Annotated in this window: 54 protein-coding genes, 1 pseudogene and 2 riboswitches (2 of these 57 only partly in view); of the genes and pseudogenes, 11 read left to right on the top strand and 44 right to left on the bottom strand. The window is 43.8% G+C overall.

Annotated elements, in window-relative coordinates:
- From QMA13_RS05225 to QMA13_RS05175, 11 genes are all read right to left on the bottom strand, one after another.
- On the bottom strand, positions 1 to 1,193 hold the 5' portion of the coding sequence (locus QMA13_RS05225; protein ID WP_282939972.1) for a sensor histidine kinase. The gene continues 181 nt to the left of window position 1, outside the view; the window shows 1,193 of its 1,374 coding nt (coding positions 1-1,193); the start codon lies at positions 1,191 to 1,193; its stop codon lies beyond the left edge, outside the window.
- The gene (locus QMA13_RS05220) at positions 1,190 to 1,867 is read right to left on the bottom strand and encodes a response regulator transcription factor (RefSeq protein ID WP_282943264.1); all 678 of its coding nucleotides are present in this window, start codon (positions 1,865 to 1,867) and stop codon (positions 1,190 to 1,192) included. Before QMA13_RS05220 ends, QMA13_RS05225 begins: the two co-directional genes overlap by 4 nt.
- Before the next feature lie 285 nt (positions 1,868 to 2,152).
- Positions 2,153 to 2,950 carry an SDR family NAD(P)-dependent oxidoreductase gene (locus QMA13_RS05215; protein WP_282939970.1) on the bottom strand — a complete coding sequence of 266 codons (798 nt, stop codon included), beginning with the start codon at positions 2,948 to 2,950 and terminating at the stop codon, positions 2,153 to 2,155.
- An 87-nt stretch (positions 2,951 to 3,037) separates the two neighbouring features.
- The gene (locus QMA13_RS05210) at positions 3,038 to 3,562 is read right to left on the bottom strand and encodes a nucleoside deaminase (protein ID WP_282939969.1); all 525 of its coding nucleotides are present in this window, start codon (positions 3,560 to 3,562) and stop codon (positions 3,038 to 3,040) included.
- Positions 3,563 to 3,611: 49 nt separating this feature from the next.
- Entirely contained in the window at positions 3,612 to 4,133 is a 522-nt protein-coding gene (locus tag QMA13_RS05205; protein WP_282939968.1) for a phosphotransferase family protein, read from the bottom strand.
- Positions 4,097 to 4,402, bottom strand: a complete 306-nt coding sequence (locus tag QMA13_RS05200; RefSeq protein WP_282939967.1) for a hypothetical protein — start codon at positions 4,400 to 4,402, stop codon at positions 4,097 to 4,099. The genes QMA13_RS05205 and QMA13_RS05200 overlap by 37 nt, the downstream gene beginning before the upstream one ends.
- 244 nt (positions 4,403 to 4,646) lie before the next feature.
- Positions 4,647 to 5,963, bottom strand: a complete 1,317-nt coding sequence (locus tag QMA13_RS05195) for an ABC transporter substrate-binding protein (RefSeq protein WP_282939965.1) — start codon at positions 5,961 to 5,963, stop codon at positions 4,647 to 4,649.
- Between the two features lie 84 nt (positions 5,964 to 6,047).
- Entirely contained in the window at positions 6,048 to 7,091 is a 1,044-nt protein-coding gene (locus QMA13_RS05190; protein ID WP_282939964.1) for a glycoside hydrolase family 26 protein, read from the bottom strand.
- 15 nt (positions 7,092 to 7,106) lie between these two features.
- Complete coding sequence (locus tag QMA13_RS05185) at positions 7,107 to 8,297, bottom strand: enolase C-terminal domain-like protein (RefSeq protein ID WP_282939963.1); 1,191 nt, start codon at positions 8,295 to 8,297, stop codon at positions 7,107 to 7,109.
- A gap of 28 nt (positions 8,298 to 8,325) precedes the next feature.
- On the bottom strand, positions 8,326 to 9,033 hold the full coding sequence (locus QMA13_RS05180) for an RraA family protein (protein ID WP_282939962.1): 708 nt from the start codon (positions 9,031 to 9,033) through the stop codon (positions 8,326 to 8,328).
- A gap of 44 nt (positions 9,034 to 9,077) precedes the next feature.
- Complete coding sequence (locus tag QMA13_RS05175; RefSeq protein ID WP_282939960.1) at positions 9,078 to 9,833, bottom strand: SDR family NAD(P)-dependent oxidoreductase; 756 nt, start codon at positions 9,831 to 9,833, stop codon at positions 9,078 to 9,080.
- A gap of 102 nt (positions 9,834 to 9,935) precedes the next feature.
- Here QMA13_RS05175 and QMA13_RS05170 point away from each other — a divergent pair, with 102 nt between their 5' ends.
- On the top strand, positions 9,936 to 10,718 hold the full coding sequence (locus QMA13_RS05170) for an AraC family transcriptional regulator (RefSeq protein WP_282939958.1): 783 nt from the start codon (positions 9,936 to 9,938) through the stop codon (positions 10,716 to 10,718).
- A gap of 149 nt (positions 10,719 to 10,867) precedes the next feature.
- Here the strand turns inward: QMA13_RS05170 and QMA13_RS05165 are convergent, their stop codons facing one another.
- Both QMA13_RS05165 and QMA13_RS05160 read right to left on the bottom strand, forming a co-directional pair.
- On the bottom strand, positions 10,868 to 11,704 hold the full coding sequence (locus tag QMA13_RS05165) for a discoidin domain-containing protein (protein WP_282939956.1): 837 nt from the start codon (positions 11,702 to 11,704) through the stop codon (positions 10,868 to 10,870).
- The gene (locus QMA13_RS05160; RefSeq protein WP_282939955.1) at positions 11,638 to 13,620 is read right to left on the bottom strand and encodes an endo-1,4-beta-xylanase; all 1,983 of its coding nucleotides are present in this window, start codon (positions 13,618 to 13,620) and stop codon (positions 11,638 to 11,640) included. The genes QMA13_RS05165 and QMA13_RS05160 overlap by 67 nt, the downstream gene beginning before the upstream one ends.
- A gap of 219 nt (positions 13,621 to 13,839) precedes the next feature.
- Here QMA13_RS05160 and QMA13_RS05155 point away from each other — a divergent pair, with 219 nt between their 5' ends.
- Positions 13,840 to 14,262, top strand: coding sequence for a DUF6526 family protein (locus tag QMA13_RS05155; protein WP_282939953.1), 423 nt, complete (start codon positions 13,840 to 13,842; stop codon positions 14,260 to 14,262).
- A gap of 122 nt (positions 14,263 to 14,384) precedes the next feature.
- Here QMA13_RS05155 and cdaS read toward each other — a convergent pair whose 3' ends face one another.
- Complete coding sequence (gene cdaS / locus QMA13_RS05150) at positions 14,385 to 15,029, bottom strand: sporulation-specific diadenylate cyclase CdaS (protein ID WP_282939951.1); 645 nt, start codon at positions 15,027 to 15,029, stop codon at positions 14,385 to 14,387.
- Between the two features lie 261 nt (positions 15,030 to 15,290).
- On the opposite strand from cdaS, the gene QMA13_RS05145 reads away from it, so the two are divergent.
- From QMA13_RS05145 to QMA13_RS05135, 3 genes are all read left to right on the top strand, one after another.
- Complete coding sequence (locus tag QMA13_RS05145; protein ID WP_282939949.1) at positions 15,291 to 16,787, top strand: NAD(P)/FAD-dependent oxidoreductase; 1,497 nt, start codon at positions 15,291 to 15,293, stop codon at positions 16,785 to 16,787.
- A 97-nt stretch (positions 16,788 to 16,884) separates the two neighbouring features.
- Positions 16,885 to 17,481 carry a TetR/AcrR family transcriptional regulator gene (locus tag QMA13_RS05140; RefSeq protein WP_282939947.1) on the top strand — a complete coding sequence of 199 codons (597 nt, stop codon included), beginning with the start codon at positions 16,885 to 16,887 and terminating at the stop codon, positions 17,479 to 17,481.
- A 526-nt stretch (positions 17,482 to 18,007) separates the two neighbouring features.
- Positions 18,008 to 18,838, top strand: coding sequence for a pectate lyase family protein (locus QMA13_RS05135; RefSeq protein ID WP_282939946.1), 831 nt, complete (start codon positions 18,008 to 18,010; stop codon positions 18,836 to 18,838).
- Positions 18,839 to 19,123: 285 nt separating this feature from the next.
- Here the strand turns inward: QMA13_RS05135 and QMA13_RS05130 are convergent, their stop codons facing one another.
- The 13 genes from QMA13_RS05130 to QMA13_RS05070 form a co-directional block, all read right to left on the bottom strand.
- Complete coding sequence (locus tag QMA13_RS05130; RefSeq protein ID WP_282939944.1) at positions 19,124 to 19,510, bottom strand: rhodanese-like domain-containing protein; 387 nt, start codon at positions 19,508 to 19,510, stop codon at positions 19,124 to 19,126.
- A 24-nt stretch (positions 19,511 to 19,534) separates the two neighbouring features.
- Positions 19,535 to 19,801 (bottom strand): metal-sensitive transcriptional regulator, encoded by a 267-nt coding sequence (locus QMA13_RS05125; protein ID WP_028548923.1) that lies wholly within the window; start codon positions 19,799 to 19,801, stop codon positions 19,535 to 19,537.
- Positions 19,802 to 20,032: 231 nt separating this feature from the next.
- The gene (locus QMA13_RS05120; protein ID WP_282939941.1) at positions 20,033 to 20,953 is read right to left on the bottom strand and encodes an AraC family transcriptional regulator; all 921 of its coding nucleotides are present in this window, start codon (positions 20,951 to 20,953) and stop codon (positions 20,033 to 20,035) included.
- 82 nt (positions 20,954 to 21,035) lie between these two features.
- Positions 21,036 to 22,520 (bottom strand): sulfatase family protein, encoded by a 1,485-nt coding sequence (locus QMA13_RS05115; RefSeq protein WP_282939940.1) that lies wholly within the window; start codon positions 22,518 to 22,520, stop codon positions 21,036 to 21,038.
- Between the two features lie 242 nt (positions 22,521 to 22,762).
- Positions 22,763 to 24,034, bottom strand: a complete 1,272-nt coding sequence (locus tag QMA13_RS05110) for an MFS transporter (protein ID WP_282939938.1) — start codon at positions 24,032 to 24,034, stop codon at positions 22,763 to 22,765.
- A 59-nt stretch (positions 24,035 to 24,093) separates the two neighbouring features.
- Complete coding sequence (locus tag QMA13_RS05105) at positions 24,094 to 24,519, bottom strand: MarR family winged helix-turn-helix transcriptional regulator (protein WP_282939936.1); 426 nt, start codon at positions 24,517 to 24,519, stop codon at positions 24,094 to 24,096.
- A 321-nt stretch (positions 24,520 to 24,840) separates the two neighbouring features.
- A complete protein-coding gene (locus tag QMA13_RS05100; RefSeq protein ID WP_282939935.1) occupies positions 24,841 to 25,545 on the bottom strand; it encodes an HAD family hydrolase in 705 nt (234 codons plus the stop codon).
- Between the two features lie 38 nt (positions 25,546 to 25,583).
- Positions 25,584 to 27,308 (bottom strand): methyl-accepting chemotaxis protein, encoded by a 1,725-nt coding sequence (locus QMA13_RS05095; protein WP_282939933.1) that lies wholly within the window; start codon positions 27,306 to 27,308, stop codon positions 25,584 to 25,586.
- Between the two features lie 96 nt (positions 27,309 to 27,404).
- Positions 27,405 to 27,495: riboswitch (cyclic di-GMP riboswitch) on the bottom strand.
- 169 nt (positions 27,496 to 27,664) lie between these two features.
- Positions 27,665 to 28,039 carry a phage holin family protein gene (locus QMA13_RS05090; protein WP_282939932.1) on the bottom strand — a complete coding sequence of 125 codons (375 nt, stop codon included), beginning with the start codon at positions 28,037 to 28,039 and terminating at the stop codon, positions 27,665 to 27,667.
- A gap of 225 nt (positions 28,040 to 28,264) precedes the next feature.
- Positions 28,265 to 28,558, bottom strand: coding sequence for a hypothetical protein (locus QMA13_RS05085; RefSeq protein ID WP_282939930.1), 294 nt, complete (start codon positions 28,556 to 28,558; stop codon positions 28,265 to 28,267).
- Between the two features lie 145 nt (positions 28,559 to 28,703).
- A complete protein-coding gene (locus QMA13_RS05080) occupies positions 28,704 to 28,955 on the bottom strand; it encodes a YolD-like family protein (RefSeq protein WP_282939928.1) in 252 nt (83 codons plus the stop codon).
- A 31-nt stretch (positions 28,956 to 28,986) separates the two neighbouring features.
- Entirely contained in the window at positions 28,987 to 29,178 is a 192-nt protein-coding gene (locus tag QMA13_RS05075; protein WP_282939926.1) for a hypothetical protein, read from the bottom strand.
- 27 nt (positions 29,179 to 29,205) lie between these two features.
- Positions 29,206 to 29,733 carry a hypothetical protein gene (locus QMA13_RS05070; protein WP_282939924.1) on the bottom strand — a complete coding sequence of 176 codons (528 nt, stop codon included), beginning with the start codon at positions 29,731 to 29,733 and terminating at the stop codon, positions 29,206 to 29,208.
- Between the two features lie 189 nt (positions 29,734 to 29,922).
- Here QMA13_RS05070 and QMA13_RS05065 point away from each other — a divergent pair, with 189 nt between their 5' ends.
- The 3 genes from QMA13_RS05065 to QMA13_RS05055 all read left to right on the top strand — a co-directional run bounded on the left by QMA13_RS05065 (position 29,923) and on the right by QMA13_RS05055 (position 32,447).
- Positions 29,923 to 30,288, top strand: coding sequence for a DUF2188 domain-containing protein (locus tag QMA13_RS05065; protein WP_282939923.1), 366 nt, complete (start codon positions 29,923 to 29,925; stop codon positions 30,286 to 30,288).
- A gap of 119 nt (positions 30,289 to 30,407) precedes the next feature.
- Positions 30,408 to 31,142, top strand: a complete 735-nt coding sequence (locus QMA13_RS05060) for a hypothetical protein (RefSeq protein ID WP_282939922.1) — start codon at positions 30,408 to 30,410, stop codon at positions 31,140 to 31,142.
- Positions 31,143 to 31,334: 192 nt separating this feature from the next.
- Complete coding sequence (locus QMA13_RS05055; protein ID WP_282939920.1) at positions 31,335 to 32,447, top strand: FtsW/RodA/SpoVE family cell cycle protein; 1,113 nt, start codon at positions 31,335 to 31,337, stop codon at positions 32,445 to 32,447.
- Between the two features lie 52 nt (positions 32,448 to 32,499).
- Here the strand turns inward: QMA13_RS05055 and mgtA are convergent, their stop codons facing one another.
- The 9 genes and pseudogenes from mgtA to QMA13_RS05010 all read right to left on the bottom strand — a co-directional run bounded on the left by mgtA (position 32,500) and on the right by QMA13_RS05010 (position 47,190).
- Positions 32,500 to 35,139 carry a magnesium-translocating P-type ATPase gene (gene mgtA / locus QMA13_RS05050; RefSeq protein ID WP_282939918.1) on the bottom strand — a complete coding sequence of 880 codons (2,640 nt, stop codon included), beginning with the start codon at positions 35,137 to 35,139 and terminating at the stop codon, positions 32,500 to 32,502.
- Positions 35,140 to 35,488: 349 nt separating this feature from the next.
- Positions 35,489 to 35,663, bottom strand: a riboswitch (M-box (ykoK) riboswitch).
- Positions 35,664 to 35,803: 140 nt separating this feature from the next.
- Entirely contained in the window at positions 35,804 to 36,370 is a 567-nt protein-coding gene (locus QMA13_RS05045; protein ID WP_282939917.1) for an NAD(P)H-dependent oxidoreductase, read from the bottom strand.
- Between the two features lie 105 nt (positions 36,371 to 36,475).
- Entirely contained in the window at positions 36,476 to 36,997 is a 522-nt protein-coding gene (locus QMA13_RS05040) for a TetR/AcrR family transcriptional regulator (protein ID WP_282939914.1), read from the bottom strand.
- A 303-nt stretch (positions 36,998 to 37,300) separates the two neighbouring features.
- Positions 37,301 to 40,699, bottom strand: coding sequence for a P-loop NTPase fold protein (locus QMA13_RS05035; protein WP_282939912.1), 3,399 nt, complete (start codon positions 40,697 to 40,699; stop codon positions 37,301 to 37,303).
- Positions 40,700 to 41,446: 747 nt separating this feature from the next.
- Positions 41,447 to 43,780, bottom strand: a complete 2,334-nt coding sequence (locus QMA13_RS05030) for a tetratricopeptide repeat protein (RefSeq protein WP_282939910.1) — start codon at positions 43,778 to 43,780, stop codon at positions 41,447 to 41,449.
- A gap of 524 nt (positions 43,781 to 44,304) precedes the next feature.
- Positions 44,305 to 45,039, bottom strand: coding sequence for a carboxylesterase family protein (locus QMA13_RS05025; protein ID WP_282939908.1), 735 nt, complete (start codon positions 45,037 to 45,039; stop codon positions 44,305 to 44,307).
- A 51-nt stretch (positions 45,040 to 45,090) separates the two neighbouring features.
- A pseudogene (locus QMA13_RS05020) lies at positions 45,091 to 45,396 on the bottom strand (helix-turn-helix domain-containing protein); the annotation flags it as partial.
- Positions 45,397 to 45,696: 300 nt separating this feature from the next.
- Positions 45,697 to 46,512, bottom strand: coding sequence for a TrmH family RNA methyltransferase (locus QMA13_RS05015; protein ID WP_282939907.1), 816 nt, complete (start codon positions 46,510 to 46,512; stop codon positions 45,697 to 45,699).
- A gap of 9 nt (positions 46,513 to 46,521) precedes the next feature.
- A complete protein-coding gene (locus tag QMA13_RS05010) occupies positions 46,522 to 47,190 on the bottom strand; it encodes a potassium channel family protein (protein WP_282939906.1) in 669 nt (222 codons plus the stop codon).
- 194 nt (positions 47,191 to 47,384) lie between these two features.
- Here QMA13_RS05010 and sspI point away from each other — a divergent pair, with 194 nt between their 5' ends.
- Positions 47,385 to 47,588: a small acid-soluble spore protein SspI gene (sspI, locus tag QMA13_RS05005; protein WP_282939904.1), complete on the top strand. Its 204-nt coding sequence runs from the start codon at positions 47,385 to 47,387 to the stop codon at positions 47,586 to 47,588.
- Positions 47,589 to 47,699: 111 nt separating this feature from the next.
- On the opposite strand, the gene QMA13_RS05000 is transcribed toward sspI, so the two are convergent.
- The 4 genes from QMA13_RS05000 to QMA13_RS04985 form a co-directional block, all read right to left on the bottom strand.
- Positions 47,700 to 48,803: a Gfo/Idh/MocA family protein gene (locus tag QMA13_RS05000; RefSeq protein WP_282939903.1), complete on the bottom strand. Its 1,104-nt coding sequence runs from the start codon at positions 48,801 to 48,803 to the stop codon at positions 47,700 to 47,702.
- Between the two features lie 45 nt (positions 48,804 to 48,848).
- The gene (locus tag QMA13_RS04995; protein WP_282939901.1) at positions 48,849 to 49,568 is read right to left on the bottom strand and encodes a ThuA domain-containing protein; all 720 of its coding nucleotides are present in this window, start codon (positions 49,566 to 49,568) and stop codon (positions 48,849 to 48,851) included.
- 17 nt (positions 49,569 to 49,585) lie between these two features.
- Positions 49,586 to 50,746: a Gfo/Idh/MocA family protein gene (locus tag QMA13_RS04990; RefSeq protein ID WP_282939899.1), complete on the bottom strand. Its 1,161-nt coding sequence runs from the start codon at positions 50,744 to 50,746 to the stop codon at positions 49,586 to 49,588.
- Between the two features lie 115 nt (positions 50,747 to 50,861).
- Complete coding sequence (locus QMA13_RS04985) at positions 50,862 to 51,884, bottom strand: LacI family DNA-binding transcriptional regulator (RefSeq protein ID WP_282943262.1); 1,023 nt, start codon at positions 51,882 to 51,884, stop codon at positions 50,862 to 50,864.
- A 234-nt stretch (positions 51,885 to 52,118) separates the two neighbouring features.
- Here QMA13_RS04985 and QMA13_RS04980 point away from each other — a divergent pair, with 234 nt between their 5' ends.
- Together QMA13_RS04980 and QMA13_RS04975 are read left to right on the top strand one after the other, a co-directional pair.
- Positions 52,119 to 52,829 carry a response regulator transcription factor gene (locus QMA13_RS04980; RefSeq protein WP_282939898.1) on the top strand — a complete coding sequence of 237 codons (711 nt, stop codon included), beginning with the start codon at positions 52,119 to 52,121 and terminating at the stop codon, positions 52,827 to 52,829.
- Between the two features lie 2 nt (positions 52,830 to 52,831).
- On the top strand, positions 52,832 to 54,316 hold the full coding sequence (locus QMA13_RS04975) for a sensor histidine kinase (protein ID WP_282939896.1): 1,485 nt from the start codon (positions 52,832 to 52,834) through the stop codon (positions 54,314 to 54,316).
- Between the two features lie 80 nt (positions 54,317 to 54,396).
- On the opposite strand, the gene QMA13_RS04970 is transcribed toward QMA13_RS04975, so the two are convergent.
- From QMA13_RS04970 to QMA13_RS04955, 4 genes are all read right to left on the bottom strand, one after another.
- A complete protein-coding gene (locus QMA13_RS04970; RefSeq protein ID WP_282939895.1) occupies positions 54,397 to 55,161 on the bottom strand; it encodes a YheC/YheD family protein in 765 nt (254 codons plus the stop codon).
- 277 nt (positions 55,162 to 55,438) lie between these two features.
- Positions 55,439 to 55,936 (bottom strand): CcdC protein domain-containing protein, encoded by a 498-nt coding sequence (locus QMA13_RS04965; protein ID WP_282939894.1) that lies wholly within the window; start codon positions 55,934 to 55,936, stop codon positions 55,439 to 55,441.
- Between the two features lie 55 nt (positions 55,937 to 55,991).
- Positions 55,992 to 57,569, bottom strand: a complete 1,578-nt coding sequence (locus tag QMA13_RS04960) for a peptide chain release factor 3 (RefSeq protein ID WP_481858132.1) — start codon at positions 57,567 to 57,569, stop codon at positions 55,992 to 55,994.
- 31 nt (positions 57,570 to 57,600) lie between these two features.
- Positions 57,601 to 57,671, bottom strand: the 3' portion of a protein-coding gene (locus tag QMA13_RS04955) for a metallophosphoesterase family protein (RefSeq protein WP_282939892.1). Its footprint extends 994 nt past the window's final position; the window shows 71 of its 1,065 coding nt (coding positions 995-1,065); its start codon lies beyond the right edge, outside the window; it ends in the stop codon at positions 57,601 to 57,603.

Genomic DNA, 57,671 nt, shown 5'->3' with positions numbered 1-57,671 from the left:
AAGCGATCAAATATATGATGGATTTCATCCTGAGATATGCCTATTCCCGAATCATGCACCAAAACCTGCACACGATCGATCATCGACTCCAGCCTGACCTTAATTTTGCCGCCCTGTGGCGTAAACTTGATCGCATTGCTAAGCAAATTGATCCATACCTGGCTGAGCTGGTCCTCATCTCCAACGATCATCACCGGCGGTAATGTCAGCTCCATCTCCAACTGCTTGGCGGACCAGATCGGTTCCTGGGATACGATAATCCGGCGTATTTGTTCATCCAGACGGTAGGATGCGGGGTGAAACGGATGATGCTCCGATTCCAAGGAGGCCAAACTAAGCAAATTATCGCTAAGGCGGGACAAGCGCTCTGACTCGGTCATGATGATTTCCAAATACTGATGGCGTTCCTCTTCAGGCAGCTCCGTATACCGGATGAGCTTGGAAAACCCGGCAATCGACGTCAGCGGCGACTGAATCTCATGGGACACGCTGGACACAAAATCCTGCCGCATCAGCTCAAGCTGCTTGAGCTCTCCCGCCATATGACTGAAGCTTCGGGCCAGATCTCCGACCTCGTCCTTGCGTTTCAACCAACTGAAGGTAATGTCAAAATCCCCCTTGGATATACGCTGGGTAGCCTGCGTCATTAATTTAAGAGGCTTGACCAAATAACGCGCCGCAATAAGCACAACCGCGCTTCCCATTATCAAGGTGATGGCTAGAACGGTAAACAAAATATAATTGAAATTATCTTCCGTATTTCGCATTACCGGTCGTACGAACACGGCATAGCTTTGGTCCTTTATTTTAAAAGGATACCCAACATATTGCTCGAAGGGCTTTCCGGCTTGCCTCTCAACCTGGCCCTTCAACACTTGCTCCACCGTCGAATCCAGAATCATCGTTCTATCCTGCTGAGGTCCAAACACACTCTTGTTCAAATTAGAATCGTACAGCGTGATATTGTATCGCCTGGCCCAATGAAGGTTATGTAAATAGGTCTCCATATCGGTTCCCTTCATTTCCTGAAAAATCGCGACGATGTCCTCCGACGCATTATATAAATCCTTCTGCATCTCCGATTCGAACAAATCCCTAAACCAATAGTTGGCAGCGTAGAAGGCAATGAACAAGCTCAAAATGACCGAAACGATAAACGTCAGTGCGACTCGAACATAGAGAGACCGGATCATACCTTAAGCTCCAATTTGTAACCTAATCCTCGTACCGTAATAATTGAAAAATCAGATGCATCCTCAGCAAATCGTTCTCTAAGCCTCTTAATATGAACATCCACCGTGCGCTCTTCCCCTTCGTAATCCATCCCCCATATTTGGTCCACCAGCTGATGTCGCGTAAACACCTGATTCGGATGCCCAGCCAGGGTAAACAGCAGCTCAAATTCCTTTAAAGGAAGGGTCTGTCGGTTGCCGTGACGGCTCACTTCAAGGTTTTTCCGGTTCAATTCCGTATCTCCGATCAGCATGACTTGGGAAGTATTGATCCGGTATCGCTTCATCAGCGCCTTGACCCGCATCGCCAGCTCCATCGGGTCAAACGGCTTAACTACATAATCGTCGGTGCCTAGCTGGAACCCCTTCACCTTATGCGCAGGCTCACTTTTGGCAGTCACCATCAGCAGCGGAAGATCAGGATACCGGCTGCGAACTTCCTTGCACAGCTCCCAGCCATCCATCAGCGGCATCATTATATCGAGAATGACCAGGTCGACTCTTGTCCGATCCAGCAATTCCAGAGCCTCAAGCCCGTTGCTGCTGTCGAGCAGCTGCATCTCATCGTTTCGTAGAGCTAGCTTGATCAGTTGTCTTATAAAAGGATCATCGTCCACAATTAACACTTTGGTCATCATCGTTCCTTCTTTCGTTGACACACCAAGCGGCTCGGTGACATCTCTTGGACCATTAGCCAGCTTGAGTACTTCCGTGATTTAAACGTTATGTATACCTGAACGCATTCTTATCCTATTTTATCATACCTTGCTAATATGAACTGATTATGAACTAAGTGGAAAAAAATCAAAAAAAAAAAAAAAACGCCATAGGGCGTTCTTGAATGTTTATAATCATGGTTGGTCTTTTGAGGTTTCCGTCCTAGTCTCAGCTCATGTCTTTTATAGTTTAAAGGCTATCGATTAATCCAAAATAAAGCCGGAGGTTAAGTTAGCCACTGTACCTGTCATTGCTCCAGCTTGTTCCGATGCCATAAAAACAGCTGTGTTCGCAACCTCAGCAAGCGTGGGAAGTCGCTTCAGCAGCGTGCTGCCCGCCGCCCCCGCCAGCATTTCTTCAAGCTTAATCCCAGCGAGCTCTGCATTATGACTGAAGATTTCCCGGCTGTGGGAACCTGCTTCTACCGTCTCGGGAATCATATGGGACCTGATGCAAATAACCCGAATCCCTTGCTGCCCAAGCTCACCCGCCAGATGGCGGGAAAAAGCTTCGACCCCGGCACAGGCGACACTGTGTCCCATATAGCCTGGTCCCGGCATAAGAGACGCTGGAGTCGAGAGCGTGAGAATGACTCCCGATTTATTCTTCACCATGTGCCGCGCCGCAGCCTTTGCAGTAATATAATTTGTCCGAATGTAACGTGCGACCGGGTACTCAAAGTCCTCAAGAGAAAGTTCGGCGAACGGCGTCCCCTGTACATGAACAAAACCTACTGCATTCAGCGCAATGTCGATGCCACCTGCCTTCGCCGCTACAGCATCAGAATGCCTCGCCACTGACTGTTCGTCAAGAGCATCGACTTGAGCTATATCGACAATTCCCCCTGAAGCAGTTATTTCACTAGCTACCGCATCTAGTTTTTGAAGCGTAGGGCCTGCGAGGTAAACCCTTGCTCCCTCTAGGGCAAAAGCACGAGCAACCGCACTGCCGATCGCACCGCCCCCTCCGTAAATCACCGCGTTCTTGTTTTTGAGCCGCATAGTTCTAACCTCCTTTTTCTTAAATATACCAGATGATCTATAATGTGGTTTCTTATAAATTGCTATCTTGGAAACCAACTTGTTCCGTCATTCCATCAAGGTATCCATATCATTTTGCCAGTGGTTGTCTACATACCCACGCTGGCTGGACCACTCGGCGAGCATTTTTCTCTGACGCATTTCTAAATCCCTAAAAGGAGCGGCGTCAAAAGAAATTTTATTAAAACGATCCAAGAAATGAGGCCCTTCCTTAAACTTCCTCATAGCTCCTATCTCCATATCGTTTGCAGCCCAAACTACCCTTTTAATACTAAATGATAACAAAATCGTGCAGCTGCACATCGGACAAGGCTCACATGTCGTGTACAGTGTATAGCTTCTTTTCAGCAGTTTTTTATTCTCCAAATCGACCATGGTTGATCCCGCATTTCTAATAGCGTCAACCTCTGCATGTGCTGTTGTATCTGCCTCCGAAAATACTCTGTTACGGCCTCTGCTAATAATCACACCGTCAGAATCTACTATAATAGCCCCTATAGGGTAAGTCCCTTCATCCTTGGCTTTTTCAGCTTCCATAAAGGCCTCGAGTAAATATTTGCGATCATCTATCATGAATGGTTGCTCCTTAAATGACTGTTTTTATTTATCAACCGAAGCCAAATCAAAAAAAGGCATAGAGTCCTTTTTCAAAATAATGAAATTCGCTCTCTCCTATGCTCCGCTTGCCATAGCCTTCGAAGAATGTATGAACCTCGGATTCCTCTTCAAAGATGTTCGGCTTTGGTCGTATTGCCAAACACACATCATAACGTGGGTCGCCTAATGCTCCCCCGCTCCAATCTATCACACTTGTAATTTCTCCTTCATGAACCAATACATTATCAATTGTAAAGTCACCATGAATGAGTGTATTCTCTACCGGCGCTGGCTTATTATTTTTCAAAAATTGTAATAAATCTTCCGTGCCGTCAACCTTATATTTTTGTAGATTAATTTCCGCTCGTCGCAGCATCTCATCCAGCCACAATCCATCTTTAACTAGAGCTCTTGGACAGGGTGTCGAATGAATTTGAAACAAAGCTTGCCCAAATTTATATATTAATTCATGCTTTCTATCCCTATTATTTTCATTACTTAAGGTGGATCTTAGTGTATCTCCTTCAAAAATTCCATCAAAGCCCAAGCTTGATCTTCACTTTTTTGTTCCACAAAATGATATACCTTTGGAGTTGATAACGGCGCTACAGAAAGACTCTTTAAAACACCTACTTCCTCAGAGAGCCAGGTAGAATACTGCTCGCCTTTTGTTCTTTTTAGAACAAACTTGCCATGTTCGCTTTGAATGATTCCAACATCAGAAGTATGGCCCTGCCTTGGAAATGTGATGTCTTTAATACTACCTAAGTAATGATTAAACTCATTTGGTATTTCGTTTAAATAAATTGGAACCAAGGGATCAATACCTCCTTTAAAATTAAATAATTACGTGGGCATCAACCATTCATAGCACCTTTCAATTTTGTATCACATACAATTTACATGATATTTACATAAATTAACAGATCCTATTTTAGAGTCTATATGGCAAAATACAGCGTTGGGTATCCCTCCAGATAGTTTCAGCGGTAACTTCCTAGAAAAACGAATAACCACAGTTCGGATTTTTCCGTACTGTGGCTTATGAACTAGTCAATACTTACTTAACCCCTTTTTCTTTTGCAATCATATTGTTCGTTTCTTCCTCTATTTGACGGAAAGCCGTATTCAGATCCATTTTGCCTGTCGCAAGATCCGCATCATATTTGAGATATATTTTTTCTGCATTGGTATCATATTTTGTTTTCGGAGCGACTGATGAATAGTTTTGATTCACAATGGTTTGCAGATTTTTCCCTTTATGTGGACTGCTCTCGCCGAACTGTTTCTTAATGTTCTGATCGGTCAGCACTGGAATAATTCCTTTACGTGACAACTCCGTTTGCTTTTCATCACTTAATATATGCTGAATGACATCCATCGCCAGTTCCTTGTGTTTGCTCGTCGAGGTGATGCTGAAGTACGTTGGCAAGGTTTGCGGACCCAAATTCGGCGCTTCCTTATATTTAGGGAACGACACGATATCCCAATTCATATCCGCCATAGGCGGGGTCAAGAAATAATTGCCTAAAGCAACCGTCATTGCAATATTTTTATCCTTTGTAAAAAAAGTCGGTGAACGCATTTTATTTCCGGCTGTCTGATATATTTTCGTAAGAACGTCGTAAACCGGCTTCCATTTTTCATTTTGAATCGTGGCTTTCTCTGTTTTAGGATCCACATACGATAAAGAAAATGGATTCAAAACAAGATACTGGTTGTTATATAAGCCTATTCCATAATATTCGGTGCCTCCGTCCACTTTATTAAACTTTTTTCCTAAATCTAGAATTTCATCCCACGTCATGCCATCCTTAGGGTACGGGACCCCGAACCTATCAAATATATCTTTGTTATAATACAAGGCTTGTGTGTTGATAACGACAGGAAGAGCGTACATTTTGCCGTCTGAGCTTTGCTTTGCGTACTCTACTGTGGACGGTTCTAGCTTGTTCAAATCCATTTGCCGTTTCTTAATCATGTCCGACATATCATACTCAAGCTTCATATCTTTTAAGTTCGTAAAAATTTTGGATACAGCGTCCCAATAAATGTCGATGTTCGTTCCTGAAGCGACTACTTCAGGCAACAGCGGTCCCGCTCCCTGCTTGGTAATATATTTGAAGGTATGCTGAGGGAACTTTTTGCGGATGGAATCTCCGAACCGCTCATTAAATTCTTCTTGGGACCAGCCGCTTTCGGAATAAATAACAAGCTCTACCGGTTCATTCGTTTTCTCTGAAGCAGTCTGATTGCTCACGTTGACGTTGGCGCTCGTGTTCGTATTGGTTTTCCCACTTGCGCTGCAAGCAGTTATCGACAATGCCAACAGACTGGCTGTGCTGACTTTTAAAATAAGCCTGACTCTATGGGTCATCTGGTATTACCTCTCCTTCTTCTAGTTTCGTTCCCCGATTACGTTACGTATATGAGTTTCTCGACACACCGCTTAGCTAAGGCATCATAGGCTCTTTAGTTTCACAAGCTCACTTCTCGTGATTGCCCATGGATCAGACATCACTTCCACGATATGGTTATTGGACGTCAGGGCATATCGCTTGTTAATCTGACCAGAAACCACATCCCCCCACTGCATATAAAGAGTCACGAGCGGAAACCTGCTGCGAATGTCATCCAAATATTTGAGGTTATCGATCGGTGTCTCCATATTGATTCCTACTTCTCCCCAGCCGAGCACTTTGCCGTATTTGGGGTCCGAAAATTCATCATAGAGTTGCGAATTCGCGGGTACGTCATCAGAATCGTAATATAGATCGGGAGCGATAATATCCACATACTCATTGCCAGGATATTGTTCCAATGCGCGCTGTAAGGAAGCTTTTGCATCAGGACAAAACATCCACAGTACATTGTGCAAGCCCCTCGTCTCGGTAAAATACCGGAACATGTGCTGCCATACGGATAAAAGCTGGTCCGTTGCTCCTGTGCCCCACCAAAACCACCTGCCGTTCATTTCATGCAGCGGTCCCCAGATGACAGGAATGTCCTTCTCTGCATATTGCGCTATAATATCCGCGATTACGCTGAGCCAATCATTCCATCGTTCATACACAGAATTGCCCGGTGTAATCAGCTCCTCCAATTGATGGCCTTCGGGTATGGAAGACCACGACGTTTCCAGGGTCCATGGATTGCTGGCATGCCACATCAATCGCAATAAACCGCCTTGCTCATGATGCTGTAAAGCGTACTCTCTCCAATTGGAGTCGGAGGGACGGTTCTCATTACCTGCTCCAACCACATTACGCCCGCTGACGTCAAATCCGACCAAGCCTGGAAACTCGCCCGACAAGCGAAATACGTCCAGATAAAATCGCTCCCATGCTTGATGGGCATCGTATGAATTCGAATTATTTGCATTGCGGGTAATGTATTGACCTATAACCACACGCCGGTCCACCTGATCGGTCAACGACTTAAACCACTCCAGCAGTTCCCGAACACAAGGGGCGGCGAATGAATCACATGGCATTTGTACTGTCATGCTATAACCCTCCTATTAATAACCTCCAATGGTCGGATACCATTCCGGCCGTCGCGGATCTTGGTGGAACCGGGCATAATAGTCGCCCTTCTCTTCATAATAGCGCTCATACTTCGCCATCTTCTCTTCGTCAAGCTCCACGCCCAGACCTGGTCCCGTTGGAACGCTAATGCAACCGTTTTCATATCTCATTAATCCACCCGCTATAATATCATCCGTTAAGTAGTGATAATGGGCATCTCCAGCAAAGATCATCGCAGGAATAGTTGACGCTGTATGAAGCATGGCAGCCAGCTCGATGCCAAATTCCACCCCGCTATGCATAGCAACCCCCATATTAAACGTATTGCAGATGGCAACAAGGTCCTTTACACCTCGAGGTCCTTCCCAATAATGAATATCTGTCAGTATGATGTCTACCGCTCCCATGCGGATCGCAGGTCCCAAATCGTCAAACTTGTTCGGATACATATTCGTTGCAATAGGAATCCTCACTTGATTGCGTACAGCGGCATTACCTTCCAAGCCCCAGGCAGGGTCTTCGTAATATTCCAAGCCGAGTGCTTCCAATCGGTGTCCCATCCGGATCGCTGTAGGAACCGACCAGGCTCCGTTCGGATCGATCCTTAGGCCGAACGAATCGCCGAGCCGCTTGCGGCATAGCTCGAGCACTCTTACTTCTTCTTCAGGCTGCATAACACCTGCTTTCAATTTCATAGATGTAATACCTAATTCATGATATAGCTGTTCGCAATAATCTGCCATATCTTCTGCACTTCGGTCGTCGCCGCCATTGAGACGGTCATACCTCCAAAACAAGTACCCTATCATCGGCACTTCGTCCCGAACTTTACCTCCCAGCAAAACGTTGAGCGGCCGCCCCAGCACTTTGCCCTGAATATCCAGACATGCCATTTCAATGGCTGCATAAAGCCTGGCATTCGACATGTAGTAGATGCTGCGAAGCACCTTTAATTTAATTAATTCCAATTCGAATGGGTCCAGCCCAACGATTCTCGGCTTCAGCTTCTGCAGAGCTCCGCGCGCATCTCCTCCACCCACTTCACCCAGACCGACGATGCCTTCATCCGTAATCAACTCCAATACGGTACGAAGAAAATAACCGGGATGGACCCCTGTGCTATGTCTCAATTGCGCTGTTGTCGGGATGGCGACACATCTTGTGCGCATGTCTATAATTTTCAAAGGGTACTCCTCCTTTATAAAACACAGATCACAGTTTTCCGTATTTTTTGTATATTTCCACCGGGTCCTCACCAGTTGCAAATTCAGCACGTGCATTGTTCTCGACTCGGACAAGCTCTTCGGTTTTTTCCAGCACCTCGACAACGAGTGCACGCGGAATAACCACGACGCCGTCTAGGTCCCCGAAGAGAAAATCCCCAGGATGAACTGAAACGATCGAAGATAACGCACCCCGAAGCCCGATCGGCATTTGCCAGTCGTAGTAGCTCCAGCGCATAAAGGCTTCCACCGGAGTCTGATATTGGCAAAATACCGGGAAGTTATCCTTTAGCAAAAATCCAGTATCACGACATCCTCCATCAACAACCGTACCGACAACACCGGATGCCTTGCCGAGCACGGCATTCATCTCACCGTAATGAGCAGCCTGATTATCCATGCTGCAATCTCTCGTATCGATAAGCGGGCAGCCGATCGCTCTCATATCGTTAAACAAATGAATACGGCGAGTGCGCAAGTCTTCGTCGCCCTTAATGTCGGGAATGCCTTTAATGGTAAAGGCCGGTCCCGCCAGCACCATGTCCTGTCGAATTGGCTTTACCCCGTGCGCAAGAGCCTGATTGGGGTATCCCAAATGATCCAGTACATCGTATACGGCACCCGTATATAATTCCTTGTATCTTTCAATAAGCTCTGTTACCGGTATTCCATACTCATAATTTTCTTTCCAATCCATAGTAGCACTCCCTTTAAGAAAGATAGTATTTCTTATTTTTTAGGTTAACCTTTAATCATTTGGCCCCCGTCGACCGGGATCGTTACACCCGTAATATAAGCGGATTGCTCGGACGCCAGGAATACGGCGATACCGGCAACATCCTCAGGCACCCCGATTCGGGCGAGCGGAATCGACTGAATCGTCTTCTCACGAATCACGGGGTCTTGCAATCGGTCACGGTTAAAATCCGTCTCAATCGCACCCGGCGCGATGCAATTCACTCGAATCCGATATTCAGCAAGCTCTACCGCCATAGCTCGGGTAAACGCCTCAATGCCTCCCTTTGCAGCAATATAGCTGCTATCACAGGCATAACCTCGCCGGGCTCGAACCGAGGAAACATTGATGATACTTCCGCCACCTCCACTGCTCATATACTTTACTGCTTCCTTAGTGCACAGATAGTGCCCTGTTAAATTCACAGCTATGGTGCGCTCCCAAGATACTTCGCTCATATGCATCAGCGGCAATCGTTCCGTCATTCCGGCACAATTGACGAGAATATCCACTCTTGCGCAGCGTTCTCCGATTTGCCCGAAGCAATGCCGGACTTGATCGGCTTCGGATATGTCCCCCTTCAGCTCTACAATCCGTTCTTCTTTTCCCGAAACGTGGGAACACGGAATATACTGCGGCGGCTCACTGTCATTATGGATAACGGCAACTTGTGCCCCACTCGCCGCAAAGGCAGCAGTAATGGCTCTTCCTATTCCTCGTGTCCCACCGGTGACAACCGCAACTTTCCCACTCAACTCCAATCGTTTCCCCTCCTTTGGTATTCATTGTAAGAGATGCCTATACAAGAATGAATGCAGGATATTATAATATTTTATATACATTTTTGCAGAGGGGTGTCCTTCATGTGGGACAAGACGGAATCTCATAAAATTGTGCATTACTACTGGGGAGAGTCGAAAACACAGTTTATTCGGGAGTCGGATACCTATGCACACTGGGTGATACTGGCTGCTGAAGAAGGGACATTTCACTATGCGATCGGGGATGAGCAAGGAGAAGTAGGGTTCGGCCAAATTGTCTTATGTCCACCTGGACAGACGCTGCACCGGAAGGTGAACTCTTCAATGTTTTCATTTCATTTTATCGAATTTAAATGGTCTGAACAGGAGCTGCCCCCATCTGTAAAAACGAAAGCAATACCTTCCGGCGCTGTTGCCATCACGGATGAACAAAGACTCCTCTCGAATTTTCAATATTTAAAACAGGCATCTACGGATAAAGATTTAACGGCTCATTATGTGGTTGATCTGCTTCTTCTTTGTCTGAATTCCGTTCGATCGGTAGAGGAGGTCCAGAAGCCAATTGATATTACCATTCGAAAAGTTGCAGCCTATATCGAAGAAAATGCCTCTAAACCTATGAAAATGGAAGATATTGCACGAGAACACGGGCTAAGTCCCTCACAATTTACGCGAAGATTTCAAGACGCCTATCAGAAAGGACCACAGCAATACCTCATCTCAGTCCGGGTCCACAACATTAAAGAAATGCTGATTCATACGGATTACACCATCGATACTATAGCTCAATTGAACGGTTTTCAGAACGGCTTTTACATGTCCAAAGTGTTTACCCAGCAAACGAACCTGAATCCCTCCAAGTTTAGAAAAACCCACAGGGTGTAGGGGGCACATACCCGTTTGGCGCTATGGAAATGAGGGTGCAAATACGATTAAACAAAGAACTACTGGTGAAATCACCAGTAGCTCTACTGTTCACATGCGTTGGATCAGCCATGGTCTAATCCTCGCTAAACTACTCAACTCATCTTGCTTTAGTTCCCGGCAACAAAATTCACTTTATACGTCCGGGTTGCCGCATTCTCCGACGTCACCACCAGTTCGGTAGTGCCAGGGACAGCCACAGCTGGTTTCACTAGTATTAGTGTGCGTTCTGCAGGTGCTGTAGAAACCGCATGTATCGTTGGAACGGCATCTCCGGCAGCTACAGGCACCGTATATTCCAGTTGCTCCGCGTTAAACCCTTGCTGCTCGACATTATTTACCTTAATGCTTTGCAAAGACATATCCGTAGTCAACCATTGTCCGTAGACTTCAATCTCGGTAATAGCCATGGGTTGATTGCCTGCATTCTTCACCCTTATATACCGGGCTGGCGATTCTCTGAACGTATACGGCTCCAGACCCGATGTTGTCCCTGTGCTGGTTGTTCCGTATACTTTACGCCAATTATTACCGATCACGGATACTTCTATATCGAACGTGTTCGAGCGCGTACTTCCTTGCTCCCAAGCGATTTTTAAGCCATCCACATTGCGTATCTCTCCCAAGTCAAGCTTGATCCATTGATTCTTCTCCGTCCCTACCCAGGAAGTGAGCGGATTGTTGTCAATGACATTGCCTGGACCAACCCCATAAACGCTTCCGTACACGCTTGCGGTAACGTTGCTTGCATCCAGCTTGATTCCGGAGATCGGCTTTAAAGGCTCAAATACGAGCTGCACCGTATACGTCGTTTGGGTACCGTTATGAGCGGTTACTTGGACGTTCGCCGCTCCCGGAACTGCCGTTGTATTCGTAATTTTCAATGCAGCCTGTTTGTCGGTTGCTCTCGCCGTAACACCCGGTACTGTCGTTTCGCCATAGGGCATGCGAGGTACTTGAACAACGTATTGATTCTGGTTAGGGGAAAACCCTTGAACCGTACTCCCCCCACAGCTAACTGCTGCAAAGTGGAGTCCCCGCTCAGCTCACTATCGATGATAACGATCTCCTGAGTACCGCCACTGCCTAGCTTCGTCTTGAAGGTTTGGCTATGGCCTTGATAATTCACTTTGACTTCATAATCCCCCAAAAATCCTCGTATTGAAAATTTACCTTGAGCATCTGTGGAGCCTGCTTCGTTCGTCCACCATTGATCAAACACCAGATCTTTCCACACTTGACCACTTGGCTTCAAGCTCCAGTCTTTGCGATAGATAGGCGCATTGCTTCTCCAATTGGCCGAATCCCAAAATCCCCAAATCAGGAAGCCTTTCATCGCCGGATGACTGAACGCAGCGGTCATATAATCCCGCATGAAATCGGCCTGCAAGTTCTCGTCGGCCGTTGCATGGTCAAATTCTGTAATTTCCAGATTGTCGGCATAGGTTGCATACTTGTCAAACATGCTCAAGTATCGATTCATGCTGCCCGGATACTGGCCAAAATGAGATTGCAAGCCGATGCCATCAATCGACACTCCATGGTTCTGCATGTCATCCAGCACTTTAATAAACCTGTTGATATTATCCGGGTTTCCTCCTTCAACGCCAGTTTCATTCAAATACATATTAGCGCCGCTGCTGCCTTCGATTTGACGAACTTGATTATACCATTGAGCGCTCTCAGACATTCCGAACGAATCGGTTAATAAATGGTTATCTTTCGGTTCGTTCACCACATCCCAATCGACGAACTGGCCTTTGAAAAAATCAGCTTCTTCATTCACATAATCGCGAACTCTATTGCGATACAGTACCGGGTAATATTTCAGCTCATTCGCCGTGACGGGCATTAACGTTTCCTTTTGCCAAACGAGCGTATGACCGCGTACTCGAAGTCCTCGTTCATTCAACCAGTTGACCACTTTAGAACCATTCGAACGATTGGCAGTATCCCAAGTGGTCATCTTCAACTCATTTTCAGGAACGGCGCTGTTAAACAATTCCGTCACCGCTTGCCTATATTTGTCACTATCTGCATTCGTTCCGAGCAATCTCGTAGCGGTAACAGCCGTCCCCCACATAAACTCATGATTCAGCATCTTAACTTCGACAGACGCGTTCTGCACATTTTGTCCGTCTTTATCTTGCACTTGAACGGTCAAATCGGCCTTACGAATTTGTTCGATCCGCTGTAGAGCATCCTGACGCCATTGGGCGTTCTCTTCTCTGCCTTCGTAGCCCTCATAACCAATCCCGGTTTTCGGCAGATCGCTTACCTGCAACGTTTTTTGATAATTGATAAGCTGAAGTCCCCCGATTTCAATAACCTGTGGTGGAAAACCGATGCGCAGAAGCATTTGAGATCCTCCTTCGGGATGGTCCATATACGATACGAAAGGGATCTCTACTTTCTTCCAATCGGTCCCGATATATACTCCGGTCGTTGTGGATTTTTCGTAGGATACTTTATTTTCAAAGGCTACCTCTGTCCTGGCCACATCCGATCCGCTGGGGAGCTCTATGGCTCGTACGTAGAAGCTGGCGAATAATACATCATCCTTAGCGACTGCCGGTGCAATATTAATTCTCAATTGGGCTAGATGACTTCCCTGCGGGTCTACTGACGTTCTGGCCCGGATCGCTTGGCTAAACGGTTGACCTTCGACAGGAACCATCTGCATACTTGCATAGCTAGGCCCGATCAAATTCATCTTGGTGAGAGCATCATCTGGCAGTAAAGAAATACCCGATGAATCTGCGAAATATTCCTTTGGATAACACAGCGTTACCGATAATGCAATTAGCAGGCATAACACGAACATGAACAGGTTTCGGAAGCTTTTTCGTTGTATCATTTTCATAACGCCCTCCTTATATTGAAGCGCTTTCAATTATGCGAGATTAGTATATAATGGGAGAAAAGATATTAACATATAAGGAATTCATTTATTTTATATAATTTTTTGCAACTTGGTAAAACCACTCCCCAGAAGGATATATTATCCGGGTGCTAGAAATAGAATATAGAAGCTTACATATTTACTCGTTGTCCAATTTTATTTGGGAAAGGGAGTCCATTCATGACACAAGAGCAAAATTACAAAAACCATGCAAGATTTCATCCGCTATTCCACTTTATCGGCATGCCTTTAGCGCTTATTACATTTATCGGTACGGTTGTTTATTTGTTTGCATCGTTCTCCTGGATTTCCGTGCTGGCGGTCATCGGCTCCATCTGCTTGATGGTTTCCATTGTCCTCGTGCGGACATACGCGACAAAGCTCCAGGACCGCATCATCCGCGGCGAAGAGAACTTCCGTCATTATCTGCTTACTGGAGAGCCGTTAAATCCTCGTCTTACTACTGGACAAATTGTAGCGCTTCGTTTTGCAAGCGACGATCAGTTCCCCAGCCTTTGCCAAAAAACTGCAGCTGAAAGCTTGAAGCCCGACGATATTAAGAAGACCATTAAAAAATGGAGACCCGATTCTCTGCGGGTGTAGCTCGATCCTACATTCCATAAGCCGGATCACCTCATGCATTTTGGAAGCTTGCGCTAATACGCAAACATCCCATGCCCGCCCTTCGGCGTGCATGGGATGTTTTTTTGATGCTTATCTCACGATTAACGATTTGCCGCCTCCATCTCTACAATAGCATCTACCGCATTAATGGGGTGCAGCTGTCCTTTAAACGCAAACGAACTTTTCCCTGTTTCCTCGGATACGACAAGCACTAAAGCATCTGTTAGCTCTGTCAATCCTATTGCCGCACGGTGCCGAGTGCCCAGCTTTTTATCCTCTACTGTCGCATGGGATACGGGTAAGACATTCGCAGCCGATACAATCCGATCAGACCGAACGAGCACAGCTCCGTCATGGAGCGGACTTCCCGGGTAAAACACCGATTCCAGCAGCGAGCTGGTCAAGGTCGCTTCCAACGGGATACCTGAGTGTACGAACGAACCCAGCTCATCCTCCCTTTCCACCACAATCAGCGCCCCATGTCTGCGTTCAGACAGATGCTGAATACTAATGGACAAGTCCAAATAATTGTTCGTAAATGAAGACAAATAGCATTGCAAATAAAAGGAGGCCGCTATCGACTCCACTTTATTAAACGCTTCCTGTATTTCATCGAATTGGCTCAGCAAACAATGGTTCTCGTTATTAATATCTTCCAAGCTGCGTTGGATTTTATCCGCGATATGATGTAAATGCAGCTCAAGCTGTTCTTTCATAGGGGATACATCACAATTAATTTGCAGCATTCAAACCACCTCAATACTCCATATTGAACTCTTAGAAATCCTTGCTAAATGCTCAACCATAATATGCGCATTCTTCCATCCAAGTATTACATGAACCTTTTCTTAGTCATTTACCTATTGACAGTTTCAAAATCATGGTTTATTTTAATATTGACTGATCTGATCAATCTACATTTTTATTCACTATATTTTTTTGTTCGAATATTGACTGACCTAATCAATCTAAAATGGAGAAATCCCAAATTCAAAGGAGAGATGAACATGAATGGCATTCAACAAAAAGGCAAAGTTGTTATCATCGGAGGAAGTATTGCGGGCTTGCTGACCGCTAGAGTCGTTTCCGATTATTACGAAGAAGTTCTCATCGTAGACAAAGATCATTTTCCTAAACAGCCTCAAGAACGTAACTGTACACCGCAAGCCTATCATCCCCATCGTTTCACAAATCGCGGCAAGACCATAACAGCACGTCTCTTTCCTGGTTATGAAGAGGATTTATTGGCACAAGGCTCCCCCTCATCGCTGAATAAGACCATCCACAATATGAATCAATACGGAAGCATGGTTGGAAAATATCCAAGGAATGATATCAAGTTCAGCAGAGCCGTGTTGGAGTGGGTACTTCGCGAACGTGTGAAACAGATTGCTAATGTTCGTTTCCTCCCGGATCATGATGTGCTCCAACTGGTGACAACATCAGACCGCACCGCAGTTACTGGGGTTCAAGTCCGGGATCGCGGACAACTGGGTGAGGAAACAACATTATTTGCCGATATGGTGTTTGATACAAGCGGCCGTGCTTCCAAACTATCTGTATGGTTAGAACAGATGGGTTATCATGTCCCCGCTCCGGACTTTCTGAAGGTCGATATCGGCTACAGTACACGCCGTTACAAACTACCTACCAAGCTAGCACATATAGGGGAGGAATGGGATGCCATAGTTATGGCAGGCCAACCTGCCGCTGGAACTTTCTCTGGCTGTTTTTCCTTTATTGAAAATAATATAGCGGAAATGCTGCTTTACCGACCGGGTGGACATTTTCCTCCTACAGATGAAGAGCAATTCGAACAAGCGATTAGAGGGCTCTCTAGCCCAATCATCTCCGACATCTTACAGCAGCTTGAGCCGCTGGGTCCTCCAAGAGGTTTCCGTGTGCCGAAGCTGTACCGTCATCATTATGAAAGAATGCAGCAATGGCCTGGCGGCTTGTTGGTGTTAGGAGATGCATTCTGCATCTACGATCCTATTTTCGGTCAAGGTATGACCGTCGCTGCTATCGAAGCGGAGGCGTTGGAAAACTGTCTGCGGCAGCAGTGGGATGACCCTCAACCCCATTTTGAACAGAGAGTGCTTCAAACCATACAGGGTGTCATTGAACCTGCCTGGTGGCTGAATTGCTCTAATGATTTGCAATGGGAAGGTGTTGAATACATCAGTGCGGAGCCGTTGAAAGGAATAACGTTTGGTCAAAAATATATGGACCTGTATCTTCAGTTAGCGACAACAACACAAAACTGGGAGCAGTACGGATTGTATTGGGCGGTCAATACGTTATCCGTTTCACCAACAGAAATTATGAAACCCGAAATAGTAAAGACCGTGCTTAGTGCTTCGGAAGAAGGCAAGCAGCTGCTCGATGAGCTAAACCAGCTCTACGGCAATTCCCTAGAACAAGCCTTGGATCAGCTCCTTCCACATTTTACTCAAGCTACCTTTGTACAGCACTCATCACATCCAGCGCAAACCAATAAATAATCGTCTTAAAAGATGGCGGCAAAAATGATATACTCATCTCATACACATCAACTTATCCATGTAACTAGCCCAATTCAGGCAAAGGAATGAATGACAATTGGCGCCTTTAAACGATGAACAATTACATCAAATTCGCGATGAACGTAAAGATCAAATCATAGCGGCCGCCCTTAAGGTCTTTGCACGAAGGGGCATCATAGGAACCAAAATGAGTATGATCGCAGCCGAAGCCGGTATTAGCCACGGTTTACTGTATCATTACTTCAAATCGAAGGAAGAACTATTTAATACGCTTGTTCAAGGGGCCATGATAGAATCACAAGCTGCAATGCGCAGTCTTTACGATCTTCCAGGCTCTGCGATCGATAAAATTAGAGCTTTGACGGAAGAAATTCTGGATGATAGTGGCGCACCCTACTTCATGCTGATTCATCAGGCTCGTACATCAGATGGCGTTCCCGATAAAGCACGGCAGCTGGTTGAACAATACTCTATGAAGACTTTTGTCGATCAGCTGCTTCCGTTATTTATAGAGGGGCAGCAGGCAGGAGATATTGCCGCAGGTAATCTGGAGAATTTGATTTCCTCCTATTTATCGGTCCTCTCGGGTCTCATGGTCTTGAACGCCCAAGAGGGCTCTAGCTACACAAAGCCTGAGATTGACGTTTTACTCCGGATAGTTACCGGTCGCTAAGATGCTTCCCCGCTCAGTTCATAGCAAGGAAAAGATCGCCTTCCATGGGAGGGCGATCTTTCTTTTCCACTTTAGCTTTCTGTTTAAAGCCATCGTTCCTTCCAGCCATATCACAAGTCTCTCCCTAATAATCATTAGTCTCTGTCTGCCTTGCCATGACCATTCCACTACTTCTTGTTCACTAATCCCTGTTTCTGCTGTCTCCACCTATTGTCAATCAATAGCTTACCTGGTGCTACACAGTCAAAGTATTTTATTCCTTAGTATCAGTGCATCACGCATCAAGTTAAAAAAAGCCGATTGATAGTTACTTTGGATTCCATGATTATGAAGGTGTTGCATCACCACGCAGGAGTTTTTGCACACACTTGCATGATGATGCAGCTTCATACAACAGCTCTGACGTGCATGAAGAACGTGGAGAGAGTTGTTGGATGCATGACTCTAACATAGAAAGGAGACGAAAGAACACACTCCGTAATACCCATTCATGCTTTATCCAAAATAAGGAGGAATGAATCTATTTATGAAAAAGTCCATCCGCAATTCACTTTTAGCTACTTGCTTGGCTGTTGTTGTATCCTCATTCTCTTTTGGCGCTGCATCTGCTGCACCTAACTACAGTCTGGTCGGATATGCCAATGTCAATGGAACAACTACAGGAGGAGCCGGCGGTACAACAGTAACAGTAACCAACCTGACTGATTTCAAAACGTATGCATCTTCTAGCAGCAAATATATTATTAAAGTTAACGGCAACTTCAGCCTGTCTGGACAAGTGGATGTGAAGTCCAACAAAACGATTCTGGGCGTAGGCTCCAACTCCGGCTTCACAGGGGGCGGCTTGCGCGTCAAAGGCAGCAGCAACGTTATCATTAAAAACTTAAAAATCGCTAAGGCTGTAGGTACAGATGCCATCAGCATTGATAGCTCCGATCATATCTGGATCGATCATAACGACCTCTCCAGCGATTTAACTCATGACAAGGACTACTACGATGGCCTGCTCGACATTAGCCACGGCTCTGACTATGTGACGGTATCCTGGAACAAGTTCCACGACCACTACAAAGGTTCCTTAGTCGGTCACAGCGACAACAACAGCTCCGAAGATACCGGCCACCTGAAAGTGACCTACCATCATAATTCCTTCGTCAATGTCAATTCACGTATTCCAAGCTTACGCTTCGGAACCGGCCACGTATACAACAACTACATCAAAAACGCTTCAACCGGCGCTCACTCCCGCATGAATGCTCAAATGCTTGTTGAGAGCAACTACTTCGACACTGTATCCACACCTATTCAAAATAATGTAGACAGCAGCACCGACGGCTACATTAACGAGAAAAAATAATGTGTACGTAAACAGCGGAGCCAACAAAATTTCACGCACAGGTTCTTTCACGTCCGCTCCTTATTCTTACTCGGTAGATAGCGCGTCCAGCATCCCGACAACAGTCACCCAATATGCAGGCACCGGAATTGTAACCAACTAATGAACTGATTAAAGTAGAGTAAAAAAGTAACAAAAAAACCGTCCGAGGACGGTTCGTATCCCCTTCAGGCTATCAATAAGAATATCGACACTTGCATTGTCCTTGAAGGGGATATTTTTCATGATTTGGAATTAAAAAAACGTCTATTCAACCAGCTTGCCTTTCCAAGCAGCCACTCCGCCCTGTAAATGTGATACATCATGCAACCCGTTTTTAAGCAATACTCGCGCCGCCTGCTTGCTTCTCATCCCGCTTCGGCAGTACAAATATACACTTTTATCGCGAGGGATTTCCCCCCATCTTCTGCTCAACTGGGATAAAGGAATATTCACAGCACCGGGAATATATCCTTGCTTGACCTCCCCAGGCTCACGCACGTCAACCAACAGCGCACTCGGATTGTCCTTCAGCTCCTGCTGAAACAGGTCAGTAGTCAATGTTTTCAATCCTCTGACACCGGCAAAACGTGAGTAGAGGAACCATAGCAAAAATGCAACGGCAATGATTTTTATAATAAGCTGTACATCCATGACTTAACCTCTTTTCCGCTATTTTTAACGGCTTTTGACCAAGAGCTCCACCGCTTGCTTGACGACTTTGCTGGAATCTCTGCCCGCTTCTTTTTCCTCAATGATACATTGCTCCAAATTCACAGCCACAATGTAGGCTATGGCTTTATCCGCGGCGCTTCGGACGGCTGAAATTTGACTCACGACATCCTTGCAGTCCTGCTCCTCTTCCATCATCTTCAATATGCCGCGTATTTGGCCTTCCATTCGCTTTAATCTTTTTTTCACATCATCATCATATTTCATGGACATGTGGATTCATCCTTTCCATTATACCGGTATAGGTATATTATCTCCGATAGGTTGTTCGAATACAATACGTGTTGGGCTGTTATATTGAGATACCACACATTGGCAGTTAAGGAAGCATCGGAGAAGACGCCCGTAATACGACTCCTGCGTTTTTTCAGAAAAGGCAAAAAAGGCGCACCTCCTGCATCCTTAATGGTACGCATCGGCTCCGCCCTGCTCATATCGTTTATTTTATATCGTGATCGATGCTTGAATGCTTTGTCTGTATTGAAAGGGACTGATGCCTTCCGCTTGGCGAAAAGCTCGGCTCAATTGGCTTTGTTCCTCGTACCCTACTTTCTCTGCAATTTCCTTGATCGAGTATGAGGAGTCCATCAGCAGCGTTTTGGCTGTTTGAATCCGTACCTGTCTGACATACTCCATGGGTGGCATGCCGAGACTTTGCAGAAACAAATGGCTTAAATAGCCGGGACTTAAGTACACATGATCAGCCAAATCCTGCAAGCATAACGGACTGCCGATATGATGCTGAACAAACTGGCACACCTTCATGACTCTCTCTTCAAACCGAAGCGGTTCAACAGGCAGCTGCTCTCGCATGACGGACAGAAAGTACTGAAGCCATTGATAGAGCCAGCCCTGCATACCTAAAAATTGCATGGAAATATCCGTCCGTATAAGATGCGTATGCGGAGCATCGATCTCAGAACGAGGCTTGTCCTCCTTGATTAGCTCCCCTAACTGCTCGAAAGCTTCCAAAGCCGTTTCCCAGACAGAAACAAGCTTGCTTAGACCTGTGGAAGACGCTAAATGAGTTATGAAGGGAAGGTCATATACCGTAACAAGATCCAAATTTCCAATCTTCAAATCCCCGCACAGCGATATATAACGAATAGGCCGCTCCTCCTCCTGCTGCGGAAGCAAGCTGAATAATGTATTAGGAGGAAATATTACGATATCCCCCGTGGATACCTGATGCTTTTTCCCTTGTATTATCAGCTCCAGCTTTCCCTCAAGAACAAGCCAGAACAGTGTATACGGAAGCTTCAACTGTGAAATGGAATAGGTGGTGGACTTAGCCATATCGCGAATCCAACGGACCCGGAATTTTAAATAATCGATATAAAACTGCTCGTCTTTTAACGTAAACATTCCGTTCAACCTCCTAAGCAAGCTTAGAGTGAAACAGATCTATTATAACGTAAGAGACGAGCCTTGAGTATGAAATACGGTATTAGGACAAGCTTTCAGCTTCATTCATCCATGTGAGCTCCTGCTCCCACTTCACTCCGCCTGCATTGGATTGAAATGCACCTGGTGTGCTTCGGCCATTCCGTACGTAGGCTATGAGCAGTTGAGTCAGCTCCTCTACCACTTCCGGATAATGTTCCTGCACATTCTCCCTCTCTCCGATGTCTCGGGTCAAGTCATACAATTGAATGGGTGACGCTCCCTCAGGCTCTTGGCCTGGTCTTGGGCTGCTCCAGCCCCCTGATCCAGGGCACAGCTCCAGCTTCCAGCTGCCTTTACGAATGGAGAACGAGCCATTAATAGAATGATGAACAAGGGCCTCTCTCAGCGGTTCAGCAAGTTCACGACCCTGCCATACAGCTAGATTACTCACGCTGTCTTCACCGGCCTCATCAGGTAGAGTCACTCCTACCAGCTCAGCAACCGTCGCCAACAAATCAACCAAGCATACGGGCTCATCCGACACGGAACCTGCTTTAATGCTTTGCGGCCATTTGACCAATAACGGAACGCGGTGCCCGCCTTCGTAAATATCCGCTTTTTGACCTCGGAATACGTAGCTTGGATTATGCCCTAATTGTGCCAGCTCTTCATAGTTAGCCTTTGGCGAGCATCCATTGTCGCTTGTAAAAATAACAATCGTATTGTCGTTTAACCCGCATTCCTCCAGCTTGCTGACAATTTGCCCGACGACATCATCGCACATCAAGACGAAGTCCCCGTACAGGTTCGTTCCTGATTTCCCCAGAAATTCAGCTGCAGGCAGAATCGGAGTATGAGGTGCCGGCAGCGGGAAATAAATGAAGAATGGTTCGTTACGCGAGCCCTCAATGATCTCTAACACTTTCTCCGTACATTTCGGCAGCACCTCTTCATGATGAAAATCCGCACCTGTCGGACCTTTTCGCCAAAAGCCCATTTCTTCGTCCCCGACCGTAATCCGATCCGGAAGAGAAGTTACCCGATCATTCTCAATATAGACATAAGGGGCCATATCCAGTGAAGCGCTAATTCCGTAATAGTAATCGAAGCCATGCGAGGTTGGTCCATTTGTAATAGGCTTTGTAAAGTCTACATCCGCAGGATCTTCACCCTGCTTCACCCATTCGAGACCCAAATGCCATTTGCCGACGCATGCCGTTCGGTACCCTGCCTGCTTCAATAGAGAAGCCGTAGTCATTCTGCCTTCCTCGATGAGAGGACGCGAATACCCGTTCATCACTCCACTCTTCAACTGGGATCGCCAATTGTATCTGCCTGTCAAAATACTGTATCTCGACGGCGTGCATACCGCTGAACTGGAATGACCGTCTGTAAACCTCATCCCTGCTTCGGCCATTTGGTCCAAATGCGTAGTATGAATTTTCGAATCCGGATTTAAGCTGCTTACGTCCCCGTAACCCATATCATCCGCCAAGATGTAGATAATATTAGGCTGTTGATTCTCTTTGCTTTGTGACTGTGGCATTAACCGTTTCCTCCCTCGGCCTGTTACTAAAGTGTTCTTCCCTGCATCATAGCATGAGGCCTGCCTCTCTCCCATGGCTTAGACTTCTCTTTTTTTGACAAATCTTACGATGCAAAGTCCGGCTCACACATTTCCCTCCATGCAAAAAAGCGTACATTGCCTAAGGCAACATACGCTTTTTCTCCCTCTTGATGAAATTCGTCCGTTCTTCTCGTTGGCATGTATAACTCAAGCTTAATTTTTCATGCCTGAGCTTGATGAAGCGCATTGCCTGCCTTTGAAATCCGAATGGCCATCATAGCTGCGAACAAACAGACGAAGCCTGCCGCGACAAAAGAAATGGTGTAGCTGCCGAACCATTCTCTCATCGCTCCCGCACTATAAGCAGCTACTGAAGCACCAACCTGATGTGCTACAACAACCCATCCGAAGATCATACCGGATTTCTCCTTGCCGAATTCTTTGGTAGCGAGCTTCACGGTTGGCGGCACAGTGGCAATCCAGTCCAGACCATAAAAGATTGAAAAGATGAGAAGCATGTTAGGACCTGCATTGAGCGCATAAGGCAAGAACAGGAGCGACAGTCCGCGAAGACCGTAATACCAGAACAGCAGCTTCCGGCTATCGAACCGATCTGAGAGCCAACCCGACAGTGTCGTCCCTACAAGATCGAACAGGCCCATCAAGGCTAGCAATCCGGCCGCCATAACTTCGGGAATCCCGTAATCTCCACAGGCTGAGATCAGATGGGTACCAATCAAACCGTTCGTGGAAAATCCGCAGAAGAAGAATGTTCCAGCGAGCAGCCAAAAGGTCATATTCGTCATTGCAGAACGCAGCGCCGACAGTGGAGTGAGAAATAAGTTTCCTTTGAACGGAACTGGCTGAACAACCTCCTCCGTACCATAAGGGGCTGCCCCTATATCATAAGGATGGTTTCGCATCCAGATCGCAACGGCGATCAGTACGATCACTATAGCTCCGACAGACGTATAGACGGCATATCTCCAGCCGGCCTCGACCATAATTTTTGCCAGCATAGGCAGGAACAGCAGTTGACCCGTAGCGGCACTGGCTGTAAGCAATCCGACGACAAGGCCTTTACGTTTCACAAACCATTGGTTACTAACCGTAACCCCAAGCACATTCGCCATCATTCCTGTTGCGAGACCTGAGACAACACCCCACAGTATTTCATACTGCCAATAAGCCGTCATGAGTGGTGTTACAGCCATGCTGGCTGCCAATACCGTCAAGGAGATGACCAGCACTCTCCGAATTCCATACTTTTGCAGTACAGCAGCAGAGAAAGGGCCCATCAAGCCGTATAAAAAGATACCTATGGAGATAACACCGGAAATACTGCCCCGATTCCAACCGAACTCCTTTTCAAAAGGAACTATAAGAATGCTGGACATCGAACGAACACCAGCAGATACGAGCAGCGTTACGAAAGTAACGAGGATGACCACCCATCCATAATGAAAACGTGGAGATTTTAGCTTGTTCTCCATGAGGAGTTTTTCACTTCCTTCTAGTATTTTGGTTGTACATACAATAATATTTCAAAAAATTAATCCTTCTCCAATTGCTCACTTGAAAGTTCAATATTGGCAGATAGCTGTTTGGCTGCCTCTGGGCCTAGGATCGCTTCATACCGGGCATGAAGATTTTTCGATGCTTGCCGAATGGTACCCTCTAATGCAATTCCTTTATCCGTAGGGTATACCAAGACGGTCTTACCATGGCCCTTCCGCTCCACCAGTTGCTTGCCTTCCAGCTTATCTATAAACCTAGTTAACGTAGACGGTGTAATGGACAGCTTCTCGGACAATTCCTTTTGGGTAATGCCTGGGATTCCATTAACAAGACGAATCAAATAACCGTACATAGGGGTTAATCCCGTAGGCGCGAATTCTTCCTCGGCCATTTTGGTAATGGCGCGGCTCAATCGATTAGCGGTGAAAAATAAGCAATTGTGCAGAAAGCCCTCATCCATTATGGACATCCCCTTCAGTTCAATTTTGTATGTACAACAAATATAAAAGGGATGGTGTTGATTGTCAACCATTTCTTTTTCGCAAAGCCCTTAGACTGTTGAGAAACCTATGAAACTTGAAATATTGCTAGTATATTTCAGTGGGGTATGCCTCTCCAGCCGCTGTTGAAACCCGTGAATTAGATTAGAATCAGCGGTATTTTCACGGATTTCAAAGGCGGACGTAAACTCCTCCGAGGCATACCCCACTTACCTATATAGCATATTTCACGAAAACAGGTTTCTCAAAAGACTCAGGGGCTTGCACCCCCTGTCCCTTCGCTAAATAATAGACAGCAGCTCCGACAGCGACTTTATCGTCCTATACGGCTCAGCAGTCGCAGTGAGGGGAACGCCCGCTCCTTTGTGGTCGATCCAGATTCCTTTAATGCCAAGGCGCTGAGGCGCGGCGACCTCCCACTCGAAGTTATCTCCGACCATCCAAGTATCTTCCGCGGTGACTCCCAGTTGTTCCAGCGCGTGTAAATAGATTCGATCGTCCGGCTTACCGATGCCGAACTCGCCCTCGACGAGAACACAATCAAACAGCGGGGCCAGCTCGAAACAGCGAATTTTATCCCATTGAGGTTCCGTATTCCCATTGGTTAACAGGGCAAGCTTTATCCCCTTAATTCGCAATTGTTTAATCGTATCGATAGAATCCGGGAACAGCTTAACGCACTTATCACGTTCTATTCCATATGTATAAGCAATCTGATTCGCTAAGGAATGATCTTCCATCTTCAACTTCTGCATAGCCATGCCTACGATTTTCTGCCTGGCTTTATACAGATCAAGCCTGCCAACGCGGTGACGTTCAGGGTCGCTCCAATACCACTTTGCCGACTCTTTAATACCTGCAAGCAGTTCAATAGGATCGCAGCTAAGCACATGGCCAAATGATCTCCGCCAGCACGAATCCGTATCCACTCCATGATCGAAAGATAGAATCGTGTCGTCCATATCCAATAAAATGGCTTTTGGCATCTTGTTCCTCCTTGGTAAATAGGCATCGGATATCTCCATTATACTTTAAAATTCCCAACTAAACCCTGAAGATCCTCAGCCATTCTGGACAAGGAAGATGCGGATGCCGCAATTTCCTCCATGGAGGCCAATTGCTCTTCTGTTGAGGCAGCGACATTTTGCGTCTGAGAAGCTACCGTTTTCGATCCGAGTGCAATATTACCGATAGAATGCACTACTTGCTCCGTGCTTGCAGATATTTGTTGCGAAGCTGCAGATATCTCCTGAACCTGATCCGAAACCTCATCTATGTTCTGCTTGATTTCCTCGAATAATTTCCCTGCCGTATGGACGACCTGCATCCCTTCATTGACCTCTTTTACTCCAAGCTCCGTCGTCTCAACTACGTGTTGTGTGCTCTGTTTAATCGTAGCTACTAGCTGTGCAATCTGTCCAGCGGATTGAGAGGATTGTTCGGCCAGCTTCCTTACCTCAGACGCAACTACAGCGAACCCACGTCCCTGCTCTCCTGCTCTGGCCGCTTCTATTGCCGCATTAAGCGATAACAAATTGGTTTGTGCAGCGATATCCGAGATAACCTCCACGATATGTTCGATTTCTTCTGAATGCTCTTCCATTTCAGTTACGGCATTGGCCAAATGGTTCATTGTACCATGTATCGAATCCATCTGACGGACAGTTAATAGAATAGATTGGTTGCCTTCCATAGCTTTCTGAGCCGCATCCTTCGAGAGAGAAGATGTCATATGGGCGCTTGAAGCAATTTGTTGTATTCCTGATGACACTTCGTTCATAGCCTGAACGCTCTCGTTTACAACTTGGGATTGCAGCTCTGCGTTGGCAGTTACTTGTTGGATAGTCAAAGTAATGGTTTCGGATGTTTGGCTCGATTGGTCCGCATTGGCGGTTAACTCTTCTGAAGACGAAGCTACGTGCTCAGAACTAAGACTGATTTGCCGCACCAAGCTGCGCAAATTTTCGGTCATTTGGTTAAAGGATTGTGCCATCACGCCAATCTCATCTTTATTTTTCACTTGAATAGCACCCGTAGTTAAGTCCCCGGATGCAATTCTCTCTGCAGCCCTCGCTATAGCTATAATAGGCTTGGATATTATCCGCGAACACCAATACCCTATCAACAATGCTGCAATAAAGGCAATAATACTAAGCGCAGCAACATTCGCATTAGCGGTATCGACAAGCTCTGAATTTCTTTTGCTTGCTTCATCCATCGAACTAAGCTGAAAGTTGGCTAGCTTGGCTGCCATGGGATCAAGCTGCTTTCCTAGTGGCAATACTTCGCTAGTAAAATAATTTATTACTTTATCAGACGGCTGCTTGTCTTGAATCATTTGGAGCAACTGCTCATATTTCTGTTTAAATTCCCGGTTCTTTTTATCTAAGTCCATTAATCCGTCTTTTAATTCCCCGATTTGCGATAATTGATGCGTATCTTCGATTAAACTAGCTGCCTTACCGTAAGAAGCTTTTAAATCATTAACAAACTCTGCTTCTTTGGTAATGATGTATCCGCGCAAAATATTATTTTCTTGAGAAATTTCATTTTGGATTTCTAATATATTGGCTAAAATTACGGCTCGTCTTTCTATTAAATCCGTATCAGCAATATCAATTTTTTTAAGATAATATGCGGAGATTGCTCCTGTGGCTGCTAATAGAAGAGCAATAATCATAAATGAGCCAATCAACTTTTTCCCAATCGTCATTTTCCCTACAAGCCTGTTTGCCATTGTTGAATTCATGTTGAGCACCTCATTAGTGTATTTGTTCTGTTCAGAAACAGACCACAAAATCCCCCTATTCCGCAAGAAAAGGGGGCAACTAAATAGAAGCCTCTGGTCGGCAGCTGGCTGGCACCATGTAGCCTCATACATGTAAGCCCCTGTAGCTTTGCGTCTCCACTTTTCAATGGGTTTGCTCTATCGGAGTCAAAATAGGTCTTTTTTCCTATTGAATTAGGTATTGACAAAAATACTAATCATTATATTATACATATATTGTCGAATAAACAAGATGTTTCACTATTTTCCTCTATTACAACAAAAAAACCACAACATGAGGATTACTCACATTGCGGTCTTGGCTTATTTCATCCATTTTATCTCTGTCTGGACCGGTCATTTTTGTGCTTCACTTTTACCGTAAACATGCTCAACACCAAGGTTAATATCACATAGGTCCAGAACCCGTGAATTTCAAATCCATATAAATATTTATCAAGAAGCCATAGTTTGATGGGCGTCAATATGATCGAGGCTAGAATTAATGCCGGTGTCGTCAAGCAGCCGATTCCTACTGTAATCAGCAATACGGAAAGAACCATTGCAAGACTGAACAGAAAGCTAATAACAAACATGAGGATGGAAGCAATAATTAAGGTTTTCGTATCTTTAATGGTTATGTATTGGTGAAAGTATTCATTTCCAATCCAAAATACGAGAGCGGTAACTAATAAATTCAGAATGTTCCTCATTATGGTAATCCTCCTTTTAAACTCCATTTTCTAATCATACGGAATGTAAGGTCCATGTACCATCTGCTCTAAAATTCATATGATAGTTATTCAAGAACATGTCTCCTTTCTACCCTATCCATGCATGGTTTAAACCCTATAAAATAACCCCACAAAGTGGGGCCTTGGCTTCGAAGCGATTCAGGTTAAAAAAAGAACATCGCTAAGATGCTCTTCGTTCGATTATTATTGGTCACTAAACTCAATATCATTGAAATCAGCTACATAGACGAGTTTATTATCAGGCCGGTTTACAGCAGGAGCAAATAATTCCTTATAAGGCGTATCTGTCATGGCTATCCTGGCATCCCTTTGCTTCCACTGGTCAAATACCCCTTGCGATATCTCAAATGGCAATAATGGCTTAACTGAACGTTTGCTATGAATAACAATAATCTTATTCCCATCTTTAGCAACGACAACATTATTTTTGTAGACCATCTGCAAGTGCTTCTCTTTATCTGTCATAAATGCGCTCATACGTTCCCCTCCAACTAATTATTATAGAGCAATAGATCCTATGAGACAATGGGAATAAAGTCATTTAGCCTATCTTATTAAAGAAAGCTTCCTGATCCTATTATCTTATATAAAAAAATAACCACCCGTTTTACGGTAGTCATTGTCAATCCCTAGGGTAATCAATCCTCATTATATCCATGAAGGGCACCTTTAAGGTCTCTCCGCTTTGTTTAATATGTACTTTCCCTGTGCGCGAATCCAATAAAACAATCTGTCCACGAACCGGTTCTTCCCGTCCCCAAACGGTCAACAGGATCTCCGACTTTTCATAGAAAGCCTCCGTAATTTGGTTCCCTATTTCCTCTAAAACAAACTCATCTCTTGTCGGACGCTTTGGTACTTTGGGTTTGGCCACCTGTCATCCTCCTGATGTCTTTCAAATTTGGTCAATCTATAGAAAGCTTTGCTTGCACTTTGGCTTGTTCAGCTTCTTCTTCAGTAAAGCCATCCTTAACCAATTGCTTTTTTACTCTAATCGCATATAAATCAGCGCCTAATTCTAATTCAGAAGTATCCGCCGCTCTATAGCGTTCCGCCATAAGTTGAATCGCATTGGTTAATAGTTGTTGTTTATCCACTACAGCACCCGCCTCCATATTTTTTTATTAAACCAATATCTTATCATCATAATAACTGAGAACTATCGAGCTTCCTAAGTGTGATGCACTAATGCCCAAAGAAGATAATCTAACAAATACTATATTATCCCTTGAGAATATATGGGCGGAAATGTTATAGGATTCATGTTTTACCCATTCCATCTGTGTTTTATTAGGCAATTTAAATACAATGGAATCCCCATTGATCTCTATATAATTCTTAAAAACCCTTGCCTGAATAAAATCATCTCCATCCAACGTGAAAAATTGGTAGGTTTCATTGTGAGCATCATACACTTCGAAATCCGACGAGCTAACAGAATATTCCCTTGCCCGGTACGTTTTGCTATTGGACTGATCAGGCAGCTTTTTCTCAATCTTTTCTAGTAGTTCCACGATCTTTCCCAGTGCTATAAAAAATATTCCGCTAACAATAGACCCGCCGATAAAGGGAATGCCGAACGGAACAAAGAAGCCTGTTAAAACGCCAATTATAATAATTAAAGCTCCAACAAAATAAAGTATGGATACCATATCAATCTTATTCCCCTTAGTCATTCATATCAACTAATATTATCATATTTAGGAATTAGATTGGGTAAATAAGGAAAAAATGATTGTTTCGAAGCATCGTCATTCGGCTAAGTACTAGTTAAGAATATCTTGGAAGGATGATTATAACATGCCGTGGAAAAAAATGATTATCCCGCTTCGATGAAAAATATGGAAAAACGTACGAGAGACAAAGCGATCGAAATCGCGAATGCTTTGTTAGATGAAGGCTACGAGGAGGGCCGTGCCATTTCAATTGCCACTGCTCAAGCTAAAAAATGGAATGAGGATCATCCTTTGCACCAGCACCATTTAAATGATTCGAGCTCGCACGTAGAGGGACATTCTAATTTCCATGTCGTTCCGGATGGTGATGGATGGGCGGTTAAGGAGGAGGGTGCACACCAGGCCCTAGTTTATATGGATACGAAGAACGAAGCCGTGGAGAAAGCCAAGAAATGGGCTTCTGATGCGAATAAGAGTGCCATTATTCATCGCAAAGACGGCACTGTAGAGACTTCTCATAATTATTCTTAAAATAGCTGGCAAACTTCCTCCTATTCCTCCTTTACTGTCATAATCATCTTCTAATAATGAAAGAAGCCGCCAAAAATGATAAAATGCTGTTATGGAAATGAAGAAAGGCGGAGAACCCTATGGCACATGCATTCACCATCGAACCCACGACATATATCGCCTTTGAAGACGAGGCGGCACAGATCGAGAAATGTAAGGAATGGGGTCTGCTTTCCGAGAAAGCAGCCAAGACCAAAGCGTTTTTTTATAAAGGAAACGGCATGAATATGGCTTGCAGTATTATTGGCTATGTTGATAATATGACGGCTATCATTGAATTCGACAATAAGCAGCTGCACTGCATCCACCCTTCGTACCTGAAGGAAATGCAAGCAGCTAGTTATAGTCAGAGGCTGACAGCAGTTACGGAGGAAGCAGCCGTTCCAGCCGGCGCAGAATCTGTTAAGCCGCAGGAAGAAACAGCTCTTCAAACTGCCAATACCGAAGTTATAACGGCAGAGCCCAAGGCGGAAGCGCCTAAGGCCGCAGAGCCGTCGAAGGGCAAAGCGAAGAAACAGAAGCTGCAGCTTCCAGAGGAAAAGATCAAAATGACGGCTATCATTAAGGAATTCACCACGGTTCCGAACCATTTCTCCGATAATGATGATGAGGTCATTATTTATGAGGCAGTCACTATTGTAGATCCGGAAACAGAGGTCGGCGACGCCTGGTCGAGCCACAGCGCCACACTTAAGAAGCTGGAGCTAGAAGTCGGGGACAAGCTTACCTTTGAGGGCAAGATTGTTGCGAAGAAGCTTACTAAGCATCCTGTGCCATACAAGATCAACAATCCAGCCAAGCTGCAAAAAGCTTAGTTTTAAAAAATAGAGGAGTATGGCATCAGCCTGCTCCTCTTTACGTCTGTTTATTGCTTACAATCGCAGCTAGGTTCCCTTTTTTTAGGTTGATTTATCAGTAAAATCCTCCTTCCGTTCAAAACTATACAAACCCCCGAAAGGCTAGTATGATGGTATGGTGTAAGGTACAAGCTTAACGGAGTTGAAATAATGTTAAACAAAGTAAAACAACTAGATCTGCCCATTCTTTTCATTTTATTCTGCTTCATGATAATCAGCACGGTAGTGATTTATAGCGCTACCTTTGAAACCAGTTTTCAAGGCTTGCACAAGAACAATATCATTACGTTCCTGGTTCTATTCGTACCTATGATTGGCTTAAGCTTGCTTGATTACCGAGCTATTATCCAACACTTATCCTATATCTTATATGGGATAGGCCTTTTACTCCTGATCTTTGTCATGTTCAAGGGGATGGACATTAACGGTTCTCAGCGGTGGCTCAATCTAGGCGTTATGGCGTTCCAGCCCTCAGAGATCATGAAGCTGTTCGTCATCCTCGTATTGGCTAAATGGCTAAAAGCTCGTGACGGACTACCTCTTCGATTTTTCCAAGATCTGCTCCCATTATGCGCCATCTTAAGTGTTCCCGTATTCATCGTGCTGCAGCAGCCCGATTTAGGAACCTCTATCGTATTTATTAGTATTTTTATTGGGATGCTATGGATCGGAAATCTTCGTATCAAGCATGTTCTCATGGGTGTTACCCTGATGGTTGTCGTTGTAGCCGGCATTGCCTCCCTCTACTTTTACAATCTCACCCTGTTCTCCAAAATCGTCAAGCCGCATCAGCTGCACCGGATTCAAACTTTTCTTGATCCTACTGTAGACCCCAATAATAGCTGGCATGTTATGAATTCAATCCACGCTATTGCTGTCGGTGAGCTATCAGGTGAAGGATTTCTTCGTGGAGGTATGATTCGCGGTGGGTTCATCCCTTATGACTATGCGGATTCAATTTTTGTTGTTATCGGTGAAGAATTCGGTTTTATCGGGTGTTCCGTTTTATTGTTTTTATACTTTTTACTTATTTATCGAATGATCCGAATTTCCATTGAAACCAATGATTTAGAAGGCCGTTACATGATAGTTGGCATTACTTCCATGTTCACGCTGCAAATATTCGAGAACATTGCCATGCATATTGGACTCATGCCATTAACAGGTATCGCCCTCCCTTTCATTAGTTATGGGGGCAGCTCGCTACTAACAAATATGCTTGCCATTGGCTTGGTTCTTAGCGTTAGGATGCATAAGAGCTAAACCTGCTTACTTTAATAAATCATCTCGTTGCAGCTGCCCAGCTGCTTCTTTTTTACAACCACTCGTTAAACTTACGAATATACCATGTTTTGACCAGTTGAGTCAGAACACAATAGCTTAACAAGATGGCGACGAGCCATGGGAAATAGCTTAATGGGAGTGGGGTAAGACCTATGCTTTCGCCAAATGAAGAGAATGGAATATAAATACCGGCGATCATGATTGCACTAGTTAGAAGGATGACCGGCCAACTAGCGCGTCTTTGGATAAATGGAATTTTTTCCGTACGAATCATATGCACAATCAATGTTTGCGATAATAGCCCCTCAATAAACCAGCCCGACTGGAATAACGATTGAGCCTCTACATGATTGGCTGCAAATACGTAATACATGACGAAGTAAGTTGCATAATCGAAGATCGAGCTGATGGGACCGATAAAGATCATAAATCTTCCTACTGAAGAGGCGTCCCATTTTTTCGGTTCTTTCAAGAACTCTTTATCCATATGATCCCAAGGGATAGAAAGCTGCGAAATATCGTAGAACAGGTTTTGGATGAGCAGATGAATCGGCAGCATTGGAAGGAACGGCAAGAACATGCTGGATCCCAATACGCTGAACATGTTTCCGAAGTTAGAGCTTGTCGTCATCTTAATATATTTGATAATATTCCCGAATGTTCTACGGCCCTCGATGACACCTTCCTCCAGTACCATCAAGCTTTTTTCCAGCAATATAATATCTGCCGACTCCTTGGAAATATCCACTGCCGTATCGACAGAAATGCCTACATCAGCATCTTTCAACGAAGCGGCGTCATTAATCCCATCTCCCATAAATCCTACGGTATGTCCTTTGCTTTGGAGAGCACGCACTATTCTTGCTTTTTGCAGCGGATTCAGCTTGGCGAACACGGTCGTTCTCTCGGCCAATTCCGCTAATTGTTCATCAGTAAGATGCTCGATGTCGCTCCCGAGACAAATCTGTTTCACTTCCAGACCGACTTCACGACAAACCTTGCTGGTTACTGCCGCATTGTCACCCGTAAGCACCTTGACGGACACGCCATTTTCTTTTAATGCCCGTATCGCCATCGCTGCGCTTTCCTTTGGAGGATCGAGGAAGCCGATATACCCTACGAGGACCATATCGCTTTCATCCTTCACACCATACGCTCCCCCTCTCGGAGTCGAGCTTTTGATAGCCACGGCAATAACGCGCAGCCCATCCGTGTTCAGATCATCTACGAGCCCTTTTACCTCCTTCGTCATCTCTGCAGTCATCGGTACGACTTCCCGGTCATCCAACGCATGAGTACAGATGCTTAGTATTTCTTCCATAGCCCCTTTGCAAATGAGGATATGTTCTTTCCCCTCTTTCTCCAAGACGACCGACATGCGGCGGCGATTGAAATCAAACGGGATTTCATCGACTTTAGTGTAATTTTTTTGCGCACCCAGAACATCCATTAGCTCTGCATGCTCCAATACGGCGACATCCAGCAAGTTTTTTAGCCCTGTCTGATGGTAGCTGTTCAAATAAGCGTATTCCAGCACATTATCATCTTCTCTGCCGTAAATATCCAAATGCTTCTCCAGAATGATTTTATCCTGAGTTAACGTACCAGTTTTATCTGTACAAAGAATATTCATCGCACCCAGATTCTGAATGGCATTCAGCTTCTTCACAACCACCTTGTTGCGAGCCATCGTTGCAGCACCTTTTGCTAGGTTGGCGGTCACAATGACCGGAAGCATCTCCGGCGTTAAACCTACGGCGACAGAGAGCCCGAAGAACAAGGCTTCCATCCAATCTCCTTTTGTAAAACCATTAACGAAAAAGATGATAGGAACCATAATGAGCATAAAGCGGATAATAACAAAGGTGACACTGTTCACACCTTTATCAAAACTGGTCATTGGACGTTTCCCGACGAGCGTTTTGGCCATGGAGCCAAAATAGGTGGAAACTCCTGTGGAAATCACGAGGGCTGTCGCCGTACCACTAATGATATTAGTTCCCATATAGCACATATTGGCGAGCTCCAGCGCGTGAATCGGCCGGCTATACTTATCCCTTATTCTTCTTGCCATTCCACGAGGCATAGTATCCTGCTTTTCAACCGGCAGAGCCTCTCCCGTCAAAGAAGCTTCTGCGACAAACAAATCTTTGGATGTAATTAATCTTACATCGGCCGGGACAAGGTCCCCTGCAGACAAGTGAATGATATCGCCGGGAACCAGCTGCTCCATATCCATTTCTTTTCTTACGGCTTGCCGCGTTACAGTTACCGTTGTCTTGACCATCGCCTTCAACTTCTCCGCAGTTCTGATAGAACGAAACTCCTGAGTGAAGGTGATCAGTACACTGATCGAAACCATCGTACTGATGATCATAACAGCCTCTAAGTCATCCGTGAAATATGAGAACACATCCAGACCCAGCAGAATGAGAATGAATGGATTTTTAAAGCACAAGAGCAATTGTATAAACCAGACTGGAGGCTTATCATGAGCAATCTGATTGAAGCCGTACTGTTCGATTTTCTTTTTCGCTTCCGCTTCCGTAAGCCCCTTATAGCTAGTGGTTAGGTCATCCATCAAGTCGTCCAGGTGACTTACGGATGCCTCGATGAGTCCTTCTGAAATCTTTTTGTTCCATACTTCTTTATTTGTTTTTTCGTGTTTCATTTTCATTACCTCCCCAATCGGTTCCATTGAACTTAAATTAATAGACAAACGCAAAAAAGCTCTCCCTGGATCAGGGAGAGCTGAATGTTAAATCGTTATCCTATTCGCCTACAAGTCAAATGTGCACACTTAAATAAACCTACCTCAATAGTAGGATTTTTGGGAAAATTAAGTATGGGGAACATTTGAGAGCGAACATAACGACTCTCCCTGCTTACATGCTGTTGATAATAACTGTGATAATGACAACTTCGACTACTACTGTCCATGGTGGATGTTCCCCCCTTGTTTCAAATAGAAAAACCCTCTAGCAAATGACTAGAGGGCATAAGAATGCGCACAAAAAAACATCCGCTCCCCCTAGTCGAGTTTTGGCACTATACAACGTAAAGAGATGCTGTCACCTCTTAGCCACCTTATGAAAAGCCTTAATCCGGCAATCCCTGTTCTACCCATTGGCATCTTTCGATGTTTCCGGGCAGTGGCCTGTATTTGTATAGGAGCCTCACCTAACGAGGACATATAAATTACATTTGAATACTACTCCTACAAAATGCATTTGTCAACAACTTTATTTTAAGGTACACGCCAACGTTCTACTATCAATTTACGCTGCTTTCTTTTCTTTTGTTCCATATATTTATTGAAAAAACAATTATTATATTTAAGCTTTACTTGCCATGTCCGCGATTTGTTGCAGCCACGCTGCACGTGTCGTTTCGTTAGACTGGGGTACAGATTCTAAGAAGAGATGATACATAACTTCCAAGCCGCAGTATTCAAAAATTCCTTTGTCGGAAGTTAATCGGAGTGCTTGATCCATTCCACTAGCCGCATATTCAGCATGCGACTTGCCCTGCGTGTTGATAATTACGACCTTTTTCCCTTTTAAAAGTCCCATTTGAACTCCATTCACATATTTGTAAGCAAATCCATAGGAGAATACACGCTCAATGTATCCTTTCATTATCGCCGGCAACCCCGTCCACCATATAGGATAAATAAACGTAATCACATCTGCCCATCTTAAATGCTCTTGCTCCTGTACGACATCTTCGCCTATTCCTCCAATGATTTCACTGCTGCCCAAAGCAGGCTGAAAACCCATCGCATATAGATCGCGGACTACAACCTCATGGCCCTTTTGTTGAAGGCCTTCAACAGCTGTTTCCAGAATAGCATGGTTAAAGCTTTCTTTTCTTGGATGTGCATAAACGATAAGATGATTCATTGGATTTGCTCCTCTCGACTCCGTTATATTTATCGGTTGATCAATAATACAATTGTGTGATTAGTTATTGATTGATCAATCACAATGCTAGAAAAAAATTTCTCTTTACTTCTTCACTAACAAGCCTGGCATCTCCATCGCCATCGATACATTACAAAGCATTCCTCTAGCCAAAAAATCCGATGTCCGTTCTTCCGCATCAGGTATTCCAGCTTGCACAAAAGCATCTTCTACCAGCTGTTTCACTTGCCCCATCCCCTGCCTCATAGCATCGCGGATCGGTGTTTCGCGAATTGTCTGGGCTTGCATTTGAAGTAAAATTTCACTGCGATGCGATTCCATAACTTCCTCATAGGCTCTAATCAGGCCTATCTCTAATTGCTCAGGAGACGCTGTGTCGATCACGCGTTGAAATGCTTGTAAAATTCGCTGCCAAGATACCTCCAGCGCTTCCACCAGCAAGGACTCCTTCGTAAAGAAACGATACACGTAGGGCTGGGAAATGGAGGCGCGTTCTGCTACTTGAGCCGTAGTTGCACGGTAATAGCCAATTTCTGCAAATACTTCAATAGCGGCAGATACAATGTCTGTACGACGATTAGCGGAAGATGCATTTCCTTTTGCCATAACAGGTACCTCTTTCATTACATTATTGATTGATCAATCACTAATCACAAATTCATTGTATGTTAAACATGATTCATTTGCAACTATTAATTATATATAATCTTATTATTTTTTTTGAGTCTCGATATTCGATGACGATGCTCTCCGCGGCGGACAAAAAAGACTGGCTACGGTCGGTGAAGATGGATCGTTTCCAGTCTTTGTGAGTTGTAATTCACTTTGGCATACAAAACACTCCTTTTGGGGGTGTTTTGTAACGTCTATTTGGCACTTATTGGAACGACAATTGTCATAAATCGTATGTTAATTAGTTCCCGCGGCTCCTTGCAGTTTTAAACTCTTTGAAATGTTGTTAGAAAGATTAATGAGCTCACTCAGAGCTTTATATAAAGGGGATTCCTCCTCAAGTTCCTCCTGCCTTTTGGTCAATCGATCAATAAATGTGTTCCAAAAATCTCTTTCACAAGCTTTCAAAATGTCCGGCCTTAATTTAAGTACCTTTGTTATGCCATGTATTTCAGATGCATCTTTTCTTTCTACAATTTTATAGAACCCATTATTAACCAACTGATTAATGTATTCCTCTGTGAGCATAACTTTATCTGAAAATAATTCACTAGATAGCTCATGTAAAATAATTAACACTGGATTATCACTATATGTAATGAGTTGACGCAATTTTTGAGTTACACTACTTTTATAGTTACTGTGGATAATTGTGAAGAAATTTAAAAGCTCACCTTGCATTATAAAATTCTCTTTATACCCATTTTCTATAATCATATCCACGTACATATCAGCATAGTCAACACCTAAGGTGTATCGGTTATCTGGTAATTTAACCAAATTCTGCGACAACTCGTATATATTCCCTCGCTCGGAGAAATGCTCCTTCCAAGTTTCCTTATTCCATTCTGAAAGTTTATCAAAAATCCATTCAAGTAATTTCTCTCTCTGAGTTACCGGGAACTCAGTTAACACTTTAAGATATAATGGTACTAGTTCTTCTTTTAACTCATCAGTTAATAAAAGCTCAACAAAATTATTATCTTCAGTATATTTTTCAGCCATTTTTATGGATTCCGTCGGAAACAAATTATAAATAATTTTAAATTTGTTAAAATAAACTAATTTTTCAATGTAAAAATTATCTGTGCTATTTTTAATAATTTCTTCCAATATAATTTTCGACAATAATCCTAATTCTCCATCTTCAGTTAGATTATTAATTAAGTAATTAACATCTCCATACTGCTTGTAAGAGTTTACTAAAGCAACTAAGATATCTCTATAAGAATTTGGACTAGAGAGAAAAGATTTCAAGTAACCCTCACCTGTAGCTGAGTAACCTGGATATGAATTAGTAAAGAGTTTTCCCAATATATAGTAACTACAAATCAATATTCCGGAAATATGATAGTGTACACTGTTGTTCCAAGAATAGTAAAAATGTTGTAATATATATCCCTGTGAGTACATTGTATTAACTTGTGATCTGATGTCCTCATTATAATGATGCATTTTAAAAAGTTGTAATAACAAATTAGTGAGCTTGTTTAATTCATTCATACCGAGATCACTGGTTGAATCTAAGTTAATCATTCTATTATTAATTATTGTGAATACTTCTTCGCTACCTATAATTTGTCCTGATTCTGTTAGATGTTTGATGGCGCTAATCTCTGTATCGTTATAACTATTTTGATTGATTCTTCTTATCAGCTCCTCTTCTACTTCTTGCATATCTACATTATGGCTTATTACAGGTAGTAGATCGATATACTCTTTTTTTAATGCAGCTGAAAAGTCTAAAAACATTTGATTACTTACTGGAGCAGGTATACTCTTCAATTCATCATAATATTCGTTTTCTTTCAAATATTGGGTTATTCCCTGTATTGTACTGAGCCAGATATTTGCTAAATCATTTTCAGCATCATTTAATTTATTAATATTTACTAGAAGTTTTTTTCTATCGGGATGTCTTCGTAACAATTCTAAATATCCCTTGCCATGCAATTTTTCTAGTATAGACCAACTATTAATTTTTGCAGATGCTTTTAGAAGGATATCCCAAACGTGATTCAAGCTTTTTAATTGCCCATCATCTTTGACCTTAATATAGGACAAACAATAAGATGTTAACAACAACGAATTGTCAGAACTTTCATAATTAGGTCTATCCTCAACAATTATTTTCTCTAACACTTCGAAGAAGCCAGGCTTTTCCGATAATTCATTAATATTATTAATATCGCCATTCGACAACGCTATTGTAATTTTCGGTCCTAATATTATTTGGATGGCCTCTTCTTCTTGTACATTTAAAAACATAGAGGCTATATTGGCATAATGATTCTCTGTCAACAAGTCATTGTATTGATTAAGGTCAGAATCCATATTAATTAAATTGCTATATATGTCTTCATTCAATAGCTTCATAGAAGCATAAAAAGCCTGATCTTGAAGTGGTATCTCATCTCCCCATATTGCATGTGCAGAAGCAATTTGATTAATGTATAATTTTATAGCTCTAGGAGTAATCAAATCGTCTTGACGTTTTTTAATATAATATAAGAGAAATACTCGATAAACTTTATAAAAATCATCTTGGTTCAAGTGCTCTGGAAAAACCCTGTTTAATAAATCTAACATGTACTGTTTCCATTTTGATAAAGCTGGTGGAGGAACATCGAAACGTATCTGAACTGTCTTTTCGATTAGTGAATTTGCTAAACTCTTATGACTAGGATTATCGTCATTCTTTTTAAGTTTGTTTTCAATAGCCTTTATATCAATCGGTAACACAATCCATAGTCTTTTCTTCCATTGCAATTCATTTTCTAATTTTTCAGGAAAACTGAGGAAGGTCCGCATTGTCGACCAAGTTTTAAGAATATCATCTTCACTTAATCTGTCTAAATTATCGATTACAATAACTAATTTTCTATTTTTATATTTAGATAAAGCATCTTTAATTATGTTGTTAAAATCAGTTTGAAATTCTATTGATGAGGGTTCCGGGCTTTCTGCAGTTTCAACTTGTGTAACAGATTCTGTTTTATTCAAAAAAACACTTAAAATATTTGACGACTTTTTAGTGAAGAGGTAGTAAAATAACACCAGAACCGGACTTATTGCCATAAGAGCGAGTAGTACTCCCCCCCACATTTGAATGGGAGCTGCTATTTGAGGGATAGTTTGCCAGGTTAGTACACCTGATGTATTTTGAGTAGGATAACTAATTTTATTAATCCCTAATAGCCCTACTACTGACAACGCGGATGCCATTATGAAATGTTTACCCTCTCTAGTAATCACGGGAATTGACTTGGTATCTGTTACTTTCAGCTTTTTTGATAACCTAGTACGAGTTTCTTTCCAATCTTCCCCTTTAATCCATTTGCCATATTCTAATGAGTCTAATAATGTTTCAAGAAAACTACGTCTAAGTAAGTTGCCCTCATGCTCCCATGCATCAAATTCTACAAATTTAATATTACTGTCGGTTTCTTTCCTCATAATAGAAATTATTGAGGATTTACCACTTCCCCACTGGCCTGTTAGTGCAATAGTCTTGCTTACTTCTTCCGTTTGTATGACATTAATTATTGTTTTAGAAAGTCTGTTGTGTGCCGCGAAATCATTACTTACTGTCGGGACATCTTCTAGAAATAATGTTTTACACTTTTTTTGTGGCATATAAAATCCCCCTATTTAGCTACTAGTAGTAATTGTATAGTAAATATTACATTCACTTTTATATGTCAGTATAAACTCGTATTTGAAACTTGATGAACTTCTATTAACATACTCCCCTTTCAAAAAGATCCAACGCGTCACCTACTACTCTTTCGCATTTAATTCCATTTTACAACATATTTTTACTACGAATTCTAAAATTTTCACAAAAAAGCAGGAATGCTTAATGTACATTCGCTGCAAATAGTTAAAAATATTTAAGCTTAGGCTGTGACATTAGTTTAAGTCTGGACATTGACTCCATCCTATGTCCAATGATGAATTCTTCACCATTCTACCTCCTAAATACTCCCGTTCCAACAACTCTTTAACTCTTCTCTTCAAATCCTTATCATGTTCAATTAAGTAAACAAAAGAAACGCCCTTCTCCTCTAGTATATTTTTAATGATCGATAGTTGAGGTAACTCACCATCTACTATCATAGTAGGCACAATTTCTTCTTACTCTTCTGTAAATCTCATCTGCTCTGGCTCTATGCGACATTCTTTCTATTCTCCGCACGCTTTTCATTTATGTATATCAACAATCCACTTTTTCGATTTCCTGGCTTGCAATGCGCTAAATCACTTACAATTGGGATTCTTTGAATTGGCTAAAAAAATTGACGCATCAAACTATAATCAGTTTGTGCGTCATTTTCTATATCAAAGATTTATAAAGTAGTGCCTTTCTAAATACAAACTTTCCTAAATACTACTAACGTTAGATTCTATGTCTTCGATTTTAGATAAAAAGTAATCCCTTGTAATTTTATCAAAATTGAAAGCAGTTCCCGTTATTTTTTCAGAGAAATACTGCAATAAAGGTTTAGAATGTCTCATCATTTCTTTTTCTAAATCTTCTGATCGAACTGTTGTTTTATTATCCTTAATTTTCAACCTAACTTCTAACAAAGCAAGTCTGGTCATACTACTGAAGATTTCTGACATTCTATTTTCCAAAGTTGATTCGGGATTTATTTCTTTTGTTAAAATGTTACCTACATAAGGAATAGCTAATAAATCAATCATTTTAAAAATCGAAGCTTTTGCTGGGCGAACTCTTTCTAAACCGAGATATGCTTGAAATAATCCGTATTCAATGTCCATATTTGTATTCTCTTCGCCCATTAGCCCTTTCGCTTTTTGAAAATGAACACGTGCTGTATCATACTCCTCAATTTCTAAAAACTCACTACCTAATAGACAATGTGTTTCAACAGGCTGGAATATTGAATCTTCTACATGAATTGCTTCCAAATGGACAACTGCTTCCTCATGTCTTTGAAGTCCACTCAAACTCAATGCAATTATAAAGTGGTAAACGTATTTGAAACTATTGATTTCATCATAAAATTTTTTAGGATTGATGTTATTAATTATTTGATACGCACCTTCAAAATCATTGTTATTAATTAAATTAAAAGCCCACATGAAATATGAAGGCATAAGCGAAACACTTTCTTTTATTGATTCAGACAGTGTTGACAATACTTCATATGCTTCTTCATACTTGGCATTTAGAAGTAGCGCCGCTAATAATTTACTTGAACTTTCTTCAGTCGGTACAGGGTACATTCTATTGATAAACTGAGTAAATTCGGAAAGATATGTTTGTGGTTTATCCTGAAGCAAACTATAAAGAATATCCGATTTTAGTTCAATTAAATATTCGAGGGTGGGTGCAATTCGTAACCCTTCTTCAATTGCCGCTCTCGCCTTTTCTTTATGGTCTGTTTCAAAGTAACACTTTCCCAGCCAGTAATACACATATGGAAAGCGAACAACCTCCAGTCTCTGCCTTACAGCTTTTTGAAAATATTTACTTGCTTCTTCTGGATTATGGTAATAACGATAATAAACCATTCCCAAAGCACATAATGCTTCAAAAAGTTCTGGGTTAGCATCTAGTGCCAATTCGTACATCTCAATTTCTTTTTCATGTTGATGGTTCATTCCATATGCCGTTCCGAGATTTTTCATAACCTCTGCATTTTCAGGTAACATTTCGAATGCAAGTTCAAAATACTCTATACAAGAATCAATATCATTTTGGGTTTCAATAATAGAAAGATAGGATGTCCCCAGGTTATAATAAATCCTTCCAAGCGACTTGTTGTTTGTTTCGTCTACCATTATCATATGAAGTTGTTTTTCAAAACACTCAATTGCTAAATGTACTAATTTTTTATTACCTTCCATAGCTCCTTTTTCAGAATAAATAGAGCCTTTGTTAGCAAGTATACTTGCAGTAAAAGCGTCACTTATTTCATTATTAATTCTATCTTCAATTCTCAATATACACTCCAGAGCTAAATCATAATTGAATTGATTATAGTAAATGCTTGATTCAAAAAATAATAACGAGATGTATTGCTCTGTTGAAAGATGGGTTGTTATGGCTTCCTGAATTAAAGATAGACATGCAGGGTAGTTCCTATCAGTATAAAGTTCAATACAAAGTGTATAGTAATATGTAAAATCCTTAACAACTTCATTTGCTTGACTGTGTTCTGACGTTATTAACTTCTGTTTTATTGATTCAACATCTTTCTGTATTGAGGGAAGTTGAGAAACTACTTGTAAGATTTGTTCAACGTTCAATTCTCCTCTTAATTGTAGTAGCGCCATGGACTTATTCTCGTTTGTTTGTGCAAGTATATATTGCGATTGTGAATACGAAATAACTTTTTCCACAAATGATATCTTCTCATATTCTGTTAAATTATGATTAGAGAGGATAAAATATTGTTCAATTTCATTAGCTAACTTTTTTGCATCATATGTATGAAAACCAAATCTCTTATTTTCAGAATACTCCTTTTCAAAGAACTGTTTAAGCCCTTTCTCTTCCCAATAAACGGACTCTTGAATTCCATCCTGCTCTGTTTTCGTTGATAAATATTCTCTGTAATGTGAAGCCCCTTTATTTAGTGATTTTACTATCAGACTTAAGGTGGCAGACTGTGGATTCTTCATTTTATTCCAAAGCGTCATACTGCCTCTTATTATTGCGCCAACTGTTGCTCCTACGCTGATCATTGTAATCACCTACCAAGGTTAGTTTTAATTATTATATTATCTAAGTATAAATTAACAAACTCATTTTCGTCTAAAACGAAGTATGTTAACAATGTAATTTAATATGTAGTGAAATGCTTATCGATACTAGAGTCTAATATTTTAGGCATAGAAAGATATGTGGATAATATTGTGAATACATAAAATTATCTCATCTTTCAGCATAGAGTTTATTGTGAGAATAAGATTCACTTCATCCTAAATATCATCTTATGGAGCAGGCTGGCTGCCGCCTCCTTCTTCAACCTATAAAAACAATATTTTTCCCCATCATATCTAATTGGGATTTATTAAAACGCCAAAAAACCTATGTATAAGGGGTTAACGATTCTTTTGTTGTTCATTTTTGTTTTCTCCCCAAAACTATAGGTAAAATATCAGTATGCATACCTATTGCTTGATGTCAGTCGTAATTTCCTTCAAACGGGTTTGTACTAGTCCCCTTTTATTGAAAGCGCATATATTTAATTGTTAAATTAAAAAGACTACAAGCAAGCACAAATGAAGACTCGATGCTTGCTTGCAATCTTTATTGAAGAACAAACCATTGTTATGCTCATACGATCTTCCAATGTTTTAGCTTCTTTACTGTCGCCAACTGTAGCTGACTTATCTATATTATGAAAAACAAATGGGATTTCTGCCGTATGCGTTGCAAGAAACAGTCCAGGTGAAACTGGAGACTCGTATGTAAACATATAGGCATAGACTGGTGCACCATTCTGATCTGCTTTATGTGACATAATTTTTAGGCTAGGCATACGAATCATCGTGTCGACGAAGAGTGCATCGGCTTTTGTCTTATTTGGATAAGCTTCCTTAAAAGCGTTGGCAATTTCTTTTGCCTTATCTCCGTATTTTGCATCTAATCTAGCGTTTACTTCTTTTTCACTCCAAGTTGTCTTATTCCCATTCTGAGACCCGTTTGTATTTGACATAGCGCTAAAAGCTTCCCACTCAGCCAAATTCGTACCAATTAAAAGCGGAATATCCTTTCCTGCCTCTGCGAAAGAATCCTCAGTTACAGCGTGGGTAGGCATATAATCACCATCTACAACTGGTTCCCATTCCATAGAATAACCACCAAATGGTCCTGGAATGCTAAACTCATTAGCTGCCTGTTGAAGTGCCAGATTAGACTGTTCAGTCAGTTTTTCATAATCCACATTCTGTAGATCCTCAATGCTATCCTTTGTAATTCCAAGATTCTTTAGATTCATGCAAGGATTAAGCAGATGAATTCCATATCTCCTTAATAATAGCATGAATAATTATTTTCTTAACTTTAAATTAATGATCTCTAAAATTTCAATTTGGTTATCCATATTTAGTTTTCTAAAAGAACTTACTAATTCATTTTCAAAAAGAGTTAATTCCGAATTACTAAGGACCATTTTCTTTTGACCATCAAAGATCTGCTTATCAGTCGTGCCAGTAAGTAACCACTCTAGCGAACAATCAAAATTTCTGTATATCGAAACAACCGTGTCTACGGCTGGTTTACTTTTTCCTGCTTCTATATCACCCAAACTACCTTGAGAAGCCCCAATTAAATTTGAAAATTCAACCTGATTTAAGTTATGTTCTTTCTCAACCTTTTTATGTTTTCACCAATAATGTTCATGGAAGCCTCCCCTTGAAAATAACGATTTATGACAGTAGTCATTCCAGAAATTTTCAAGATTAAATTCACGAACTTCTATTCGCTAATTATTCTATATTCTTCCCGCTCTTACAACACATAGAAAATCCCGATGTATCAAGGCTTTAAGCCACATCGGGACTAGTCTAAGTAGTGACAAAATTACGTTCCAAATCTATGACAAATGACGTTCCACACGATGACAAAGTGGATTACAACTCATAGTCTTTCGTATTTACCTAACCCCCCGCTGCCGCATCGCCTCAAAAAGCACGACTGTCGCAGCCATTGCAGCATTCAGCGACTCCGCGCGTCCTTGCATTGGGATAAGGATGTGCTCTGTCGCCAAGGCAGACACTTCCGCCGAGACACCCTGCCCTTCATTTCCGACTACGAACCAAACGGGCTGTCGGAAGTCGTACTCGTAACAGCTCCGCTTGCCCTGAAGGCTTGTCGTTACAATGGCAACGCCCTGTGAGGATGCTTGAGGAAGCGCATCCCGCAAGTCGCCTCCTTGCACTATCGGGAGGTGGAATAAAGAGCCCATGGTAGAGCGGACGGTTTTGGGATTGTACAAATCCACCGTGCCGCGGCCCAGCAGAACTCCTGTAGCTCCTACCGCATCGGCACTGCGGATAATAGTTCCGAGATTACCCGGGTCCTGAATACCGTCAACAACCACAACGAGTCCCGGTGCAGCAGGGTCCATCAGGCTTTCCTGCGCCCAGCCAAGCTTAGGCAGTACGGCGAATGCCGCCTGCGGTGTCAACGTATCCGTACACTTAGCAAGTACCTGCTCGCTTACGGCAACACACTCTATTCCTGCATCTATGGCTTGCTTCAGCATTCCGGCAGGCAGCTCGTGCTGCCGGTCATCAGCGACGACAAGAGTGTCGATTGTCGCTCCCGATTCCAAAGCTTCCTGCACCAAGTGCACACCCTCGATAATGAACTGGCCTTGCTTGTCGCGGCCTTTTTTGTCCAGCAGCTGGGCCCATGCTTTGACACGGGCATTCTGGACGGAAGTAATAGATGAATCCAACAATGTCATAACAACAGCCTACTCTGCAAATGTTTTTTCGAAATGATTCAAATCTTCATTTTTTCCTACGATAACAAGCACATCCTGCTCCCTGATCAAATCCTCCGCACTAGGCGCAATATTCATATGGGAGCCCGTTCTAATCGCCATCACGTTGCAGCCATATTTCGCACGAATATCCAGCTCTCGCAGGTTTTTGCCGATTAATGTCCGCGAAGCCTGAACTTCAATAATGCTGTACGCATCGGACAGCTCGATATAATCTAATATATTGGATGAGATCAAATGATGCGCAACCCGCTGCCCCATATCCCGTTCCGGATAAATGACTTTATCTGCACCGATCTTTTTCACCACTTTACCGTGAAGCTCATTTTGGGCTTTCACGACTACTTTGGGCACACCAATTTCCTTTAAGATGATGGTTGTTAATATACTTGACTGAATATCTTGCCCTATTGCCACGATGACAACGTCAAAATTGCGTAGTCCCAAGGAACGAAGCGCTTCTTCATCCGTTGAATCCGCCTGCACTACATGCGTTACGATATTCGAAATTTCTTGTGTTCTTTGCTCACTGCTGTCGATAGCTAATACCTCATAGCCAAGGTCGGATAGCGTCTTCGCTACACTGGAACCGAAGCGCCCCATTCCGATAACGGCGAATTGCTTTTTCATGGAACTCACCCCTTTAAATTTTCGCAGTCAGCACACTTCCAAAAACAGATCACATATGTATATCCAAACCCGAGAAAAACATATCTTTAGTGCCGTTTTATTTATTATACCATAAAATGCCCCCATCATAACGGAGCATGAACAGAGCTCTTTTGGAGCATAGTAATCGGGTAAAACAAGTGATGAAAAGTGAGGGCATTTCCATGAACTTAAACCTGAGACAGGCCATTATTCAACGCGTGACCAACAAAGACGATGAGGAGCTTTTTGGCGTTATCGAGGGATCTATCGGAGGTCAGGAGCAAGTATTGCCCGGTTTAGGCGTATTGTTCGAGATCATTTGGCAGAATAGCAATCCGGACACACAAGCGCAGCTCGTTACTACTCTTAAGGAACATTTGGCGTAATACGATTAAAAAACCGCTATGATGAATGGGCAGCAATCACACAGCATGAACTTAGCTGCTAGTGATTGATCCGCGCCTTCATACAAAGCGGTTTCTCTTTATACAAATAAATTAGTCCAGTACACCCTTCACCAAGCCGGTTGGCATCGCTTGAGGTTTCTCGCAGCTGCTTTGCATGATGTAATGCTTGCCATCGTTGGAAGCATCGTGGAATCCGTGCATCGCTTCCAAAACATGATAAGCAAGTTCACCGTTAGCACGGTTGATTCTTCCGTTCTTAATCGCATAAGCCATATCTAGCACACCGAGACCTCTACTGTTATCCGCATAGCCATACATCAACGGAATTTCACTGAAATCTTTGGCATCCTTCCGGCGGATATGCACCGGACCTCCGAACGTATTGGGATCAGGTACGCTCAACGTTCCCTCGCTCCCATAAATTTCAATTCGCGGTACTTGTGCCCCGCCAAAAGCATCGAAGCTCGTAATGATCGTTCCGATAGCTCCGCTGTGAAAATCCATAACACCCGCCACATGAGTTGGAGTTTGTACTTGAATCGTTTGGCCGAACTTTGGCTGACTTGTAATGGTGCGTTCCGGATAGGAGATTTTGGCTGACCCTGTCACTCGTTGAATAGGGCCCAACATAGCTATTAGAGCTGTTAAATAATACGGTCCCATATCGAACATCGGTCCGCCGCCTCGAGCATAATAAAACTCAGGGTCCGGATGCCAATGCTCATGTCCGCGTCCAATCATGAAGGCCGTAGCTGCAACAGGAGTGCCAATCCAGCCATCTTCAATCAACTTGATGCAGGTTTGAATTCCCCCACCAAGGAAAGTATCTGGTGCGCTTCCTACCAGCAGGCCACGTGATTTAGCAGCAGCTAAAATACGCTGTCCTTCTTCACGGGTTACGGCAAGCGGCTTCTCCACATACACATGCTTCCCTGCCTCCAGCGCCTGAATACATACATCAGCATGAGCCGCAGGAATTGTCAGATTGATGACCAAGTCAATCTCAGGATCAGTGAGCAGCTCCTGTACGGAGCAAGCCTTCGGTATCTCGAACTCCTCAGCACTCGCTTGTGCTCTTGCCACATTCAGGTCAGCGCAAGCTTTAACTTCCAGAACATCGAATGTCTTGCAGTTTTTAAAATAAATGCTGCTGATTTTTCCGCAGCCAATAATGCCGATTCTTACCTTCTCCATGCGTGTGATTGCCTCCCCTATATGTGAATGGTCAACATTTGCCTGTTAGTTACTGTCACCCATACCGGTATACTCGCTTTTATTAGATGCAGCGCCTTGAGCCGCTGCTTTACCTTCAGCCGCCCACACAAAACCGCGGCGCATTAATTCTTTGACCGGCGGCATATCGACGATGTCCGCATGATGCCCGAGGGAGCAATAATAGACTCTGCCCACACCCCAGCGTTTTGTCCAAACGACAGGCATATCCACAGCTTTATTCAGTGAATGCGGTCCCTCTACAACAGGAAACCGTGTCGTTGCTAGCACCTCCACGGCTGGATCGACGTGCAAGTAATACTGCTCGCTTTTCACAGCAAAGTCCGCAATGCCCTCTACCAACGGACTGGAGCTGTGCTTCACATTGACGACATATTCGACACCATCGTTTCCTGGATGAGCTACCCACTGCCCCCCAGTCATAAACTGCCAATCGACATTGGTACGGAATGAATCGCACATTCCACCGTGGCATCCTGCTAGGCCTACTCCCTTTTGCACGGCTTCAGAAACGTTCTTGACCTGGTCTTTCGTAATTTCTCCCATCGTCCACACTGGAACAATTAGATCGAGCGATAGCAGCTTGTCTGCATCCGAGAAGGCGTCTAATGTATCAGATACCTCCACCTCGAATCCGTTCTCCTCCAGCACGCTGCGGAAGATGTCGGACACTTCCTCCGGCTCGTGGCCTTTCCAACCGCCTTGTACGATTAACGCTTTTTTCATCCCGCTGCACGCTCCTCTTATACTTCCTCGATTTTGACCCAACGACGCTCGGCTATCGACCGGTCGACCGCTTCCAATACTTCCTGGCATTTTACGCCATCCACGAAATTGGGAACCGGCTGGCGGTCCTCCTCCAAAGCTTGCATCAGCTCAACCACTTCGTGAACGAAGGTGTGCTCATAGCCGATCGTATGACCGGCAGGCCACCACGCATCCATGTAAGCGTGTGCAGCATCGGTAGCAAGAACACGCCGGAAGCCCTGCACATCAGCCGCATCCTCGGTAAAATACACCTGCAGCTCGTTCATTCTCTCAAAGTCGAATTTCACACTGCCTTTGCTTCCGTTGATTTCGAATGCATTCGTACAGCGATGCCCCGGCGCAAACCGAGTTGCTTCAAAGCTGCCAAGCGCACCGTTTTCAAAACGGCTCATAAACAGCGTAGCATCGTCAACAGTAACCTGGCCCCTTGGCGCATCCTTGCTTCCTTTGGCGCTAAGGCCTGTCATCGAGGTGGGAAGAGGCCGCTCTTTAACGAATGTCTCGCTCATGCCAATGACTTCCGTCATTCCACCAACCAAATAATGCGCCAAATCAATAAGATGTGCACCGAGGTCGCCGTGGGAGCCTGAACCGGCTACTTCCTTTTGCAGCCTCCATACAAGCGGAAAATCGGGATCTACAATCCAATCCTGAAGGAACCACGCACGGAAATGATAGATCTCTCCAAGCCTTCCTTCATCGATCAGCTTCTTAGCCAGCTGAACAGCAGGAGCGAACCGGTAGTTGAAACCCACCATATGCTTCACACCGGCTTCCTCAGCAACCTGCAGCATTTCGCGAGAATCGGGAAGCGTAAGCGCCAGCGGCTTTTCGCAGAACAAGTGCTTGCCCGCTCTGGCGGCGGCCAAAGCAATTTCCTTATGCGCATCGCTAGGAGCATTAATATCGATGACATCAATGTCATCCCGCTTAAGCAGTTCACGCCAATCGGTGACATAGCCTTCCCAACCGAATTGCTCCGCTGCCTGAGCCACTCCCTGCTCATCACGGCCGCAAATCAGTTTCATGCCTGGTCTTGCTGCTTTAGGAAAAAACATATGTAAATCACGATAAGCATGACTATGTGCCTTACCCATAAATTTGTAGCCGACCATCCCGATATTGAACTGCTTCATCTTCGTCCTCCCGCGTAAAATTTAGTGAAATGAATACCCTTCAGCACAGTCCACTTAGAAGCTTAGGAACAAGCAGCTGTGCCCGGCTAGTTACGTTCATCTCTACTCCGTAGAACTATTGCTTCGTGCAAGATTGTCGAATAATGAGCTCCGTATCCAGCTTGAGCTGAATGCCGTCTCCTCCTCCGCCAAGCTGATCCAGCAAACGTTCAGCCGCAAGGCTGCCCATTTCGTAGAACGGTACAGCTACGCTCGTAAGCGGCGGATCGGTCACCCGGGCAGCATCGGAATTATCGCACCCGATAATGGCAAAGTCCCGTCCTGCCTCAAAGCCTCTCTCTCGAAGCCCCTGCATCAAACCAGTTGCCATCCTGTCGTTAGCTGAGAATATAGCATCCAGCTCCCCGATGTGCTCAGCCATCAGAGCTGCAGCCCGATAACCGCTTGTACGGCTGTAATTGCCCTCATAGTACCAGCTTTGATACTGCCTCGAATCGATTCCTGCTTCCTCCATAGCTAGCTTGTAGCCATGCCATCGGTCGCCACTGCTTGAGAATTGCGGAGAACCATTCAAGAAGGCAATTCTGCGGTGTCCTTTATCCAACAAATATTTGACCGCACGGTAGCTTCCCCCCGTATGATCCGCATCCACTTCATTGAACTGCTCTCCGGCAAAATGCTGATTGACCAAGCAGAACGGATGTCCTGCCGCTTCCAGCTTCTTCAGCTGCTCTCTCTCCCGAGGCGTGTCTCCCGCACCCAGAATGATGCAGGCATCCACCTTTTGCGAACGAAAAATATCCGTATACTCGCTCTCATCCTCCGGTGATCGGAACATCAGCAGCAGATCATAGCCTTTCTCGCGTACTTTGGAGCCTATACCGCTTAATATCTCGGCAAAAAAATACGTTGAAAACAAATGCACTTTAGGCACATACGGAAGAACCACGCCTAAATTGCCGCTTCTGCGGCGGGCGAAGCTCTGAGCAATCGCGTTGGGATGATAGTTTAGTTTCTTAGCTGCTTCCAGTACCCTCTGCTTCGTCTCCTCCTTCATCGGCCCTAAGCCGTTAAATACCCGGGAAACGGTAGCTTCAGATACGCGCGCTAACTCAGCGACTTCCTTCCTGGTTACAATATGCGTTCTCTCCTTTTCTTAAGGTTCCGGACCGGTGCATTACCGTTCCAAAGATAGATTTAGCTTTTTATCCTCAAAATGTACACGCGTTCATTTTCTCATGCATCCCAGAAGATGTCAATTGTTTCATTGTCTAATTTCTCGTATTTCATGTGCCGATACTAGTATTGATATTCATCCCTCAAGAGTCTATGCTTGAAGTAACGATAACAACGAATTCAAGGAGTGTTTTCCGTGAAGCTGCTAGTTGCCGAGGACGATCTGTCCGTATGCGAAATGCTGCAACTTTTTTTTCAGAAGGAACAATACCATACTACCTTTGTCAATGATGGAATTACGGCACAGCGGCGTATCGACGAAGAACCCTGGGACTTCGTGATTTTAGATTGGATGCTTCCAGGTAAAGACGGCATCAGCCTATGCCGGGACCTGAGACAAAATCATCAGACACCTGTTATTTTGCTTACTGCCCGCGATCAAGAGCAGGATAGGATCAAAGGATTGGAGCTTGGGGCGGATGACTATGTAACCAAACCATTCAGTCCCATGGAGCTGATCGCCAGGATGAAAGCTGTGTTACGGCGCTACAAGATCGGCACTGCGGATCAGAAGGAAGCTGTATCTAGCCCAGAGGAATCTCACGGTTTCAGTACACTAAAGCATAAGTTCATTACGATTCAGCTTGAATCGAGAACAGCGATCGTACAAGACCATGAGATCACTAACCTGACACCGAAGGAATTCGATTTGCTCTGTTTGTTCGTCCAATACCCGAAGAAAGTATTTACTCGTGAGCAATTACTCGAAAGCATATGGGGTTACGACTATATTGGGGAAGAACGTACGGTTGATGTACATATCAAGCGACTGCGTAACAAAGTCTCTACGCCGGATTGCGCATTGATCGTTACGGTCTGGGGAGTCGGCTATAAGCTGGAGGAATAAGAATGACGAATAAGAAACGTTACCGTTTTACTTTTTTTCAACGCCATTTTTTAAGTTATCTAATTGTTTCTCTTCTTATCCTCGGTTTGATGAGCTTTGGATTCGCCTATTATACCAAGCAGCAGATTTACGATGCGGAGACAGAGGAACTGACCATTACAGCCAAGGTTGTTTCGAGAATGCTGGCTCGCGAGGAGGATGAGCCGGTTCCAGCCCTTCAAGCCTACCGTACCTTGCTCGTCGAACGCAAAATTTCTTTTATCCTGTTCGATAAAACGGGAGAAATGGTGTATCGGGATCCTAAAATGCCCAGCAGCTACCGCTCCAAGCCGTTTCTTGACGGACTTAAAGCCAAAATCTTCAATCTTAAAGATAACGAAAGCTTTATAGTAAATCGCAATACCGAGGAACCTTTAGTCGTTCTAAGCAAGCCTATCCGGCCCAAAAGCCAAAAGGGAGATATGTATCTTTTCGTGTTCTCCCCCCTCCACGGCTATCAGGAAACGGTTCATTCATTCAACAGAGCATTGCTATATATGTTCGCTATTGTCTTCGTTCTCGCCGTCATTGTAAGCCTATTAATTTCACGCAATATGAGCAAGAGCATTCAGCCGCTTCGACGTGCAACCCGCCAGATTGCTGATGGGAATTACGAAACAAGGCTGCCCGTCAATCGGACGGATGAGCTGGGAGATTTAGCATTCGACTTCAATTCCATGGCAGCTCAATTAGAGGCTTCCTCCAAGAAATTGAACCAATACGAATCGCTGCGTCGACAATTGATTATGGATGTCACCCATGAGCTGCGCACTCCTTTAACCTCCATACGCGGCATTATTGAAGGGTTAAAGAACAATCTCGTTACTCAACCGGAGGATACGCACAAATATTACGGCATCATCGAGAAAGAAACGTTTCGCCTTATCCGGCTTATTAATGAGCTGCTTGATATGGAAAAAATCGAGAACGGAATGATTACGCTCCATAAAAAACGTATGCCGTTAAGGGAATTAATGGAGGTTGTCACGGAATCGCTGGAAATCGTGTTGGAAGCGAAGCATCTCCCTATCATTATCGAATGCGAGCCCGAAGTCTATGTTTACGGCGACTATGACAGGCTGATGCAAATTCTTATTAATCTCGTTAAGAATAGCATCCAATTTACCGATTACGGCTCTATTCGACTGAGAGGAACGGAAACGGAAACCGAGACAAAGATTCAAATCTCCGATACAGGCCAGGGGATGACCCAAGAAGAGCTATCGTTTATTTGGGAACGGTTCTATAAAGCCGATCCTTCCCGGAGCAAAAGCAACAGCGAAACCGGATTGGGGCTATCTATCGTTAAAAGGCTGGTGGAAGCTCATCAAGGAACGATTGAGGTGCAAAGCACTCCCGGCATCGGAAGCGAATTTTTGATTGCTCTACCCAAAAGTGAGCCACTCCCGCCTTCTGCAGAAGATGAAAAAAGCGAAAACCAGAATTAAGCAAGCACCCCTAAATGACACAAAATCCCGTACCTTAACTCATTAAGGATACGGGATTTTTTATATGACCGTAATGATCGTTATACTCTTCCATACGCTTTGGCGTAACGATAAACCTTCCTATACATCTTTTTATCCTTCAATCGGTTGAAGATGTACGGATCCGGATTCGTGTTGACTTCCAATATCCAAGGATGCAAGTCTTTATCTAATGCCACATCCAAGCCGATTTCCTTGATTCCTTTATATGTCTTGAACATCTCTTCCGCTGTTACTCTTCCCAGCTTTTTCAAGCTTCGAATGAACAGCTTTTGTTTGTCTGCCGGCATGTAAGCTTTCATTAAAGTCTCAATCGCTTTAATTTGACCTCCGTTATGGATGTTGGTGACTACTTTTTTAGGATGAGCGACACGACCGATAACGCCTGTTGTCTCCCACTTTTTTTCCGGCGATTGCTGAACTTGGACACGGATGTCGAATCGGCGATTACGGTATTTTGTCAGGTGAATGCCCATTTGAACCAGGTACAATCGGTCATTAATAAGCCTATTGATCGAATCATACAAATCGTCATATGTGGAAAATCTTCGGATGTCCGACCCGCTTTGATACCGGTATACGGGCTTGGATTGATCTGATTCCACTTCTACTCTCATAACACCGATACCGAACGTTCCCTTATCAGGCTTAATGTAAACCATGCGGTATTTATCCAGCATACTCTTCAGAGAGGAGTGAGTCATTTTCTCTGTGGGGGGAATATGTGCTCGAATTTGGGAGTTCTCACTTAACACACATGTTTTCGTCCATTTGCTGACAACATACCGCTTTAACTTTTTACTCATGTCATCCACCTTTCTTTCCTCCAATGCCGCGGTTTTCATCCAACTATATGAAGTATTCCATTATAGCGTTCCTGTCGAACGCATTTCATGTAATCGCTCGCTTTGAGCTTAAGGGGGACACATGAATGTCTCATATCCGTATCTAATACAGCTTCTGCCCAACAGTCGCTTTAAACAGAATATTGTATGCTTCGCCCATCGTTCCGGTTTGGGCGCTGACTCATAAGAACAACAAAAAAACCCAATCCATATGGATTGGGCCAAGAGGTATAACCATTTATTTTCCCTTTGACAGTAAAAAAACAAAAAATCGGATGTAATACGAAACGAGCACGAAAAAAATGCCGATTGTCCAAGGATCTTTCCCATACAGCTGCATCGGGTTTGCGGAAGGATCACCGGGCACAGGGCCCTGTGACGACATCACTAATAGTCTGTAGGCGATCCTTCCAACCAATAGAGCTAGCACCGCTATATTCACCCATAGATGCGTCCGATAATACATGCCATCGCTCTGCCTCTCGAATTGCGTATGCTTGATCGCATAGTGTCCTAACACTAGGCCGCATATTAATCCGATTCCGTCAGCGACAAGGTTAATGGGGTGAAGCACGCCCAAATATAGAAACATACATCCCAACACTCCAAATAAAATAATTCGGAATATTAGTCGGGAAGGTACGATTTTCTGCAGGCCGATCGTCCGTTTCGTTCTGCGGTAGATCATGAATCCCACTAGCAGTGCAATCCCCAGGGTCGGTCCCATATGCTGCATGCTGTCACCTCTTAACAGTTAGGTTGTATGCTCCAATCATGATGCTGAGCTTTGCTTAAGGAGCATTCTCCAAAAATTGGGCTGTTGGATTTTTCTCCATTGCCGAGCGCATGGCATACTCACTCTCGAACAAGACGACATAATTGTCGTCTTTATCCCGAACCAGCTGGGAATTAATACGGAATTTGCCTGGGTCGATCTGCTCATCGGTTAGCCATCTTGCGAACTGGAAGTTCGTGCGCTGCAATTGCACGTCGACGCCATACTCCGCTTTCATCCTGTACTCGAACACTTCGAACTGAAGTTGACCTACGACTCCAAGAATGAGATCATCGAACCCGATAGTACGGAATACTTGAATCGTGCCTTCTTCCGTCAATTGGTCGACACCCTTTTGGAACTGCTTATGCTTGAGCGCATTTTTCACGGTTACTTTAGAGAAAAGCTCTGGCGAGAACGTCGGCAGCTCGCTAAATTCGATATTGCCTGCCTGGCTAAGGGAATCCCCCAACCGGAAAATACCTGGATCAAACAATCCGATGATATCCCCTGGGTAAGCTTCTTCCACGATATCCCGGTCCTGAGCAAGGAACTGCTGTGGCTGCGCCAGCTTAATGTCTTTGCCGGCACGTACGTGCTTAACGGACATCCCACGCTCGAATTTTCCTGAGCAAATCCGTAGGAATGCGATCCGGTCACGGTGAGCAGGGTTCATATTCGCTTGAATTTTGAAAATGTATCCGGTAAACTTCTCGTTCATTGGATCGATTTCGCCCTCGTTACTGCTGCGAGGTGTCGGCTTCGGAGCCAGTTTCAGGAAGTTTTCGAGGAAGGTTTGTACTCCAAAGTTATTGATCGCACTGCCAAAAAAGACAGGGGTCAGCTCGCCCGTACGTACTTTCTCGTAATCGAACTCGTCACCTGCGACGTCCAACAACTCCAGGTCCTGCACGAGCTGATCATAGAAAAATTCTCCGGCGATATCCTTCACCACTTGATCATCGTATCCGCTCACCTTGCGTACTTGAATCTCCTTATGATCGTCTCCTTGGAACAGCTCCACTTGCGTCATTTTACGATCGTATACTCCGCGGAATTGCTTACCGGAGCCGATCGGCCAGTTCATCGGATAAGAACGTATACCAAGCACCTGCTCCAGCTCTTCCAGTAAATCGAACGGATTTTGACCTTCACGGTCCATCTTATTAATGAACGTAAAAATCGGGATTCCCCGTCTGCGGCATACTTGGAACAGCTTCTTCGTCTGAGCCTCGACCCCTTTGGCCGAGTCGATCAGCATGACGGCGCTATCGGCCGCGGTTAAAGTACGGTACGTATCCTCAGAGAAGTCTTGGTGACCCGGTGTATCGAGGATATTAACACGATGTCCTTCATAATCGAACTGCATCACGCTCGACGTTACCGAGATCCCTCTTTGCTTCTCGATTTCCATCCAGTCGGAGGTTGCGTGTTTGCTGGCTTTACGGCCTTTTACAGTACCCGCCAGGCGGATAGCTCCCCCGAACAACAGCAGCTTCTCGGTCAGCGTCGTTTTCCCTGCGTCAGGGTGAGAAATAATTGCGAAGGTACGGCGTTTTTGTACCTCTTCTATCATCTTTTGCTTCGTTTCCATGCTCATAAGATCTGTAATTCCTTCCTTGTCATTAAGTTAACTTCAAGCTCCAGTCCGCTTCCTTCAACCAGGTCCGGTTGCTGAATTCACGGCCGCGCACAG

This window comes from Paenibacillus sp. RC67, from assembly GCF_030020805.1.
Lineage (GTDB): Bacteria > Bacillota > Bacilli > Paenibacillales > NBRC-103111 > Paenibacillus_S.
Note: the sequence above shows the minus strand (reverse complement) of the source record. Positions and strands in the feature narration are given on the sequence as shown.

What these genes read in the sequence shown, in the direction of transcription:
- QMA13_RS05190 (WP_282939964.1), bottom strand. Translation starts at nt 7,091, where the DNA reads ATGACAGTACAAATGCCATGTGATTCATTCGCCGCCCCTTGTGTTCGG.
- QMA13_RS05165 (WP_282939956.1), bottom strand. Translation starts at nt 11,704, where the DNA reads ATGCCCTATGGCGAAACGACAGTACCGGGTGTTACGGCGAGAGCAACC.
- QMA13_RS05095 (WP_282939933.1), bottom strand. Translation starts at nt 27,308, where the DNA reads ATGAATTCAACAATGGCAAACAGGCTTGTAGGGAAAATGACGATTGGG.
- QMA13_RS05070 (WP_282939924.1), bottom strand. Translation starts at nt 29,733, where the DNA reads ATGGTATCCATACTTTATTTTGTTGGAGCTTTAATTATTATAATTGGC.
- QMA13_RS04970 (WP_282939895.1), bottom strand. Translation starts at nt 55,161, where the DNA reads ATGAGTAAAAAGTTAAAGCGGTATGTTGTCAGCAAATGGACGAAAACA.
- QMA13_RS04965 (WP_282939894.1), bottom strand. Translation starts at nt 55,936, where the DNA reads ATGCAGCATATGGGACCGACCCTGGGGATTGCACTGCTAGTGGGATTC.
- QMA13_RS05170 (WP_282939958.1), top strand. Translation starts at nt 9,936, where the DNA reads ATGTGGGACAAGACGGAATCTCATAAAATTGTGCATTACTACTGGGGA.
- QMA13_RS05025 (WP_282939908.1), bottom strand. Translation starts at nt 45,039, where the DNA reads ATGAATCTAAAGAATCTTGGAATTACAAAGGATAGCATTGAGGATCTA.
- QMA13_RS05215 (WP_282939970.1), bottom strand. Translation starts at nt 2,950, where the DNA reads ATGCGGCTCAAAAACAAGAACGCGGTGATTTACGGAGGGGGCGGTGCG.
- QMA13_RS05210 (WP_282939969.1), bottom strand. Translation starts at nt 3,562, where the DNA reads ATGATAGATGATCGCAAATATTTACTCGAGGCCTTTATGGAAGCTGAA.
- QMA13_RS05195 (WP_282939965.1), bottom strand. Translation starts at nt 5,963, where the DNA reads ATGACCCATAGAGTCAGGCTTATTTTAAAAGTCAGCACAGCCAGTCTG.
- QMA13_RS05015 (WP_282939907.1), bottom strand. Translation starts at nt 46,512, where the DNA reads ATGACATTGTTGGATTCATCTATTACTTCCGTCCAGAATGCCCGTGTC.
- QMA13_RS04975 (WP_282939896.1), top strand. Translation starts at nt 52,832, where the DNA reads ATGACGAATAAGAAACGTTACCGTTTTACTTTTTTTCAACGCCATTTT.
- QMA13_RS05160 (WP_282939955.1), bottom strand. Translation starts at nt 13,620, where the DNA reads ATGAAAATGATACAACGAAAAAGCTTCCGAAACCTGTTCATGTTCGTG.
- QMA13_RS04995 (WP_282939901.1), bottom strand. Translation starts at nt 49,568, where the DNA reads ATGAAAAAAGCGTTAATCGTACAAGGCGGTTGGAAAGGCCACGAGCCG.
- QMA13_RS05145 (WP_282939949.1), top strand. Translation starts at nt 15,291, where the DNA reads ATGAATGGCATTCAACAAAAAGGCAAAGTTGTTATCATCGGAGGAAGT.
- QMA13_RS05085 (WP_282939930.1), bottom strand. Translation starts at nt 28,558, where the DNA reads ATGAGCGCATTTATGACAGATAAAGAGAAGCACTTGCAGATGGTCTAC.
- QMA13_RS05180 (WP_282939962.1), bottom strand. Translation starts at nt 9,033, where the DNA reads ATGGATTGGAAAGAAAATTATGAGTATGGAATACCGGTAACAGAGCTT.
- QMA13_RS05000 (WP_282939903.1), bottom strand. Translation starts at nt 48,803, where the DNA reads ATGGAGAAGGTAAGAATCGGCATTATTGGCTGCGGAAAAATCAGCAGC.
- QMA13_RS04990 (WP_282939899.1), bottom strand. Translation starts at nt 50,746, where the DNA reads ATGAAGCAGTTCAATATCGGGATGGTCGGCTACAAATTTATGGGTAAG.
- QMA13_RS05115 (WP_282939940.1), bottom strand. Translation starts at nt 22,520, where the DNA reads ATGCCACAGTCACAAAGCAAAGAGAATCAACAGCCTAATATTATCTAC.
- QMA13_RS05125 (WP_028548923.1), bottom strand. Translation starts at nt 19,801, where the DNA reads ATGTCCATGAAATATGATGATGATGTGAAAAAAAGATTAAAGCGAATG.
- QMA13_RS04960 (WP_481858132.1), bottom strand. Translation starts at nt 57,569, where the DNA reads ATGGAAACGAAGCAAAAGATGATAGAAGAGGTACAAAAACGCCGTACC.
- QMA13_RS05065 (WP_282939923.1), top strand. Translation starts at nt 29,923, where the DNA reads ATGGAAAAACGTACGAGAGACAAAGCGATCGAAATCGCGAATGCTTTG.
- QMA13_RS05090 (WP_282939932.1), bottom strand. Translation starts at nt 28,039, where the DNA reads ATGAGGAACATTCTGAATTTATTAGTTACCGCTCTCGTATTTTGGATT.
- mgtA (WP_282939918.1), bottom strand. Translation starts at nt 35,139, where the DNA reads ATGAAACACGAAAAAACAAATAAAGAAGTATGGAACAAAAAGATTTCA.
- QMA13_RS05045 (WP_282939917.1), bottom strand. Translation starts at nt 36,370, where the DNA reads ATGAATCATCTTATCGTTTATGCACATCCAAGAAAAGAAAGCTTTAAC.
- QMA13_RS05135 (WP_282939946.1), top strand. Translation starts at nt 18,008, where the DNA reads ATGAAAAAGTCCATCCGCAATTCACTTTTAGCTACTTGCTTGGCTGTT.
- QMA13_RS05040 (WP_282939914.1), bottom strand. Translation starts at nt 36,997, where the DNA reads ATGGCAAAAGGAAATGCATCTTCCGCTAATCGTCGTACAGACATTGTA.
- QMA13_RS05105 (WP_282939936.1), bottom strand. Translation starts at nt 24,519, where the DNA reads ATGGATGAGGGCTTTCTGCACAATTGCTTATTTTTCACCGCTAATCGA.
- cdaS (WP_282939951.1), bottom strand. Translation starts at nt 15,029, where the DNA reads ATGCTGCAAATTAATTGTGATGTATCCCCTATGAAAGAACAGCTTGAG.
- QMA13_RS05055 (WP_282939920.1), top strand. Translation starts at nt 31,335, where the DNA reads ATGTTAAACAAAGTAAAACAACTAGATCTGCCCATTCTTTTCATTTTA.
- QMA13_RS05155 (WP_282939953.1), top strand. Translation starts at nt 13,840, where the DNA reads ATGACACAAGAGCAAAATTACAAAAACCATGCAAGATTTCATCCGCTA.
- QMA13_RS05030 (WP_282939910.1), bottom strand. Translation starts at nt 43,780, where the DNA reads ATGATCAGCGTAGGAGCAACAGTTGGCGCAATAATAAGAGGCAGTATG.
- QMA13_RS05220 (WP_282943264.1), bottom strand. Translation starts at nt 1,867, where the DNA reads ATGACCAAAGTGTTAATTGTGGACGATGATCCTTTTATAAGACAACTG.
- QMA13_RS05060 (WP_282939922.1), top strand. Translation starts at nt 30,408, where the DNA reads ATGGCACATGCATTCACCATCGAACCCACGACATATATCGCCTTTGAA.
- QMA13_RS05130 (WP_282939944.1), bottom strand. Translation starts at nt 19,510, where the DNA reads ATGGATGTACAGCTTATTATAAAAATCATTGCCGTTGCATTTTTGCTA.
- QMA13_RS05110 (WP_282939938.1), bottom strand. Translation starts at nt 24,034, where the DNA reads ATGGAGAACAAGCTAAAATCTCCACGTTTTCATTATGGATGGGTGGTC.
- QMA13_RS05100 (WP_282939935.1), bottom strand. Translation starts at nt 25,545, where the DNA reads ATGCCAAAAGCCATTTTATTGGATATGGACGACACGATTCTATCTTTC.
- sspI (WP_282939904.1), top strand. Translation starts at nt 47,385, where the DNA reads ATGAACTTAAACCTGAGACAGGCCATTATTCAACGCGTGACCAACAAA.
- QMA13_RS05120 (WP_282939941.1), bottom strand. Translation starts at nt 20,953, where the DNA reads ATGTTTACGTTAAAAGACGAGCAGTTTTATATCGATTATTTAAAATTC.
- QMA13_RS05035 (WP_282939912.1), bottom strand. Translation starts at nt 40,699, where the DNA reads ATGCCACAAAAAAAGTGTAAAACATTATTTCTAGAAGATGTCCCGACA.